Below are 56,335 nucleotides of genomic sequence, written 5' to 3'. Positions count from 1 at the left end.
CAACTGGTTTAGGGGGCACCGATCATGCGCAAGGTCCTTTTCATCTTCGGCGTGCTGAACGATTCCGACATCGACTGGATGGCCCGCTCCGGCGCCCGCCGGAGCATCAGGCAACAGGAGGTGCTGATCCAGGAAGGCGTGGCAACCGATGCGATCGTCCTGGTGCTGCAGGGGCGCATGGCCGTCAGCGTCGCCGGGGCCGGCGAGATCGCCCAGGTCGGCGCGGGCGACTTCGTCGGCGAGATGTCGCTGGTTGATTCAGCGCTACCGTCCGCGACCGTGGCGGCAAAGGTCGACTCGGTCGCGCTGTTCCTGGACAAGCAGATGCTGCTGCGCAAGCTCGCGGCCGACAACGCCTTCGCCAGCCGCTTTTATCGCGCGCTCGCCATCCTGCTGTCGGACCGCCTGCGTGCCACCGAGCGCCGGATGGCCTACGGTGAGCAGGACAGCGGTCTCGGTGACGAGACGACGCGTTTGAAGGACGAGCTTGATCCTGCGGTACTCGACCAGGTGTCGATCGCGGGGGAGAGATTTGACCGTCTGCTCAAGATTGTCGAGCACGTCGCGGTGAAGGACGCCAGATACTGAGGTCGAAGGCTGCGCTTTTTCGACATTTCCTCTTGCCGACGACGAAATACGACATCTGCCGTATCGCCCGCCAATGAAGCCGGCGGTACCTTTCACGCTCAAGCGCATGAGCCGAAGGGCAATGTCGAGAAACCGTTTTCCCGCGCGCTTGGTATCCATATGCAGCTAAGAACTGAAGCGGAGATTGAGAATGACCAATAAGCAGGACACGAATTCCAAGGCGCAAGCCGAAGCTCTCGAGAGCGGCAAGGACGCCGCTCACAAGCAAGCCTCCCAAATCTCGATGTCTGAAAAGGATGCACTCAGCGACAGCTCCCTGGACGACGTGTCGGGCGGTCGCGTGCCTGCCAGAAACGACGGCGGCTAGAAAGGATGCCGTCGCCGATGGCGCGCTGGACGACGTGTCGGGCGGCCTTTGGCCGATCTGATCCATGTGAGCGCGTCCCGCCAATGTCCCCAATAGACCAGGATGTTGGCAAAGGCGGCGGCGACGTCGGCATCGTTCGGGTTGAGCGCCAGAGCCCGCTTGAAGTGGGTTTCGGCTTCCTGGTCACGGTTTTGCAGGAAAAGAAGCTGGGCGAAGACGCCGTGCGACCAGGCATCGTTCTCATCGAGATCGAGCGCGATCTCGATCTCGCGACGCGCATCATCCAGCGAAGGCGCGGCGGGTGATTCCAGAAACGCGGCGCAGACGATCGTCTAGGCGATATTGGCGTGAGCGCGGGCATAGGCTGGATCGAGCCCCACGGCTTTTGTGAAGCAATCTCTCGCCTCATCCATGCTTGCTACGGTCAGCTGACGCCATCGCTCGTTCCCCAACAGGACGAGATCATAGGCCGTGATGTTCGAGGTCTGTTTGCCTCTTGCGATCTCGCGGCCCGCGTCCTCGACGCGGCCGGGCAGCGCCGAGACGATCCTGCCGACGATTTCGTCCTTCCGCTTGAACCAGAATATCCCGCCGACGACTTAATTGAGGGCATCGGAGCGATCCCAAATGCGAAGCCGCTGGACCATCCTTGCTGCTCTGTTCGTCGCTCGTGCCACCATTGCCTTTCAGTTCCAGAGCGTCGCCGCCGTCGCGCCGCAGCTCAGCCAGAGCCTGAGCGCGAGCCTGGCCGATATCGGCGTTCTGATCGGACTCTATTTTGCGCCGGGCACCGCGCTTGCCCTGCCTGGCGGCGCGATCGGCCGCCGCTATGGCGACAAGGCGACGGTCCTCGCCGGACTCCTGATGATGCTGGCCGGCGAACTGCTGATGACCACGTCAGCGTCATGGAGCGTGCAGATCGCGGGCCGGCTGATCGCCGGCATCGGCGGTGTTCTCCTGAACGTTCTCATGACCAAGATGGTCGCGGACTGGTTTGCCGGCCGGGAAATCGCCACCGCGATGGCCATTTTCATCAACTCCTGGCCGGCCGGCATCGCGCTCTCTCTGATGCTTCTGCCAGCCATTGGCACCGCGCTCGGGCTCCATGCCGTCAATCTTGCCGTCGCAGGGGTGATCCTGATCGGGCTCTGCGTCATCGCCTTGGTCTATCGCGCGCCTGATGCGGCCGCCGCGGTGGACGGCGAGCGCGGCAGCCTCAGCGCCGAGACGATCTGCGCCGTGATTGCCGCCGGCTTGATCTGGTGCCTCTACAATATCGGCTTTGCGATGATCTTCAGTTTCGGCCCCTCGATGCTTGTCGAGCAGGGCTGGTCCGGTGCCGCAGCCGGATCGACCGTCAGTATCGTGCTCTGGCTCGCCGCCCTTTCGGTTCCGCTCGGCGGCTTCCTCGCCGATCGGACCAGGCGCGGCGAAGCCATCCTCGTGACAGGCTGCATCGCCTTCGCCGTCCTGACGCTTCTTCTGTCGCGAAGTGGCATGGTACTTCCCATCATCGTTGCGCTTGGAATCCTCTGCGGCCTGCCTGCCGGGCCGATCATGAGCCTGCCAGCGCGCGTGCTCGACCAGACAATGCGACCGATCGGAATGGGACTATTCTACACGGTCTTCTACGCCGGCATGCTGGCCGGACCGGCGATCGGCGGCAAGCTCTCGACGTCGTTCGGCTCCGCGAGCGCCGCGCTCGACTTCGGCGCCGCAGCGCTCCTGGCGTGTCCCGTCGTGCTGTGGCTCTTCCGCCGTATCGTTGCCGGCCGCTATCGTCCGGCCGGGAGCGTTCGAGCTCCCACTTAGAGCGAGCTGCCGCCGCAGATGACGAGCTGCTGTCCGGTGATGGCGGCCGCTTCCGTCGAGAGCAGGAAGGCGACGGCGCTAGCGACCTCCTCCGGGCGGATGAAGCGGCCGATCGGCGGCAGTCTTGGCGCGACATTGGCGCGCGAGGGATCCTTCAGCATCGGCGTCTCGGTTGCGGCGGGGGCGACGACGTTGACCGTGATGCCGCGAGGCGCGAGCTCGAGCGCCCAGGACCGCGCCAGCGCGACCAGCGCCGCCTTGGTCGCGGCATATTGCCCGCGGCCCGCCGCGCCCGATGCGGTGCGGCTGCCGATGAAGACGATGCGTCCGCCGTCCGGCAGGCGCGGCGCCAGCGCGTTGGCGAGGCGCTCGGCGACGTCGACATGCAGCCGCCACATTGCCGCGCCGTCGTCATGGTCGAGAGATCCGAGCGGGCCGGCCTTGAGCAGCCCCGCGGCATGAACCAGCGCGGTCGGGGCAAAGCCTGCAACAGCGTCGGCAATGCTGCCGACATCATCGAGGTCGAGCGACAAATGATCGAACGCCGGATGGTCGAACGTCGCAAGGCGGCGGCTGATCCCGGTGACCCGCCAGTCGTCGCGCAGCAACTGCTCGACGATCGCTGCACCAATCCCCGAGCTTGCGCCCGTCACCAGCGCGTGAGGCCTCTGGTCCATGACCTCAGCCCCGTGCGGCGCGCGTCACCCATGGTTCGGTCACGCGGACATATTTGATGGCGCGGCGATGGAAGGTGAAGGCCATGTGGAGCGCGCCGTCGGCGGTCTGTTTGACGGACGGGTAGGACAGCTCGCGATTGGTCTGGTCGCGCGAATTGTTGGTCATGCAATAGCCGTCGCCGGTCTCGACATCGCGCCTGGTCCAGCTCCGTCCGCCATCGGCGGAGACCGCCAGCGTCATCGGCGCCCGCGGCGCGCCCCAGAACGCGGTGCGTCCGTCTGCCTTGCTGCCGTCGCCGGCGAGCACCGGCGGCAGGTCGTCCTCGATCTCGTCGTACAGCGAAAGGCGGCGCCCGGTCGCGTCCTTGGCGCTGGAATCGTTGAAGACGAGCGCGAGATGCCCGTTGTCGAGCCGCGTGAGCTGGATCGAGGAGTTGTTGTTGGGAAGCACGGTCGGCGTTGGCGCCGACCAGGTGCGGCCGTGATCGGAGGACCTGCTCTGGTAGATGTTGTCCGCCCAGCGGCTGCGGAACAGGGCCAGCAGCGAGCCGTCGTCGAGCCGCGCGATGCTCATATGCACGCAGCCGCGGCTGCCGGGCACGTCGACATCGCGCCAGGTCTTGCCGGCATCCGACGAGATCTTCACCGCGCTGGTGTCCTCGTCGCCGTTCCATTTCCGGCCCGGCGTGCTGTGACAGTAGAACACAGGGAGCAGCCAGTCGCCATTGTCGAGCACCACGATCGGCTGGCGGATGAAGGTGCCGCGGCCGTGATGCTCGGGAAACAGCGTCTCGATCGGGCCCCAGCTCTTGCCATGGTCGCGGGAGAGGCGGCGGCGGATCAGGGCGGTGTCCTGGTTGCCCGCGAGCTGCGCCGTCCACATCAGCCACAGCGTGCCGTCGGGGGCGGGAAACAGCAAAGGGTTCTGCTCCGAGCGTCCCGCATCGTCCGACAGCTTTTCAGCCCGAGACCATTGCGTGGCGCCGCGGGGCAGGCGTGAAAAATAGACCGAGATGTCCGACATGCCCTCCTGCGTGCCGCCGAACCAGACGCAGGCCAGATCGCCGTTTGCAAGCGGCATCAGATTGGCGGCGTGGTTCTGCACGCAAGGCGAGGGGATGAAGGCGTCGAACCGGTCGGGATCGCCGGCGGCCTGGCGAAGGATGCCGTCGGCGGCGATCTCGATGTCGGAGCTCACGATCTCGGTCGCGACGATCATGTCGAAGTCCTTTCCACGAATGCATTGGGTTGCGCCGGCTGCGACGCCGCGGGACTGGGAGCGCGGCCCAGCACCATGCGCTCGATCGCCATCACCACCAGCGGCGTTGCGGCCGCGATGTACATGTTGTCGATGCCGAAGGGGTTGCCGAGCATGTACCAGACCGTGGTCGAGACCGCCGCGCCGATCAGGCCGGCGGTGGCGCCGCGGTTGCTGGCAAACAGCGGCAGGTAGAAGCCCATCATCGCCACGATGGTGATCGACAGCCGCAGCGCGCGCGTGAAGAACGACAGTTTCAGGATCTCCGGAATGAAGAACACGAACACCAGCGGCACGATGCCGATCACCACCGAGAACACGCGCGTCATCTTCAATTCGCGCTCCGGCGTCGGCTTCCAATAGGGGACGTAGAAGTCGCGCACCACCAGCGAGGCGATCGCGAGCGCGACGGTGCAGACGCTGACGAAGATCGAAGCGACCAGCGAGGTCGTCACGAAGGCGGAAGCGAGCGGCGGCATCTTCTCCAAAAACACCGGCAGCGCGTAGAGGCTGTTCATGTCGGGGTAGAGATATTTCGCGGCGACCCCGATCAGGGCTAGCAGGAAGCCGAGCGGCAGGCAGAACGCCGCCGCATAGAACGTCGCCTTGCGGGCGTCGTCCGCGCTCGGGGTCGAGGAGATCGCCTGCACGATGAACTGCGTCGAGAAGATCGCGCCGACCGTGCCGAAGGTCCAGGCGAAGATGGTCGTGAAGCCGATCTTGCCGTCCCAGGTGAAGTAATAGGCCGGCAGCTTGGCCTGGATCGGCGCGATGCCGCCGGTCAGCGACATCGCGACCGCGAAGATGATGAGGATGCCGACGACCTTGAAGGCGCTGTGCAGGATCGTCACCCAGGCGACGCCCTTCAAGCCGCCGAACACGTAGTAGAAGGTCGAGACCACCGCGATGATGCACATCGCGACCGGCAGGCTGACATGCAGCGCGGTGGCGATCGCGGCCGCGCCGCTGACGTAATTGCCGACGTTCACCAGCAGCAGCGCGTAGATCATGATCACGGACACCGTGAGCATGGTCGACTTGCCGTATTTCTGCGCGATCGCCGCCGAGATGGTGTATTCGCCGGAATTGTAGAGCTTCTTCACCATCAACAGGCCGAACAGCAGGAAGCCTATCGAGGCGCCGAGCACGGCCCACCCCGCCGCCATGCCCGACTGGAACGCTTCCTGCGCCGTGCCGACCGTCGACTTGGCGCCGACGAATTCAGACATCATCAGCACGCCGACGACCACGGCCGGCATGGCGCGGGCGGCGGTCATGAACTGGTCGCTCGTCCGGCTGCGCAGCTTGAGCGTGAGCCAGGATGTGAATGCGATGTAGACGACGATCATCGCGACGATGAGCGTGCTGTCGCCATTGAGGATGGCTTGCATCGGTGATGTTTCCTCGGTGACGCGGATGCGGTGTTGTGAGCCCGCCTTGCGCAGATTTGTGTTGTTCGGAATGCGAACAATTGTTCTATGTGTTCATTAGACCTGCGCGGACGCGATGCGTCAAGCGCACGGGCTGGGCACGGCGGCGGATGCGCCCCTTGGGGGTGCATTGCCGCAGCATGTTCAAAGGGTTGCAGAGCGCAGACCAGGGACCTGCCATAGCGGGTGTGCGCCGCCAGTCGAACGGCTCAGGAGTGGGTCGGGCTCCGGATTGCCGCGCCGGCCTCGATCGTCCGCGATTGCAGGCGACGGTCGGCGGGACGCGCGACCAGAAGATAAAGACCCAGGGCGAGGAGCGACGACGCAGCCATGACCGTCGTCATCGACAGCGCGGTCCGTCCGTCGAAGCGCGCCGCCACCAGTCCGCTCGATAGGGCACCTGCGATCAGTTGAATGCTCCCGGCCGCCGCGCTGACGGCGCCGGCGATGTCGGGGAGGTGCTGCATCGTCGCGCTCATCACGTTCGGCACGCTCAGTCCGAAGCCGAGGGCCACCGCCATCAGCAGCACGACGACGAAGGCCGTCGGCATCCAGCCGGCCATCGTCATCGCGAGCAGGGCGACGCTGGCCCCCGACGACAGCGTCAGCCCGGTCGCGAGCATGTGGTGCGAGGATATCCCGCGCCGGCCGAGCTGGCCGTCGAGGAAGGCGCCGCCCATCACGGAGGCCGAGCAGGCACTGAAGATCAGTCCGTATTGCGCGGGCGAGAGCCCGACGGCGCCGACGAAGAACAGCGAGGCGCCGGTGACATAGGCAAACACCGTCGCGCCGCCCGCGGCGCCCACCAGGATATAGGCGAACGACACCGGATGGGTCAGCACCCGGCGGTAGCTGTCGGTCACGGCGGACCGAACGAGGCGCGCGGAAGGTGCGAGCGTCGCGGTCTCGGCGAAGCGAAACATCACCACCACCAGCAGCATGAAGCCGATAGCGGCCTGGGTCGCATAAATCGATCGCCAGCCGGCCGCCGCCAGCAGGGCGGCGCCGGCCGTCGGCGCGATCACGGTCGCGACGTTGACCGCGACCATGACGTTGGCGATCTTGCCGCGCGCGGCGTTGCCGTCGGACAGATCGCGAATGATGGCAAAGGTCATAGCCGTCGCGGCAGCGCCGATCCCCTGGAAGAAGCGGCACACCAACAGAAGCGGCAGCGAGGTGGCAAGCGCGCAACTGATGCTGGCGGCGACGAACAATGCGAGTCCGAATGCCAGGACCGGCTTGCGGCCGAGGCGGTCGGAGACCGGTCCGTAGATCAGCGGCGCCGTCGCGAGGCTGAGCATGAAGGCGCTCATCGTCAGCCCGACCTCCGAGGCGCTCGTGCCCAGCGTGGCGCCGGTGGCTGCCAGTGCCGGCAGATTGATGTCGATGCCGGAATACGGCATGGCCGCGAGAGTGCCGAGCAGCACCGTGAATGCAAAGGTATCTGGTTCGATCCGCATGGACGACGATCCCAAGGCAACGATCCGAAGACGTGTGGCGAAGTTTCACGAGGCAATGGAGCGCGGTCGCGCCGCGCTCCATCATTCCCTCGAACGGCAGCGATCAGGCGCGCCGGCCGGCACGCCGCCCCTGGCTCGCAGCGGTCGCGCGCAGGCGTGAGACCTCGGTCTCGTCGGTCACGAGCTCGCCAATGATCCGGACGATCTCCGCGCGCGTATCGATCTCGGCGAATTCGTCCGCGATCTGCGTCGCGCGCCGCTGATACCGCGGCTGGTCGAGCACCGCCCGCACCGCATTGCGTATGGCTTCGGGCGTCGGCTCGTTGGTCCCGAGGTCGATGCCGACGCCGGACCATGCGACCCGCGCGTTGACGTCGGCCTTGTCCTCGGTCAATCCCGCTGTGACCAGCGGGATGCCGAAGCTCATGGCCTGGTTGACGCTGCCATAGCCGCCATTGGTGACGAGCACGTCGACGTTCGGCAGCAGCCATTCGAACGGCAGATAGCGGGCGAGACGCGCGTTCGATGGGACCTTGCCGGGGATGGCGTTGACCGGACGGCCGCCTGCGGTCGCGATCACCAGGATGTCGGGCTCGTCGGCAAGCGCTGCCAGCGTCGGGGCGACCAGCAGGTTGAAATTGTGGTTGGCCACCGTTCCCTGCGTCACCAGGACGACCTTGCGCGAACCGTCGAGATCCTCGGCCCATGGCGGCGGAGGGACCTGGTTGGCAATGATCGGCGGCGTGCCGACGAAATGCACGGACGACGGGATCTCGCGGGGAAATTCGAAGCTCGGCACGGACAATTGCAGATAGGCATCGGCAAGCGCGACCACCGAATGGAACAGCGGCATCGATATCGGCCCGACGCCGAGGGTCTTCAGGGCCCGGTTCAGCCGCAGCGACACCGGTTGATCGACGGCCGCATCGAACTCCCGTGCCTTCGCAGCATATTGATCGCGCTGCTCGATGGTCTGTGCCGGCGGCAGGCCGAGGAAATTCGGCGCGCCGTCCTCGCGCGCCCAGTGCAGGAACGAGGTTCCGCAGAGCGCGATCGGCGGCCGCTGCGAGCGTGGTCCGAGCAGCATCGGCAGCACGCCGAACAGCATGTCGTCGCCGACGATGATGTCGGCGGGAAATTGTCGTAGCGCCTGCAGCAGGCCCTCGTGCTGGGCGGGGACGGCGTCGACGAAAAAGCGCTCGCAGGCAATGCGGAACCACTCGAGTCCCGGCGGGATGGACTTGAGCTCGGGGACCAGGGCGAAGACGTCGTTCGGATCGAAATCCGCCCCCTCCGGAAGCGGAAAGAACTTGACGCCGCTGGCCTCGACGCGGGCACGAAAGGCGGTGCCCGTCATGAAGGCAACCTCGTGGCCTTCGGCGACGAGGACCTGCGTGATCGCCAGCATCGGATTGAGATGACCCGTCGCAGGCGTCGAAGCGATAAGAATCTTCATGGGAGATGACCTCTTGATGATCGATGCTCGGTCGCCAACAGGGCGGCCGGTCGATGAGCAGAGGCAATTGAAGGGATCGCCGTTACACCGAGGCTTCCGATGATCGCCGAATGGTTACGCCGGAAACGCATCGTGGCGCGGCCAAGGCCGGCGCCGAACGGCCGGGATGGTGCCGTCGCGCAAGCGTTACAGTTGTAACGCGAGCGGTCGCTCGTGAAACGGGGCGGTAATGCCGCGCTCGTAATCCGGCAAGGCGCCGTTTGGCGCGCCGCGGGCATTCAGCGGCGGTTTGAGTCGAAGTTGATTATCGACGGTCGGGATATCGCGCGAATTTGACCGCGCCGAATTCGTTGAGGCAGCATTTTTTGAGGAGAACGCCATGCAGAATATTGTCGCCCTGGCTGCAATGGTCGCTGTCGTTGTGCTCCTGGTCTGGTCGGGCGTTCGCGCCTGGCAGACGAAGAATTCTCTGTTGAAATGGTGCGGGGTGGTTCTGGCGGCACTGCCGGCCATTGCGCTGTCCGGCGTGAGCACGCTGATGGCTGCCGGCATCGTCAGGCAGCACTCGCGTTCCGCGCCGGTCCCCTATCTCGAGGTCGAGGCGACACCGGAGCGGATTGCCCGCGGCAGGGCGGTCGCCGACAGCTTCTGCGCCGGATGTCACTCGAACAGCGGCGTGCTGTCGGGTGGCGGCGACGTCGGCAGGGACCTCCCGCTTCCCATCGGCTCCTTCGTGCCCGCGAATCTGACCCCTGCCGGAGCGCTGAAGCGTTGGTCCGACGGCCAGATCTTTCGCGCCATTCGCAATGGCGTCGATGCGCGCGGGCGATGGCTCGCGATCATGTCCTTCACCAATGCCGGCCGGCTCAGTGACGAGGACACCCATGCCGTGATCGCCTATATCCGCAGCCTGCCGGCGAGCGGCGTGCAGACGCCGGAGCCTCCGGATCGCTTCAGCCTGCTGGGTCTGGCAATGCTCGGCGCCGGACTGCTGCCGGATGCCAAGCCGGTGTTCACCGGTGTGATCATTGCGCCGCCGAAGGGGCCAACAGCTCGCTATGGCAGGTACCTGCTGTCCTATCAGGATTGCCGTGAATGTCACGGCAAGGATCTCGCGGGCGGCGTGCCCGGACAATTGCCGCCGCTCGGACCCGATCTCGGTGTCGTCAAGGACTGGAGCCAGGCGCAGTTCATCGCCACCATGCGCACGGGCGTCGATCCGAACGGACACCGGCTCGGCGAGCAGATGCCGTGGCGGCCGATCGGGCGGATGGACGACGACGAACTCGCTGCGATCTATCAGTATCTCGTGGGTCTGACCCGCTCCTGACGCATCCCGGCGAATGATCCGTGCGGCCGGTCTCGCCCGGCTGTACGTTCGCGGCTCATGTGCGCGCTGAACACGCGAGGGCATGGCAGCGCGGCTGCAGGCAACGCTGCGCCCGGCAAGATGCACGGGGGTCGAGCCGCCGTCAGCGACGCGGCCCGTCGTCAACGTCGAACAGTCCCTTCGTCACCGGCGAACAGTCATGCAGGCGCGGAGACTGGAATCGCTCAAAAGTAGCATTAGCTGGGATCACAATGCTTCACGTCTGCGATATCCAGCGCAGTTGGCCGCAGAAATACCGGCTTACAGCGTCATCAAGGCGTTATGGACGCCGTCGCGCACAGCGAGGTTTTGGCAGTCCCCTGTACTATTCGAGTGATTGCAAATCTTATGATGCGACTCTGTTGGTGACGACAGATTTTGAGAGAGAAGTATGCTTGCAGATGTTGGCCACATCGTCGTCGTCGACGACGATCCCACCTTGCGACAGATGGTGATCAGATATCTGGAGGAGCACAATGTCCCGACCAGGGCGGCGTCCAGCAGGTCTGAACTGAACCACTATCTCGAAGCCAGTCAGCCAAGCCTGATCATTCTCGATCTTCGCCTCGGTCAAGAGGACGGTCTGGATCTGCTGCGGGAAATCCGCTCGCATTCAGACGTGCCCGTCATCATCACGACCGGTCACCGCCCGGATGAGATCGACCGCATCGTCGGGCTCGAGCTCGGCGCCGACGACTACATCATCAAGCCGTTCTCGCTGCGGGAACTGCTGGCGCGTGTCCGGGCGGTGTTGCGGCGACAGGAGATGGGCCGCGCCGCGCGCGCCCGCGACCCCGAGCGCGGAGGCTACCGCTTCGGCGGATGGAAGCTGGAACGCCGCGGCCGCAAGCTCATCGATCCCAGCGAAGCGCCGGTCGCGCTCAGCAAGGGGGAGTATGCCCTGTTGCTGGCCTTCCTCGAGGCGCCGCAACGCCCGCTGACCCGCGAGCATCTGCTTCAGGCGACCCGTATCCATGAGGACATCTTCGATCGCAGCATCGACGTTCAGGTGCTGCGGCTGCGGCGCAAGCTGGAGGCCGATCCGAGTGCGCCGCGCGTCATCCAGACCGAGCGCGGCGTCGGCTATGTCTTCGCGGTTCCCGTAGAACCGTTCTAGGGCATGGTCCGGACCCGAAGGGTCGCGCCAGCGCAAAGGACGCAGCGGCTTTCCGAAGAGGTCATGCTCAGGCAGAAGCGCGGCGGCGGGATTGCAACTGTAACCCCTTTGCCGATGACGGTGATTTCGCTGTAACGCCCGCCTCGCAGATTGCCTCCCACGAACAGCGTGTGGGAGATTTTACGATGAAGACGCATTCTCGCAGTGTGATCCGTTCCGTTCCGCCGGCTGACGCGGAGCCCGGCGGGCAGGGGCGGGTTGCTTGGTCCGATGGCCGCGGCATGGCTCGTCTCGGTCCTGACCGTACCGCGAGGCTGGGCCACGCGGAGACCCGTTCGCCCCCGACGCTGCAAGCAGCGGCGCCGGGCTCGCAGGTCAGCCTGTTGCGGTCGGTGGCCTTTGCTTTCATGGAAGGGTTTGCCCTCTATGGCGCCGCGTTGCATCCGTCCGCGGCCATGCCGGTTCATGCGATCCTCGCAGCCCGGCGGGAGTGGGAGCCGTACCCGGAAGCCGACGAGCCGGCGACGCCGGTGCAGAACGGCGATGGCCGCGGAACCCTGAGCACCGGCAATGTCGTCAAGTTCGATCGCATCCTGCCGCTCGACGTGCAGCCGGAGCGGCGCTGGAGCTGGCTGGGCTCGGCCGGTGAAACGCTGACGGTTCTGCTGGCGCATTTGCGCCGGGAGCGCGAGATCAGGAGGGCCGTTGCGGCCTTGACGGAACTCGACGACCGGACACTGCGCGATCTCGGCATCCGCGGCCGGTCGGACGTCGAGCGGATGGTGAGGTACTGTCGTGATTGCTGACGTGGTCTACCTCGCCTTCGCCGGGCTGGGCGTGTGCCACGCTGCCTGCCGCTCGGTGATGTCGGACGGCTTCAAGGCCGGCATGTTCGGCCTGCGTCCACTCGTCTGGCGATGGCCACGTTCACGAAATCATCGCGCTTCCATCAAAAGCCGTTGAGCGGACGTCGTCGCTTCCGCTTCCACCCCCATATCACTGGCAGTGCGACTATTGACTGGATTTCGCGGAGCCGGGCCAGGCGCCGGCTATCGGGGCGGGGTGATCGCGATCTGCGCGGTGTTGCTGTGCTGCGTGGAAGTTACGCCCGCGCCGTCGCAGTCGCCGCCGGCACCGGTGCTCGACCGCGGCGAGCCGATCACGCCGATTCCGCCGGCGCCCGCCGTCGATCCGCTGAAGGCGGCGCTTGGCGAGAGGCTGTTCGGCGATCGCCGGCTCTCGCACGACAATTCCCGCTCCTGCCAATATTGCCACGATACCGCGACCAACGGCGCGAGCCAGAGGCGGCACGATGTTGATCTCGACGGGGTGGAGCTCGCGCTCAACACGCTCACCGTCTTCAATTCGACGCTCAGCTTTCGTTTCAGCTGGGAAGGAAAATTCCGCACCGTCGAGGCTGATATCAAGGCATCGCTGGAAAGCCGGCACACGATGGGCAGCAGCGCGGCGGAGATCTCCGCAAAGCTCGATGCCGATCCCGACATGCGCGATCGTTTCGTGGTGGCCTATGGTCGGCGTCCGGACAGCGGCGACGTCGTCGATGCGCTCGCAAGCTATCAGCGCACGCTGCTCACGCCGGGCGGCAGGTTCGATCGCTGGCTGGAGGGCGACGACGCAGCCTTGTCGGCCGAAGAACTGGACGGCTACCGCCTGTTCAAATCGCTGGGTTGCTCGGCCTGCCACCAGGGCGTCAACGTCGGCGGCAATCTGTTCGAGCGGCATGGCATATTCCACCCGCTGGCCTCGCCCGAGCCGAAAATCCTGCGCGTGCCGAGCCTGCGCAACGTCGCGACGACGGCCCCCTATTTTCATGACGGAAGCGCGCCGACGCTGGAGGACGCGGTTCGCAAGATGGCGCTGGCGCAGTTGAACGCAACGCTGACGGACCGGCAGGCCAGGGCGCTCGTCGCCTTCCTCAACAGTCTGACCGGGACCTATCGCGGTGCGCCTGTGGGTGGCTCGCCATGAAATCAGCTCCTGCCGTTGTCAGTGTCGCGTTCGTGCTCGCGCTTCTCACCTGGCTCTTGTTGAACGGGTTGAACGTCAATTCGGCGCGTTATGACAGCCAGCTGGAGGCGCTCGGGGATTTCACCCGGTTCGAACGCGGGATGACCAGGGAAGTCCTCACCGCGCGCGCCGGCCTGTCGCGCAATTACGACGCGCTGGTGCAGATGGTGAATGCCTATGACGATGCCTTGACGCGGCTGCGCGACACGGCGGGCCTCGACGCCGAGCAGACCAGGGCCATCGACGTCCTGTCGGCGCGTGCCGGCCGGCAGGAGAGCCTGATCGAGCGGTTCAAGAGCAGGAATGCATTGCTGCAGAACTCCTTTGCCTATTTCGGCCTGTTCAGCGACAAGCTGGCCGAATCGGACTCCCGGCCGCTGGTGACCGCCGCCTCCGCGCTGGCGGCCGCCATGCTGCGCCTGACGCTCGACACCTCGGACGCCGCTGCGCGCCAGGTCGAGGACCGGCTGGAAGAGCTGGCGCAATTGCAGCCGCCGCCGGTGGAGAAGGATTCGGTCCGGGCGCTGCTGACCCACGGACAGATGCTGCATGACCTGCTGCCCGATATCGACACCATCCTGAAGACGCTTGTCGCCGATTCCAACAACCGCGAGCAGGATGCCATGCTGGCGGTGATCCTGAAACGCCAGCACGCCGCGCGCGCCTCGGCGCGCAAGACGCGTTTGCTGCAATATATCACTTCGCTGCTGCTGCTCTCCGGCATCATCTATTTCGGCATGCTGCTCCGCAAACGGGCCATGACGCTGCGCCGCCGCGCCGCGTTCGAGCACGTGATCGCCAACATCTCGATGCTGTTCATCAATTCGAGCAGCGAGCGGATCGCCGCGGACGTCGAGATGGCGCTTCACCAGCTTGCCGGATGCATCGGCGCGGACCGTGCCTATTTCGTCTGCGAGGTCGGGGCGACGACGCACAGCTATCGGTGGTCCCGCGACGGCGTCGGGTTCGAACAGGGCTGGCCGCAACGGGTGCTGAGCCTCGCGTCGCGATCCGACGGCGGCGACGACGGCATCGTCTACATCCCCAAGGTGAGCGCATCGCATCCCCACGAGGCGATGAACCTGCTCGCCGAAGCCGGCGTGAGCGGCTGGCTCTGCATCATGTCGGCCCACAAGAGCCGCGATGGCATTCTCGGCTTCGACGCCCTGCATGGAGGCGCACTCAGATACTGGTCCGAGGTCTCGCTGTTTCGCATGGCTTTCGATGCGATTCGCAACGCGATCAGGCGGGCCCGGCTCGAGGGCGAGAAGGAGCGTCTCCAGGCGAGCCTGCAGCAGGCGCGCCGCATGGAGACCATCGGGACCTTTGCCAGCGGCATCGCCCACAACTTCAACAACATCGTCGGTGCAATTCTCGGCTACGCCGAAATGGCCGACGCGCGGATCCCGTCGGGAAGCCGGCCTGCCGCGAGCCTCGCCGAGATCCGCCGGGCCGGCGAGCGGGCGCGCGAGCTGGTCGAGCAGATTCTCAGCTTCGGCCGTCGCGGCGAGGGCCGGCGGGAGAGCGTGTGCGTCAAGACCCTGATCGACGAAACCGGGTCGCTGCTCGCCGCGTCGCTGCCTTCGTATGTCAGGCTCGAGGTGAGCGAGGTGGCCGAAGCGTCCGTCGTGACCGGGGAGCCGGCCCAATTGCAACAGGTGATCCTGAATCTCTGCAACAACGCGGCGCAGGCGATGAAGGAGCCCGGCCGCATCGAGCTCCGCATCAAGACATGCGATCTCGCAAATCCGCTGCCGGTCGGGCGCAGCGACGTCGGCCCTGGCCGCTTCGTCGTCATTTCGGTCACCGATCCAGGTCCCGGCATGGACGAGGCGACGCTGGAGCGGATCTTCGAGCCGTTCTTCACCACCCGCCCGGACGGCAACGGCCTTGGGCTCGCGACGGTGCGCGAGATCGTCGAGCAACATGGCGGCGCGATCGCGGTGCAGAGCCGGCCGGACGCCGGCACGCGCTTCGACGTCTGGCTGCCATCGGGCGAGCCTGACGAGCCGCAGCTGGCTCCGCACGGCTCCGATCCGGCGCTCCTTGGCGCCGGCGAAACCGTGCTCGTGATCGACACCGATCGCCGCCGCCTGTTGCGCTATGAGGAGATCCTCGCGGCGCTGGGTTATGAGCCCGTCGGCTTCACCAGGCTGGCGGAAGCCATCACCGCCTGCCGGGCCGCGCACGCCCGCTTCGACGCGGCGCTGGTGTGTCATCTGCCCGGAGGCTCCTCGCTCGATGTCGCGGCGGCGTTGCATGATGCCGCGCCGGCTCTGCCGATCATCCTGGCGGCGCCCTCGACGCGCGATCTGGCGATGCCCTCGCTCGAGACGTCGGGCATCACCGAGCTCGTTCATCATCCGCTGGTGTCGGCGGAGCTTGCCGGCGTGCTGGCGCGGAGCCTCGCCTCGCCCGCGACGGGAGGCAGATCGAGGCGCGCCGCCGGAGTTTCCTGAAGCATGATCCGCAGGCGGTTTCAGCCGTAACGCGATAGCGCCGCGGCGACATGGCCGGGTAGCCGGCATCTCCTATCCAGCACAGGCGCGGCTTCGCAAATGTCACCGCGATAGGAGAAGAATGATGTCGATCAGACTTGGTGTGACCATCGTCGCAGCTACGGTGTTGTTCTGGCCGGTTTCGAGCCTCAGGGCGGGAGAGGGCGCGCGCGCAGGCGCCCGCTCGACGATCGTTCCGCCCGGCAGTCTCGCCCCGACAAGGTTCGCGGACCTGTTCCGGCAAGCTCCCGTCGGACACCGGCAGCCGCGGCCCAGCGACTTGCTCGAGCCCGTGCAGGCGTTGCCCGTCGACGCCGAGCTGCGTCGTCTCGACGAGGAGATCGATCGCAAGCTGGTCATCTGTCGCGGCTGCTGACCGTGCCGGAGGGCGGCGAGCAACAGGCCCGCCGCCTCCGCAGACTAGTTCGCGCTCAGCGCCGTCTTGGCGACCTCGGCCATCCAGCTGGAGGCGACGGGAAGGATGGCGTCGTTGAAATCGTAGCGCGGGCCGTGCAGCTCGGCGCCGTCGCGCAATTCGCCGTTGCCGATCCAGACGAAGGCGCCGGGCCGATGCTTGAGGTAGAAGGCGAAGTCCTCGCCGGCCATGCTCGGTGCGAGGTCGCGCCTGACTTCGGCCCGCACCTTCTCCGCGGCGAGGCGCGCCAGATCGGCCTCGGCCGGACTGTTGACCACCACGCCGACGCCCATGACGATCTCGGGCGTGACCTTGACGCCGAAGCTCGTGGCAATGCCCGCGCAGGTCCGTTCGATCCCGCCGAGGATGACGTCCTTGATCTCCTCGCGATGAAACCGTAGCGTGCCGCGGATCACCACTTTGCCCGCGATCTGGTTCGGCGCGGTGCCGCCCTCGATCGTGCACAGCGAGAGCACCGCGGTGTCGAGCGGATCGACGCTGCGCGAGACGATCGATTGCAGCGCCACGATCAGGTGGCCTGCCGCCATCACCGGATCGCGCGTCAGATGCGGCATGCCGGCGTGTCCCGCATGGCCCTCGATGGTGATGGTGACGCGACCGCCGGAGGCCATGACGACGCCGTCATGGACCGCGATGCTGCCGGCCTGAAGGCCAGGCCAGTTGTGAAAGCCGAACACCCGGTCCATCGGAAAGCGCTCGAGCAGCCCGTCCGCGACCATCGTGCGCGCGCCGCCAAAACCTTCCTCGGCCGGCTGGAAGATGAAGTGGACCTTGCCGCTCCAGTCGGTATCGGCGGCGAGCAGGGCCGCCGCGCCGAGCAGCGAGGCGGTGTGCCCGTCATGGCCGCAGGCATGCATCACGCCCGGTGTCTTCGAGGCGTAGGGCAGCCCGGTGTCCTCGGTGATCGGCAGCGCATCCATGTCGGCGCGCAGACCGACGCGGCCCTGCGCCGACCCGCGCGTCAACGTCGCGACGATGCCGTGGCCGCCGACGCCTGCCTCGAAGGGAATGCCGAGCTCGGTGAGCTTGTCCTGCACGAAGGCGGCGGTCGCCTTCTCCTGGAGGGACAGTTCGGGGTGGGCATGCAGATGCCGGCGCCACGCGGTCAGTTTCTGGTGCAGCTCGGGTGTCAAGGCGGGGGATCTTTCGCTGGGAGGCCGGCTGCTGCCAGCATAGCGGAATATTGGGAGGCCGCATCAAGCGCCAGCGAATGCCTCGCGTGCAGCAATGCCGTTTGTCTTGGTGTCAGGTACGTGCGAGCTCCGCGCAAGGTGAGCTCCCTCTCCCACTTGCGGGAGGGGGAAGGCCCGCCCTACGCCGCCAGCTTCGCCAGCCCCTTCCAGTCGAAGCCGATGCCATGGCCCGGACGGTCCGGCGCCAGCGCCATGCCGTCCTGAAGCACCAAGGGATGCTCGATATATTTGTCGAGGCCAAAACCATGCGCCTCCAGATAGGAGCGGTTCGGGCAGGCCGCGAGCAGATGCAACGTGATGTCGTGCGCGCCGTGGCTGGTGACGGGCAGGTTGAACGCCTCCGCCAGCCGCGCGATCTTCATGAAGGCGGTGACGCCGCCGCAATTGGTGACGTCGGGCTCGGGATAGGACACCGCGCCCGCGACGATGTAGTTCTTGAACTCCCACAGCGAGCGCAAATTCTCGCCCGCCGCGATCGGCACGCCGCCGGCCTGCATGATGCGGGCATGGCCGGCGACGTCGTCGGGGATGATCGGCTCCTCCAGCCACGTCAGGTCGAAGGATGCGAAAGCGCGGGCGGCGCGGATCGCTTCCTCGACCGTCCATTTCATGTTGGCGTCCGCCATCAGCGGAAAGCCGTCGCCGAGATGCTGCCGCATCGCCGCGACGCGCGCCACGTCGGATTTCAGGTCGGGCCGACCGACCTTCATCTTGATGGCGCGAAACCCCTTGGCGAGATTGCCGTCGGTCTGCTTCAGGAGCGCCTCGACGGAGAGATCGAGGTCGATGCCGCCGGCATAGCACGGCACGCGCGCATCGAAGCCGCCGAGCAGGCGGAACAGCGGCTGCTTCGCGCGCTGCGCCTTCAAATCCCACAGCGCGATGTCGAGCGCCGAGAGCGCCAGCACGGCCGGTCCGCCGCGGCCGCCATAGTGCAGTCCCCACCAGACGTGATGCCAGATCGCTTCCGTGTCATCGGCTTCGCGCCCTTCGACCAGCGGCGGAATCTCGCGCGAGAGGATGTCGGCGGTCGCCCCGCCGTTGCGCCCGACCGTGTAGGTGTAGCCGACGCCCTCGGCGCCATCGGCATCGCGGATGCGGCAGGTGATCAGCTCGAACGCCGCGATCTCGCCATGCGTGGAGTCGGACAGCGTGACGGGCAGGGGGATCCGGTAGAGCGCGGATTCGATATTCGCGATGCGCGGCATGTAGCCTCCCTGTTTTTTCTTTTTGTAGGATGGGTAGAGCGAAGCGAAACCCATCATCTTCATCTACGCAAGTAGCGATGGGTTTCGCTAACGCTCTACCCATCCTACAAGCTGCTCACATTCTCATGGCATCGTTGCGACCTGGAGCGCCAGCGCGCACGCCCGGTCGTATTCGTCGAGATTGATCCATTCGTCGACCGTATGCGCCTCGTTCTGGCCGGCGCCGAAGGTGACGGTCGGAATGCCGTGGCGGACCATCCAGTTGGCGTCCAGGCCGCCATTGGCGGCGCGCACGTTCGGAGTGCCGCCCACGGCAGCCACCGCCTCGATCGCGCGTTTGACGACCGGCAGGTTCTCCTTCATGCGGAACGGATAATAGTCGGTCTCGGCCTTGAACTTGACCTTGCCGGACTTGCCCTGCGCGTTCGTCACCTTCTTGGCCGCCTTCTCGAACGCGGCCTTGTAGGCCTTGGTGATCTCCTTGAAGAATTTTCCGTCATGGCTGCGGCATTCGCCGCGCACATGGACGTAGTCGGTGACGACGTTGGTGGCATCGCCCGCGGGGCGGCCTTCGCCGCCGGTGACGGGACCGACATTGCTGGTGCCCTGCTGCTTGCCCTTCACCACCTTGCCGAACCAGCCGCCGGCTTTCACGTCCGCGAGAGCGAGGGCCATGATCATGGTCGAGGAGATGCCGCGCTCGGGCGCGACGCCCGCATGCGAGGCGCGGCCAAAGATCTCGACGGTCCAGCGGTCGGCGCCGACCGCCCCGATCACGACGTTGGAAGCCGAGCCGCCGTCATAGTTGAACGCCATCACCGGCGAGCCGAGCTCGTCCAGCTTGACGTGGCGCGCGCCATAGAGCCCGCTCTCCTCGCGCACGCAGAACAGCAGCGTGATCGGCGGATGGTCGAGCTTCTGCTTGGCAAGCTCTGCGGCCAGTGTCACCAGCACGCCGCAGCCGCAGCGATTGTCGCCGCCGAGCGCGGTCCTGGCCTCATTGACGATCTTGCGTCCGGATTTCTTGGGCTTGGCGCCGGCGCACAGCGGCACCGTGTCCATGTGGGTCATGAACATGATGCGTGGCTGGTTGTGCAGCGCGCCGCGGCCGGGCAGGTCGACGATGAGGTTGCCGGTCTCGGTCGGCACGGGAATGCGCGTATTGGCATCGTCGAGCCGGATCGCCTTTGCCGGCACGCCGGCCTGCTTCAGCGCGGCGGTGAGCTCGCGCCCGATCGCCGCCTCCTGTCCGGTGACACCCTCGACAGCGAGGAAGCGCATGAGACGATCGGTGGCGGCTTTGTGGTCGACAGGCATGGACTGGAATTCCCTTGATGCAGATAGCGGCGCAGCGCGAACGCGTAGGATGGGTAGAGCTCTTCGCGAAACCCATCACTTCCCGGCAAGAAGGATGGGTTTCGCTTCGCTCTACCCATCCTACGAATTCGACGTCGTATAAGTCAAAAAGATCAGCACGCCGAACGCCAGCGCTGCCGCCATGAACAGCAGCACCGCCGGCAGCCCCGCGAACGCCGCCACCGCGCCGGTGACGGATTGCATCAGCGCCGTGCCGAGAAAGAAGGCGAGGTTTACGGCCGCGAGTGCTTTCCCTGCGACCTGCGCGTCGACGAGCTGCCTGGACATGCCGAACAGCAGCGGCTGGGCGGAGGTGAAGAGCCCGATCAGCACGAACAGTACCAGATCGTAGTACGGCGGCATGACGGTCGCGCCGAACAGCCATGCAACGGGAAAGTGCGGCGCTCCCAGTGCCATCAGCGCGAGCAGCAGCGCCGCGACCGCGTGCGTACCGGCAACCAGTTCGCGACGGTGGCCGAGCCTGCGGTCGATCATGCCGACTAGCAACGGGCCCACGATCATCGCCAGCGTGAATGCGCCGAGCTGGTTGCCGGCCTCGACCCGCGTCAGTCCCTTGATCTCCATCAGCCATGGACCGCCCCACAGGCCGCGCAGCACCAGCGTGCTCGCCAGCGACACCAGGGCCAGCGCGATCACGCCGCGCAGCGGCCGCGAAAGGCCGAGCCTGACCACCTCGATCATCTGCGACAGCGGCGAGGAGTCGTCCTTGTGCTCGGCCGGCTGGCTCGGCACCAGCACGAACACCGCGAGGGCGACGAGAATGCCGCCGAGAGCTGAGATCCAGAACCCGGCCCGCCAGCCGAAATTGTCGATCACGAAGGCGAGGGGGCTCGACGACAGCAGCATGCCGATATTGCCGATCGACAGGATCGCGCCCGACCACAATCCGAACCGCGCGGCGGACAATTGCTTGGCCGCGAGCGTCATCGGGCACATCAGCATGCCCGAGGTCGCGACGCCCAGCATGAACTGCCCGACCGCAAAGCTCGCAGGTCCCGTCGCAAACCCCGAGGCCACCGCGCCGAACACGGTTCCTGCCAGCAGGCCGAGCGACACCGGCCGCACGCCGAACCGGTCCATCGCCGCGCCGACCGGGATCTGCGAGGCCGCGAAGGCGAAATGATAGACGGAGGTCAGGCTCGCCAGCGCCTGCGGCTCGATGCGGAAATCCGCCGCCATCAGGTCGAGGCTGACGGCCGGAATCGTGCGCAGCAAGGTCGAGAGCATGTGCCCGCAGGCGAGCGCGACCAGCGCGAAGATCAGCGCGCGGCTGGCATCGCCCGCGTTATCACTGGCAGCATCCATTGAGCATCCGTCCCGACAAGCTTTTCGGTGCCCGTTACACGATCGGAGGGCGCGTGCCAACAGCGGGAGGTCTGTGTCGGCGCAGAGCCGACCAGACGTGAGGGCAGATCAGTCCGGAAACGGGCCCGGGGGGCGTTCTCGAAGGGGTATGCCCGGCGATTTCACGCTTCAGCCAATATGAACCAAGCGCGCTGCCAAGACGTTGTTCTCGGGAAAACGCGGTATGCCTGGAAGCGGCAAGCGCCCTGATCTGCGGCAGCGTCAATGTCTTCGTCCGAGAGTACAAGTCAGACGACCGGTGAAGCGGCCCGCCGAGAGCGGAGAAGGAGCAATTCGCTACTGCTGGCCCTCGCAGTTGGATTTCTTGTTTTTGGCGCCGCAACGGGGGCGCTCTATTACGCGTTGCGGCCGGACACGCTCCGGATTGCCGTCGGGCCGCCTGGCAGCGACGATGAGAAGGTCGTCCAGGCGATGGCCGATACCTTCGGCAGCGAGAGCCGAGCTGTTCGGCTGTCCCCGATCAAGACCGAGGGCGCGGCAGAGTCTCTTGCTCTGCTTGGCGCCGGCAAGGCCGACCTGGCCGTCGGCCGCGGCGACCTGAACATGCCCGCCGAGGCGCAGGCCGTCGCGGTCGTGCGCAAGAACTTCGTTGTGCTTTGGGCGCCGTCCGGGCTTGCGAGCAAGAACTCGAAAAGGAAGCGCTCGCCGAAAATCAAGGAGATCGCCGATCTCGCCGGACGCCATGTCGGTGTCATCGGGCGGACCGCGGCGAACGCTGCCTTGCTGCGGGTAGTCCTGAGCAGCTCCGGCGTAGCGGCGGACAAGGTCGCGATAACGCACTTTGGCACGGACAACATCGAGGAACTGGCGCGCGATCCGAGCCTCGATGCATTCATGGCGGTCGGGCCGCTCGACAGCAAGATCACTTCGGACGCCGTCGCTGCAACGGCGCGCACACGCGGCGAGCCGAAGTTTCTCGCCATCGAGACGTCGGAAGCGATCGCCTTGAAGTACCCCCGATACGAATCGGAGGAGATCCCTCCAAGCGTCTTCAATGCGGATCCAGCCTGGCCGGACGACAAGGTTGAGACGGTCAGCGTCAGTCACCTCATCGTGGCAAAAAAGACCTTGTCTGAAACGACGGTGGCCGCGTTTTTTCGGCAGCTCTTTGCCGTTCGTCAGGCGATCGCGAGGCAGGTGCCGGGGGCCGCCCACATCACCAAGCCGGACCTCGAGAAGGACACCGAGCTGCCGGTGCATCGGGGGGCGGCGGCGGTGATCGACGGCAATGAACGCACCTTCCTCGACCGGTACGGCGATTACTTCTGGTTCGGGCTCCTCCTTCTCTCCGGGATCGGTTCGGCCGTCGCCTGGTTGCGTCGCTATTTGAATCGCGACGAAAGGGAGGAAAACACCAGCCATCGCAAGAGAATCCTGGCCATGGTTGCCAGCGCGCGAACCGCGGACTCCAACCAGGAGCTTCTGTCCCTGCAGCGTGAGGCCGACGCCATCATCCATGAAACGCTCGAATGCTACGATGATGGCGCTATCGAGGGAGAAGAACTCGCGGCATTCGGGCTGGTGCTTGAGCTGTTGAGCAATGCCATCGCGGAGAGACGGGCCGCGCTGCAGCGCGCCAACTTCGAAACCGTTCGAGGCGCCGCAACAGCGCCGCGAGCGTGAGGCGTCGGGCTAGTTGCGTTCTCCGGATGTCTGCTCATGCCTCAACAGCTGGGCAAAGAGCAGAGGCGGTTGAAGGTCGCGTCTGGGCCAACAACAGAAGAGGCCCTTTTATCATTCGTCGGCGGCGCCGTTGATCTAGATCAAGCTTCCCACCGCCGGGTTTACGATGGTGGTTGCTATCGGGCCGTTTGCGGACCGTATGCGGCGGCTCATTCCCTCTCCTCGAGCAGGGTGATCACCATGCAATTCGCACGGCCCAATGAGCCCAGTCGTCGCCTCATTCTAGGCGCACTCGGAGCACTGCCCGCATTCTCCGTGCCGCTCGTTGCCAGCGCCCAGACACAAACAACGACCGCGCAGGCATCGCTTCCCGCAGCGGGTGGGTTTTCGTTCGCTGCGGTCGGCGATACCCGACCAATGATGTATCTGCCGCTGAAGGAAGGGCAGCCGGACCTCAGTAGGTTCTTCGTCGAGATGTTCGGCTTGGTCATGCCGGAAAAGGTTGCCGAGGCCATCGTAGCGAAGGATGTGAAGATGATCTTCGATCCGGTCACAAAGGACCTGATCAAAGTAGTTATGCCGTTCGCGTCCAAGACGGAAGTTATGACCTTAACGGTGGATAACGGTTGGGTCACCGAGGCGTCCGTTGAAGACGTGAAACTGCTTCCCGGAGTGCATCGAACGATGTTCCGGCTTCAGGGCGGCGAATGGGTGACCCGTGAAATCGTCAAGGACGTTCAATCCGGTCGCGCCAAATTCGTGGTCAATAGCGGTGACGCCGTCTGGTGGGGCAATCAGGGCTTGACCGTCAGTGACAGCCCGTACTGGAAGCGCGTGAACGATACGATGTTGAAGAAGCTACCCGCGCCAGATGATGAGATGCGCTCAGCCGGGTTGGATGGGCGATTTTTCATGAGTGTGGGCAATCATGAGGTATGGGCCGATCCGAAAATCGAGGGCGTTCTTTCGGCGGTGCCCTATCTGAAGAAGTTCGGCGTCACGCCGGAAAACCTCATCTACAAGTTCGATTTCAAGGGCACCCGCTTTATCTATCTCTGGAGTGGCAAGTACGACTACCGCTCGCCGTCGCTGTGGGACGCTGATCGGCCAAAATATGCCGAGCAGATGACCCAGCTTCAAAAGTGGATGGACGAGGCGAAGGCCAATGGCATTCGGAAGGCGTTTATCGTCTTCCATTATCCCGTGTTTGCGCGGTCAGGCCTGGGTCCGATCCCGGCTCCCGACAACCCGCACAAGCTGATTGCGTCGTATGCCAAGGACATGGAAGTGGTCGTATTGAACGGGCACGTCCACACCACGGAAATCTACGACGTCGATGGAGTAAAGTATCTGATGTTGGGCGGTGGGGGCGCAGAACAAGACCCGATCCTGCCGGGGCGAACCAGCATCAAGGTGCCGGCTGACTATCCGCCGGACCTTTACTGGAAGGGCAAGCCTCCGCAAGAGGAGTACAACTACGTGCTGGTGGACGTTGAGCCCGGCCAGAAGACGAAATTCACCCTCAATCGCTTCCGGCCGTGGTCAGCAGAGCCATTCGGGACTGAGGAACTCTTCAGTTGAGCAGGATGACGGTGTTTACGGGAGTGAGGTTCTGGCGACAGCAATACTGATCATTCACGGCTTGATCGCGGTCGGACTGCTTGGCGCGATAACACACCAGGCTTTAGCGGCATGGGGATCGGCGGACGCGCGACCCAAATCGTTCTTTGGCCGCTTTCGTTCGATACCCGCGGCCTCGTTCGCCAACGCCGTCGTAGTCCTGTATGCCGTTTGCACGCTGCTGGGTGGGATCATCTACCTTTATTTCCGTGTGGATGTTAGGCCCGAACTGGAGCGTGCGGGGCACTGGCATGTCCTCGGCTTCTTCGACCTCAAGGAACATTTCGTAGCGATCGGGCTGGCGTTGCTGCCCGCCTACTGGGTTTGCTGGCGACGACCGCTTCCCAACGAACCTGCTCGGACGCGCACGGCGCTCACCTCGATACTTGCCTTCATCATTTTGTGGGGCTTTCTGTCCGGTCACGTCGCCAACAACATCATGGGTTTCGGCTCATGACATCATCAGCCCCGTTCCGCCGCTTTGCATTCGCATTCGGGACCGCGTTCGCGGTCCTCTATGTGGTCGCACTCGCAAAAGATCTTGCTCTTTTTACCGTTTTCCCGTCGCTCGGCATCGTGCTCGCGGGCACGCATCATTCGCGAGATGTTACTGACCCTGCGATGGGATTTCTGGCTCCAGCGATGTACTGGTACGGGTGGGCCGCGACGGCCGCTCTAGGGGCACTGATCGTCGCCCTCGCTGCTGCGTCGTTCGCCGCACGTTTGGCGCGATACGTTTGGCCGGCATGGGTATGGGTCATTCCCGCCCTCTCGATGATCGCTTGCGTCTATCTCACTCTGCCTTGGTTCTGGCTCTGACTTGGGTCCGACTTCCGCAATGGGTCACCACCAGTAATCCTCTGGCCGATTACAAAATTTCCGCTCGGTCCTCATGAGCTGACATTGCGTTATGAGTACACGCCCTAGTCTGCCGTCGGCGATCTCCGCGGCGCCCGGAGGGCGCGCAACAGCCGCTTGCCTCGGTCCCCCCTTTGTGTTGGCATGCCGAGATCGACCGGGAGAAGCGTCATGCAAGGATATGTCGCTCGCGCCAACATCGACCACTATATCGGCCTTCTGAACGGGAACGATCTGCCGCCTCATAACCGGGACACGATCCTCAAGCTGCTGATCGCCGAAGAAGATACGCTCGGCCATGACCTCGAGCATCTCGAATTTGCAGAAAGCCGGGCGGCGAGCGGCCGCCAGCGGCTGAACCATCTGATGCGCCTGCGCAGCGCCTTTGCGCCCGGCACGACCGAGCGTGCGCAAGCCGACCGGCTGCTGGTCAACTTCGAAAGGCTCCAGACGCTGCTGGACGAGCTCTGTCATCGCCTGCGCGACAAGGTGAGCTCGCGGGGCGTGTAGGCCCGCTCACCCGACCCGCGGATTCACCACCGCATAGCCGCGCAACGATCGCGCGTGAATGCGGGTGGTACGGCCTCCCGAATTTCCGTCATACGCCATCCACACGTCTCCGCCGACATGCTGCTCCAGAACGAAGACGTGCCCGTGCCGCGCGGCGACCATCCCGGGCGCGGGCGACGTCCGCGGAAAGCGCAGCCAGTTGGCAGCCAGATTCAATCCCGGCACGATGTGGCCAAACACGCGGATCGACGCCGCGCAACCGCAGAAGGAGCGCGGGCAGCCGGATGGACGGCCGCCGACGACCTGGCCTGCGCCTTCCGCCGTCCCAACCCGCATGACGGCAACGCGTCCCGTCACCTCTTGCGGCGCGCGAAGGCGTGATGCCGTCATGCGCATGTTCGAGCCGGAGAAGTCGCAGGGCATGATGACGTTGCACTCGCGCGGCGGCGCCGCGAGGAGCGATCGAGCGGGGCGTGCATCGGCAGCGCCGGATGAAATCGCGACAATGCAAATAAAGGCAAACGCAAACGCAACACGACGGAACATCGCAGGTCTCCAGGTTCATGAAGCCTGCCCCGCCGCAGACAAGGAACAAAATCCTGGACCAAAATACGACGGCGAACCCGGGTGAAATGAGGAAACTTTGTGGCGCCCTTTAACGCAGGTTAAGTGAACGCCGGCGTGACGCCGTCACGTCAGCTCGCGCAGCAGCGGAGCCCGAACGCTACGTCCGCTCGAAAGTGTCGACGTTGGTTGTCACGGCGCGCCACCAGTTCAACGGCTTGAGCTTGGCGGGATCACCCTCGCTGGCGGCACTCAGCGCCTGGTCGGCGACCACGAACCAGGCGGTCTCCATTTTCCCGTGACGCAACAATCCCGTGTACGAAACGACGCGGTCGCCTGTCGCAGACGAGCCCACGGCGACAAAGCCGATGCAATTGCCCCGATGAAACCCGGTGATCTGCACCGTTTGTCCATAGAAGCCGCTGTCTTCGAGCGCCGTCTCGAACGTGCCTTCGATGCGCTCCTCCGTCTCGCTGATGATGCGAAGGAGGGAGCCGAACTGATTTCGCCAACTGCCGACCCATGACATCCCGGTTCTCCCAAGGTCACTTGCAAGGTCACTTGCCCGGCGCGACGCGCAGCCGGTGCAATCGATGCAGCTCGCCGGCGGCGTCCTTCATCAGGCCGTACGCCGCCTCACGCTCCCGGCCGACGATGAACCCCGACGCGAAGGCCTGGGCGCGCCGGTTGGCCGGCGGCGCCGCCAACGCCGTTTCCGTCGCCAGCTCGCGATGCGTCATGAAGTCGTTGAGCGATCCCAGTGCGGACTGAATCGCCTTCAGCTGGCCGGAGAGGCTTGCGAGCTGCCCCTGGTCGCGATCGCTGTAGAGACTCCCAAAGAAGTCGACGGCGTAACGGATCTTCTTGATCCTGATGCGCAGCTTGTGACGCTGCATCGGGTCGAGATCGTCCAGATGCTTGCCCTGCTTGCGCGCCTTCCTGATCCGGCGGTCCAGCACCGCGGCGGCATAAGCAGCAATCGACCGGTCGTCGTCGGCGCGGGACTGTCCGGTCTCGATCCACTCGATCACGTCGATCAGCAGGCGGCGGTAGCGGGGCGATTCGACCGCCTCGCGGGCGCGCGCGAAGGCGGCCCTTCGCTCCGCGGAAAACTTCTTGGCGATCGCGCGAGCGCCGCGTTTCGGGACGCCTTGGCCCGCGATCGGCAGAATGCTTTCCGTGAGGAAGACGTCGACCTCGCGCGCCGGCGCCAGCTCGCCCGTGAGCCATTTGAGCTCGGTCTTGATCCGCTCCGTGCTGGCGCGCGGCAGGGTGTCGGAGAACAGCGAGATCGCGGCCCGCAAGCGCCGCAGGCCGACGCGCATCTGGTGGACACCTTCCGAATCCATGTCCCGCACCGGATCGGCATTCGCCGTGATCTGGCGAAGCGTCGAATGCGCGATCACGCCGAAGGCATTGCGCGGCGAGAGCTCGCATTTGAGCTCGATCGGCTCGGCGTGCTGCGCGCCCGCGCCGTTTCCCGTCACGAGTTGAAAGCCTCGCTCGGCTTTCGAGCGCAGATCGAGCTCGGCGCCCGTCCTGCGTTCGAGATTGCGCGCCAGCCGGAACAGATCGGGGAGCTGCCCGGATTTCAATTCCAGCTCGAACTCGGCGACCGGCCGCGAGCGCCGCCCGGCGCCGATGCGGCCACGGTCGACGGCGAGCTCGATCTGGCTCTTTCGCACCTTCCTCGCCTCGGTGGTGCGATGGACCTCGGTCCGAAACACCGGCCGCAGCCTGCGCGGAAGTTTTTTGGATGCGAGGTCCGCAAGAGGCGTGTTCTTGATCTTCCCGAAGTCGGGCCTTGCGCCCGCGACCTCATGCTCCCATTCGCCGCGCGTCACGGTTCCGGAGCCGCCCGCCTTCACGGTCTGGACGTAGCGATCGCCAATCTTGCGGACGCGGAGCGTGAGACCATGTCGCTTGAGCTTCTGCTTGCTCGTGTCGTAATAGGTCGACACCAGATCCTGCTCCGACCGGTCGCCGCGTCGTCCGTTCGAAGCGGCGGCGCGCAAGACGGATGACAGCTTTCGCGGCGCAAGGCGGAATTTGAGTTCCGTTTCGGCATTCATCGGGCATGCTTCCGTTGCTCATTCAAAGCGGCGCCAGCGCGATAAGTTCCGTGTGCAACGGGCATTTCGAATCCCGCGACGTCCGCCCGTGATCCACGCCGGCCGGACGCCATCACGTCAAGTTCCGCAGCAGCTTCAGCGCATCATCCAGCAAAGACTCGATCTGCCTTCGCTCATCGATCGTTTCCCTGGCGAACAGTCCATGCTTGCGCGCATTGCGGTTTCCGAGCGGCGCGCCGCATCCCGGTGTGCCGCCGTGCATGCGGCATCGCGCCTTGCCGCGCGCGGCCGGCGAGCGGCACGCGGCGCCATCGCGCGTCCTGGCGCCGCAGCGGGGGCTGGCCCGCATCGGGAGGGTGTTGCGCGTGTGGCCGCCGGTCATGCGACTGCACCCTGCCTTCCGTCGTTCGAGCCGGCTTCCGCGACAATCATGTTCGCATGCTGCGTGAGGTTGCCGACGATCGCCTTGCCGCCGTCCTGGACCGACAGGTTCTGCACGGTGATCGCGCGCTCCCCGCTGTTGCGATGGCGGCTGAGGGCCTCGGTCTGCGCCGCGAAGGTGCGGGCCAGCCGGGTCAGGGCGCGTGTGGCGCTTTCCTGTTGTGCAAGATCGTCGGTGAAGGCAAGGCGGCAGGCGGAGCGCATCGCCATCGCGTGGACCGCCACCATCTGCGCCCCGAGCATCGCCTCGATGGAATCCTTGGGGGCGATGCTCTTCATCATCGAGACCATGAAGGCGAGATTGGCCTCGTCCGGCTTCTGCCCGATCGCGCTCGCCTTCATGAGCTGCCTCAGGATGCCGTGCAGCGCGTCGCGGTCGACCGCGCCGAGGGCATCGGCGAGCAGGCGCTCGCCGGCCTGCGGATCGGGATGGTCGATCGCAATGCGCCGCCGGTGGAGCCTGACACGGGGGCTTGCGGCCCTGCCGTAACCGTTCGTAGCGATGGATGTCGTGCCGTTGCGTTCCGGAGCTGTCGTCATGTCGATGTGTCCCTTGCCGGCGCAGGCGCGTGGGCCCGCCGTGGGCGGAGCCCATCGCGCTTTGCGCGGCGGTTGTGATTTTCAGATGTGGATGAGGGGGTTTACGCGGAGCCGCGGCCAGGCGCCAATGTCGGGGCGGGGTGGAGGCTTGCGGTTATCGCGATGATGCCATTCTGCCACTGTTTTGCCCGACGGGTCAAATCGATTTAGCAAAATCAGAAAGCGCGGGTCTGCCTCGCAAGTCCTTGATGCGACTGGGGCCGGCTACTGTGCATGGGGTTGTTTTCGCACTTTTTTTGTTGAGACCGCTTCTCACGTGCCGCGCGGCGGAATTGCCTGGCATCGCGTGGCGCCAAACGCGATTGCGAAATCCGGTGCGGCCGCTCATCATGGTCCTCGCACGCGCCGCACCAACAAACATGCACAAGCGGCGCCAAAGAGGTTGGGGAGAAACGAATGCAACGAACGGCCCGCCTGCTGGCGCTCATCGCCGGACTATGCGCCGCGGCGCTGACGACCGAGGCTCTCGCGCAGAAATATCCGTCGCGGCCGGTGAAGATCATGGTCGGCTTCAGCGCGGGCGGGCCGGTCGACGTGGTCGCGCGCATCGTCGGCGATCGTCTCGGCAACAAGCTCGGACAGCCCTTCGTGGTCGAGAACCGCGCCGGCGCCAACGGGATGATCGCGGCCGAAGGCGTCGCGCGCGCTGACGCCGACGGTTACACCATGCTCGCCTGCAACTCCTCCACCATCACGCTGAACAAGACGCTGTTCAAAGATATCCGCTACGATCCGGAGAAGGATTTCGCGCCGCTCACCACCGTCGTGTCGGCGCCGCTGGTGCTGGTGGTCAATCCGGAGAATCCCAAGACAGCCGACATCAAGTCCGTCGCCGATCTCGTTGCGGCGGCGAAGGCGGCACCGGGCGCGCTCGCCTATGGCTCGGGCGGCAACGGCAACCTCGCCCATCTCGCCATGGAGCTGCTCGCCCAGAAGGCCGGCATCAAGCTGATCCACGTGCCCTATCGCGGCGGCGCGGCCTCCGAGGTCGGCATCCTCGCGCAGGAGGTGCTCGCGGTGTTCGATCCGCTCTCCGCCGTGCCGCTGGTGAAGGCCGGCAAGCTGCGCGCGCTCGCGGTGTCCTCGGCCGAGCGGCTGCCGGCGCTGCCTGACGTGCTGACCGTCGCGGAAGCCGGCTATCCCGGCTTCGACATCTCGTTCTGGGTCGGATTCTTCATGCCGAAGGCGACACCCGCGCCGATCCTGCAGACGCTGCACCAGGAGATCGTCACTGCTGCCAAGGATCCGGCGGTCGAAGAGAAGCTCGGCTCGCAGGGTGTGGTCAGCGTGCTCAGCCCGGCCGACTACGCTGCCAAGATCGCGAAGGAGACGAAGGAGCTTGCCGAGGTCGTCGCTGCCGCGAACATCAAGGCGGAGTAGGGGAAGCTAGAGCCACAGGATCGGCTTGCGATAGCCGAGATCGTTCAGCAGCGGCGCGGCATCTTGATGCAGGCGGCGCCTATCCGCCGCCCGCGAGCTGTGCCAGGCGATCAAGCAGCGGGCGTTGTCCTGCGTTGATCTTCTGGTACGCATCTTCGACCGTGAACCATTCGGCGCGGTCGACTTCCGGAAAGTGCTGCCGCTTGCCGCTGCGCGGTGGCCATTCGATCTCGAACGTGTTGCTGCGAATGCTGCCGACGTCGATATCGAGCTCGACCGCGAACGCGGTGACGATCTTGCCGCCGCGCTGCCTGATCTGACCAAGCGCGATCAGCGGAATCGCGACCTCAAGTCCCAGCTCCTCGGCAAACTCACGCCGGGCGGTGATCTCTGCGTCTTCTCCGTCCGCGTACTCGCCCTTCGGGATCGACCATGCGCCGAGATCCTTGTTGCGCCAGAATGGCCCTCCGGGATGCACGAGCAGAACTTCGATTTCGCGGCGCTTGCGGTAAGCGATGATCCCGGCGCTCTTCGATGGCATCGCAAGTTCCCTGCAGCCTTGGGTCGGGAAAAACTGGAACCGAGCTTCCCAGCGCCGGTTAGTAGCCAAAGTTGAACCGGACAAAGGGAGACAAGCATGATCCGACTGTTGGCAACAAGCGCACTGGGGCTGGTGCTGGCAAGCGCCGCCTTTGCGCAATCGCCGAGTACGAACACGAAGCCCGAGCAGACGCCGCAATCCCAATCGAATTCCGCCGCTCCGTCCACCGCCGCGCCATCAGGCGCTGCTGGCCCGCAGCAGTCCACATCGCAGCCGCAGCAATCGCCGACATCGGCGCAGAACGCACAGAGCGCCACACCGCCTGCCAACACCGGCTCCGGCACCTCAAACGCTGCCAACAGCACCGACACGTCCTCGCGGCCGCAAAGCGGGGCCGCAAACTCGAGCACGACCGGGAATCAGCCGGCAGCCCAGCAGGGTGCCAATCCACCGGCAACGAACCAGGCGCAGGATCGGTCCAATCCGCCGTCGAACAACAGCAACCAGGCGCAGCAGGCGCCCGGTGGGACCGGAACCAACCAGGCTCAGCAAGCGCCGAATGCACCAGCGAGCAACCAGGCCCAGGGCGAGCGGACGGGAACCAGTTCACAGGCTGCCGCCGACGTCAATCTCAACCGCCAGCAGGAAACCAAGATCAGCGCCTCGATTTCGCACCTGAACGTGCGTCCGCTGACGAATGTCAATTTCTCACTGAACGTCGGCACGGTGGTGCCTCGCGACATGCACCTCTCGACGCTGCCGCCTGATGTCGTCGAGATCGTGCCGCAATATCGCGGCTACAGCTTTGCGCTGGTGAAGGATCAGATCGTGGTGGTCGATCCCGCGAGCTACAAGATCGTGACGGTGCTGCCGTATTCCGGGCAGTCCACGGCGACGACGACCACGCGCGAGCGCAGCGCGAGCAAGTTCTCGGATCGCGATCGCGAGGTGATCCGCAAGCATGCGAAGACCCGCACCGAGGGGCGGAGCGAGGCGCGGACCACCGGCAGCACCGCACGCACCGAGATCCATGTCGGCGACCGCGTCCCCGAGACTGTCGAGGTCGAGGAATTCCCGAGCACGGTCTATCGCGACGCGCCAGACCTGCGGGAATATCGCTATATCCATCGCGATACGCGGACCTACGTCATCGAGCCTCGCGAACGTCGCGTGATCGAGGAGATCGACTAGCCTCGATGCCGTTGGAAGCCGCTCATCCGAGCGGCTTCCGGCTCGCATCAGCTCGAGGAACGCTCGCGCGATGCTACACGGATCGCTCGGGCCTTGACGCTCTTTCCGGCCGCGCGCGCCGCAATCATATTGCGCGCCTTGCCGTGGACTGAGGCGCTCTTGCGCAGCAGGGACGCGAACCGCTTGCGCGCACGGTTTGCCGAGAGGCGCGCCGCCATCTGCTCGGCCCTGCGCATGATGGTGACGACGGACGGTGTCAGGTTCACCGGAACCCAGGCAACGTCCTTCGTCTTGGAGAGGCTGCCGATGCCTTCGCATGGCGCCTCGCGCGGCAGGTCGATCCTGATTGCGAGGGCCTCCGAGCGTTCGGTCCAGTCCTCAGCCCTCGTGCCGGTGATGATGCGGACATAGTCACGCGTCTCGCGCGGCAGCTCGCTCTCCCTGGCGAGCCATTTCTGGATGCGACCAGGCCCAGCATTGTAGGCGGCCGCGGCGAGACCGAGATTACCGAAATCGTCGCGGAGCTTGCGCAGGAATTTTGCGGATGCAGGCAGCGCCTTCATGGCATCGAAGGGATCGTCGAGTCCGACTTCGGCCGCCGTCTCCGGCATGAACTGCGCGACGCCCTGCGCACCGGCCGCGCTGACTTCGTTGGAACGAAAGCGGCTCTCCTGCCAGAGCAGACGCGCGAAGAACGGCACGGGAATGCCGCTGGCCTCAGCCGCTTCCCTCAGCGCGTGACAGAATGGCTCGGTCGGCGAAGCCGGGGCCTGCACGACGGTTTCGATGGTGCGTGGCGGCTCGATCGTCTCCTCGTAAGCCGCGCGCGCATTCGCCAGCTCAATGGCCTGCACGCTCGCGAGGAAGAGATCAACCAGGGGAACCAGCGCGGGGGCGCGATCGGCTTTCGGAGTGGCGTTGTCGAAGCTCGATGCCTGCCGGGAGGGCGATGAGCCGACGTCGCACATCAGAATCAGGAACGCAGCGCAAGCCGCGACGAGAAATCGCATCTCGGGAAGAGTCCTCGAACTGTGGGGGAACAACCGGCGCCTGCGCCGGTGACGAGGACTTCATTAACCGTAATTGCGGCGAAGCTGCGATTCCGAAGGGCGCCCGGTGTTAGTACGGTGTTCCCACGGCTGAACATGCGCCGTCGGCCCGCGGATCTACGAGAGCCGCAGGGACTGCGGCGCTGTGAGCGATGTTGCGTGGACGGGCGGCGCTTACGCCTTGGGGAAATCCTTGCGCATCGCGATCTCGGCGGCATCGCCGGGCGACAGCACGGTCTGGTCGAAGGCGGCCTGCGGCTTCGTCATGATGTCATAGAGCGAGATGCCCTTGATCGGCTTGTCCATGAGCTCGCGGACGCAGTCGGCGAGCGTGCCGTTGTAGACGAGATAGGGCGGGCCCCGATCCTTCTGCCTCTCGCCCTTCAGCGACGGCCACTTCTTCAGCTCGGCCGGCGCGTCGTAGGCGATCGGCGATCCCTCTTTGAACATGCGTCTGGTCCCGGCGACTTGGATTTCCGGGAATCCTAGAGCCGCCGGGTAAACACGCGTTAAAGAATTAGTTCAAATCAGCCGGCAACGAAGGCGAGCAGGGTGCCGTTGGCCTTGGCCGGCGGCACGCAGATTGCGGTCCCGCTGCGCACGGCGGCCGACCCCAGCGCTGTCTCGGTTGCCGCGAGATCGCCGCTGACCAGCACCAGCGCGGCACCGCCGCGCTCGGAGAGGCCCGCGAGCGGGACGCCGGGATAGCGCTTTCCGAGCTGGTCCAGCGTCAGATAGACGAAATCGGCGCGCTCGCCGCCGGAGGGCACGGTCACGGCGCCGTCGGCCTCCGCCTTCGGCTCGCGGTCGATCAGCCGGCCGAGATAGGCGGCGTCCTTCGCCGGCTCCGGCGTTGCGATCAGCGTCTGCTTGATCCGCCTGGCCGCATTGGCGTGCTTCATCAGCTCGGGGATCCACACGGTCTCGCGGGTCTTGTGCTGGCAGGCGAAGATGCGCACGCCGCCTGGCGCCTCCGCGGCCGGCCACATGAAGGTGCGGAATTTCGCCGCCGAGATCGTACCATCAGGCAGCGTGACAGGGCGTTCGAAATCAGTGGGGCCGATCGGCGTCAGGCCGCGCGCGCGAATCTCCTCCGCGCCGGCGGCGCTGTCGACCGCAGTGAAGGCGATGCGCTCGATGCCCTCGCCATGCCGCTCGACGAAGGCGCGGGCCGGCGCATTGTGCTCGGTCGCCACCAGCACGCCGAGCAGCTCCATATAGTCGGGGTCGAACATGATGGTGTAGTTGCCGGTGCCCATATGCGCGCTGTGGGTGCCGCGCGGGGAGATGGTGAAGCCGAGCTGGCGATAGTTTTCGGCGGCCTTGTCGAGATCCTTCACCATGACCACGGCGTGGTCGATACCGATGACGTTTTTGAGGGCCACTGTTCTTATCCCCGGATGCAAACTGAATTGGACCGCACCAGCGGCCGCCGTCCCTGTCTACGCCGGATGGGCGGTCAAGTCATTTTCAATTCAGTGGGAGATGCGGAATTTCGTTCCGCGAAATGCGCTATCGACGCATGACGGCCTTAGCGGGCCTGCTCGATATAGGCAGCGAGGATGGCGCGCTCCTCGCTGGTCATCTCGGTGATGTTGCCCGGCGGCATTGCATTGGACCAGGCGGCGACGCGGCCGATCAGGCGAATGTTGCGCTGGATGTGCTCGGGCGCGTCGAGCAAAATGCCCTTTGGCGCGGTGACGATGCCGGCCCAGACCGGTTCGGCCGCGTGGCACATGCTGCAGCGGGACATCACGATCTCCTCGACATTGGCGACCGTGACCGGCGTCGTCAGCGCGCCCGTCTTCACCTCGCGCGGGCCGGCGGCGGAGAGGAAGAGGATCGCGATCACGCCGATCGCTGCTACGCCCCAGACCCACCATGGCGATTTGCGCCCGGCATGACCCTCGTTGAAGAAATGACGGATCACCGGCCCCAGCGCCAGAATGATCGCCACGATGATCCAGTTGAATTTCGTCGCGTAGAGCAGGGGATAGTGGTTGCTGATCATCAGCACGACCACGGGCAGCGTCAGATAGTTGTTGTGGACCGAGCGTTCCTTGCTGGCCTTGCCGAGCTTCGGATCGGGCGCCTGTCCCGCGACCAGCGCGGCCACGATCTTCTTCTGGTTCGGGATGATCAGCGTGAAGACGTTGGCGACCATGATGGTGCCGATGATCGCGCCGATCTGGTTGAAGGCGCCGCGGCCGCTCAGCACATGGGTGAAGGCATAGGTGAGCGCGACCAGGAACAGATAGCCGCCGATGGCGAAAGGCAGCTCGCGCTGTGCCAGTCCGCTGCGGCAGGCGGCCTCGTAGAGCAGCCACGCCAGCGCCAGGCTGCAGAAGCTGAACAGGCCGGCCTGGAACGGCGTGAGATCGAGGATCGACTTGTCGACCAGGAACAAATCGGCCTCGAGATAATAGACCACGACCATCAGCGCGAAGCCGGATAGCCAGGTGGTGTAGGCCTCCCATTTGAACCAGGTCAGTTCGTCCGGCATCTGGCTGGGCGCCACCAGGTATTTCATGATCCGATAGAAGCCGCCGCCATGGACCTGCCAGGCCTCGCCCTGCACGCCGTCAGGCAGGTCAGACCTCGGCCTCAGGCTGAGATCGAGGGCGATGAAGTAGAAGGAGCTGCCGATCCAGGCGATCGCGGCGACCACGTGCAGCCAGCGGAGCAGCAGGCTCGCCCATTCCGATATGATGGATCCCCACATGATCACCCCATCAGGTGCGACATGGACGCCGCAGCTTTGATGACCGCAACCGGCGGCCGCTCCCTTGCAATGTGTTGCACCTATCCATGATGTTTTCCAGTACGATGGGCCGCGGCTGATGCACATCGTGCGGGCATGAGCTGATGTGGGATGCGGCAGGCGCTTTGCCGGTCGCAGGCCAATCGCGGGGTGATCTGCGTTGATGCCGCGGATGTGCAGGCTGGGAGGAAGACGACATGAAGACCAGGATTTCGACGACGGCGATGTCTGCGGCGCTACTGGTTGCGGTTGCGGCTTCTGTCCGGGCCGAGTCGCCGCTGCAGGGCAAGGACGCCTATGGCGATTGGCAGTCTGACAAGCCCGGGTTGGTCAGGTTCATCCGGCCGCAGGATCTCGTCAGGCCCGGCGCCACGCGCTCGTCCGCGAGCTTCGCGCGCGTGGTGCCGCGGCCGCCGGATGCCTCGCCGCAGGTGCCGCCGGGTTTCAAGATCGAGCTGTTCGCCGAAGGGCTGCGCGCGCCGCGCATCATACGCGTGGCGCCGAATGGCGATGTCTTCGTCGCGGAGACGCGGGCTGGCACCATCCGCGTGCTTCGCGCTGGAGAGGGCGGCAAGGTCGCGACCAACGAGGTCTTTGCCGGCGGCTTGCGGCAGCCATTCGGCATCGCCTTCTTTCCGAACGGCGACAATCCGCAATGGGTCTACATCGCCAACACCGACAGCGTCGTCCGCTTTCCCTACCAGGCCGGCGACCTCAAGGCGCGCGGCAAGGCGGAGACGATCGTGGCGAGCCTGCCGCATGACGGCGGCCATTCCACCCGCGACATCGTCTTCACGCCGGATGGCAAGCGCATGCTGGTCTCGGTCGGTTCGCTCAGCAACGTCGCCGAAGGCATGGGCACGCCGCCGGGCGGGATGGACGCGTGGTCAAAGGCGCAGCCGCTTGGCGCGACGTGGGCGAGCGAGACCGAGCGCGCGGCGGTGCTGGCCTTCACGCCTGACGGCAAGGAGCGGAAGATCTACGCCACCGGCATCCGCAACTGCGTCGGCCTCGCGGTCCAGCCGCAGACCGGTCTGCCCTGGTGCTCGACCAATGAGCGCGACGGTCTCGGCGACGATCTCGTGCCCGACTACGTCACCAGCGTGAAGGAGGGCGCGTTCTACGGCTGGCCGTGGTTCTACATCGGCGGCAACGAAGACCCGCGCCACGCCGGCGCGCGCCCGGACCTCAAGGACAAGGTGACGGTGCCCGACGTGCTGATCCAGCCGCACTCGGCCTCGCTCGGCATGACCTTCTACCAGGGCACGCAGTTTCCATCGGAGTACCAGGGCGACGCTTTCGCCGCCGAGCACGGCTCCTGGAACCGCTCCAAGCGCACCGGCTACAAGGTGATCCGCATCCGGATGAGGGAGGGAAAATCGACCGGCGAGTACGAGGATTTCGTCACGGGGTTCGTGGTGAGCGACACGGAGGTGTGGGGGAGGCCGGTCGGTGTTGCCGTGGCGAAGGATGGATCGCTGCTGGTGTCGGAGGATGGCAACGGCACGATCTGGCGGGTGACGAGCGCACCGTGATGATGGTGCACCCTCTCCCCTTGTGGAGAGGGTGGCTCGCCGCGCAGCGGCGAGACGGGTGAGGGGTATGTCTCCGCGCGTGACGTCGCCATTGGTGTGCGCGGATAGAACCCCTCATCCGGCGCTTCGCGCCACCTTCTCCCACAAGGGGAGAAGGCAAGATGAAAGACCTACCCCCGCCTCACGCTGGCGCCGCCATCCACCGGCAGCGTCACGCCCGTGATGAAGCCCGCCTCGTCGGACGCCAGAAACAGCGCGGCGTTCGCGACGTCCCAACCCGTTCCCATCTTCTTGCGCAGCGGCACCTTGCTGTCGCGCTCGGCTTCGACCTCGGCGCGGGTCTTGTGCCATTCGCGGGCGCGGGTATCGACCGCCATCGGCGTGTTCATCAGGCCGGGCAGGATGACGTTGGCGCGGATGCCGTATTCGGCGTTCTGGTAGGCGAGCTGTTCGGTGAAGGCGATCATCGCCGATTTGGTCGCCTTGTAGGCGACATAAGGATACGTCGTGATCACTGCCATCGAAGAGATGTTGATGATGGCGCCGCTTCGTTGCGCGCGCATGATCGGGATCACCTCTTTCGCCGCCAGGATGCAGCTCTTCAGATTGATGGCGACGACGCGGTCGAACGCCTCCTCGGTCAGTTGCAGCAATTCGGCATCACCGCCGGACAGGCTGACGCCGACATTATTGTGCAGCACGTCAATCCGGCCCCAGCGCATTTGCGCGTCCGCGACCATTGCCTTGATGTCGGCTGACTTGGTAACGTCGGCCTTGAAGGTGGCGGCGGTACCGCCTTTTGCGGTGATCATCGCAACCGTTTCCTGCGCCGACTCGAGGTGGTGATCGACGCACAGCACTTTGGCGCCTTCGCGCGCGAAGGTCAGCGCGGTGGCGCGGCCATTGCCCATGCCTTCGCCCGGGCTCTGGCCGGCGCCGACGACGATGGCAACCTTGTCCTTCAAGCGCATCTCAGCTCACTCCCTGGATCGGTACATCTCATTATTTTCGTGCAGATTAGCAATCGTCCCGACCGGCGAGAAGGGCGCGGCTCCTGCGTTCATGTCATTGACATCACATGGAATTGCATGCTGCGGCCGGCTCATCGGGCATGGCTGCCCCTGCGGTTCAGGAACCGTTCCGAAGTCGCCGCGTTTGTTGCGGAGCCTTTTCCGCGCTAGGCTCTCTCCCGGGGCTTCCCAATCGCCAGTGGCTTGCCGATGAATCTGCTCGACCCACAAGGGCCTGTGGCTGCGGCCAACAGCACCATCCTGGTCGATTCCGTCTTCATCATGCTCGTGATCGTGGTCCCGACCATCGTCACGATCCTGGCCTTTGCGTTCTGGTTTCGCGCCTCCAATACAAAAGCGCGCTTCCAGCCGGACTTCGTCTATTCCGGCCGCGTCGAAATGGTGGTGTGGTCGATACCTGCGTTGACCGTCATCCTGCTCAGCGGTGTCGCCTGGATCGGCTCGCACAAGCTCGATCCCGCAGCGCCCGTGCCGGGGACCGGCAGTCCGGTGCGCATCCAGGCCGTCTCGCTCGACTGGAAATGGCTGTTCATCTATCCGGACCAGCGCATCGCCACCGTCAACACGCTGACGGTACCGGCCGGCGCCGAGTTGAATTTCCAGCTGACGTCGTCGAGCGTGATGAACACGTTCTTCATCCCGCAGCTCGGCAGCATGATCTACACCATGAACGGCATGGTGACGCGGCTGAACCTGCGCGCCGACAACGAGGGCAAGTTGCAAGGCCTGTCGGCGCATTTCTCCGGCGACGGCTTTCCCGACATGATGTTCGACGTCAACGTGATCTCGCCGCTGGCGTTTCCCGACTGGGTCGCGACCACGGCGAAGAGCGATGCCGTGCTGAACGAGGCCAGCTACAAGGCATTGATGCAGCAGGGCATCGAGCGGGGCCGGCCGACCTATCGGCTGGAAGACCCGCGCCTGTTCGACCTGATCGCAACCCAGCACATTCCGCCAGGGCCCGGACCCGAGCTGATATCGGCTGCCGGCCGGCCGCACAGTGGAGGCCACGATGCTCGGTAAGCTCGACTGGTCGGCCATTCCGTTCGACCAGCCCATTCCGCTCGTTGCCGGCGCGGTGGTGCTGGTTGCGATCCTCGCCGTGCTGATCTGGGTCGTGGTGAAGGGACATCTGCCTTATCTCTGGGATGAATGGATCACCAGCGTCGATCACAAGCGCATCGGCGTCATGTACATCCTGCTGGCCTCGGTGATGCTGCTGCGCGGCGGCAGCGACGCCATCATGATGCGGATCCAGCAGGCGGTCGCCTTCCAGTCGCAGGGCTATCTGCCGCCGGAGCACTACAACCAGATCTTCTCGGCGCACGGCACCATCATGATCTTCTTCGTGGCGATGCCGTTCGTGATCGGGCTGATGAACCTCGTCGTGCCCCTCCAGCTCGGCGTCCGCGACGTTGCCTTCCCGACGCTCAATTCGGTCGGCTTCTGGCTGACCGCGACCGGTGCGCTGCTGGTCAATATCTCGCTGGTAGTCGGCGAGTTCGCGCGCACCGGCTGGCTCGCCTTTCCGCCGCTGTCGGGATTGTCCTATTCACCGGGCGTCGGCGTCGACTATTACGCCTGGTCGCTGCAGATATCCGGTGTCGGCACGCTGGTCGCCGGCATCAATCTCGTGACCACGGTGCTGAAGCTGCGCACGAGGGGCATGAACTATCTGCGCATGCCGATGTTCTGCTGGACCACGCTGGCCTCGAACCTCCTCATCGTCGCCGCGTTTCCGATCCTCACCGCGACGCTCGCGATGCTCTTGCTCGACCGCTACCTCGGCTTTCACTTCTTCACGAATGAAGCCGGCGGCAACGTCATGATGTTCATGAATTTGATCTGGGCCTGGGGACATCCGGAGGTCTACATCCTCGTGCTGCCGGCCTTCGGCATCTTCTCCGAGGTGGTGTCGACCTTCTCGGGCAAGGCGCTGTTCGGCTATCGCTCGATGGTGCTCGCGACCATGGCGATCTGTGTCGTCTCCTTCATGGTCTGGCTGCACCATTTCTTCACCATGGGCGCAGGGCCGGACGTGAATGCCATCTTCGGCATCGCCAGCATGATCATCGCGATACCGACCGGCGTGAAGATCTACAACTGGCTGTTCACGATGTATGGCGGCCGCATCCGCTTCGCGACTCCGATGCTGTGGTCGGTCGGCTTCATGGTTACCTTCATCATCGGCGGATTGACAGGCGTGCTGGTCGCGGTGCCGCCGGCGGACTTCATGCTCCACAACAGCATGTTCCTGGTCGCGCACTTCCACAACGTCATCATCGGCGGCGTGCTGTTCGGCGCCTTCGCCGGTTTCGAATACTGGTTTCCGAAGGCATTCGGCTTCCGCCTCGACGAGCGCTGGGGCAAGGCCGCGTTCTGGTTCACCTTCACGGGCTTCTACGTCACCTTCATGCCGCTCTACATCGCCGGCATGCTCGGCATGACCAGGCGCCTGCAGCACTATGACGTCGCAGCGTGGCGGCCCTGGATGATCGTCGCGGCAATCGGAATGGCCGTGCTGTCGATCGGGGTGATCTGCCAGATCATGCAGCTCGTGGTCAGCATCCGCAATCGCGAGGCGCTACGCGACCGCACCGGCGATCCCTGGGACGGCCGCTCGCTGGAATGGGCGACGTCCTCGCCGCCGCCGGTGTTCAATTTTGCCTTCCATCCCGATGTTCGCGGTGAGGATGCCTATTGGGATATGAAGACCCGCGCACAGCAGCAATCGTTCGAACATGACGTGCCGGAATATCAGGACATCGAGATGCCCCGGAACTCGCCGACCGGATTCATCTGCGCGTTCTTTGCCTCGATCATGGGCTTTGCGCTGATCTGGCATATCTGGTGGATGGTGATCCTGGGCGGCCTCGGCGCGTTCGCGACCTTTGTCGTGTTCGCCTGGCGCGACCATGACGAATACGTGATTCCCGCGGAGGAGGTTGCCCGCATCGATCGCGTCAATCTCGAGGAGCGGCGCAGCCTCGTCAGCATGGCGGGAGCGGTCTGATGTCGATGACAGCAGCCGTCGGCCATGCGCACGCCGATCCCCATCACATCGGGGTCGTCATCGAGCATCCCGGGCCCGCATCGAAGCGGATCGTCACTGCCTACGGTTTCTGGGTTTTCCTGCTCTCCGACATCGTGATGTTCTCCTGCTTCTTCGCGGCTTATGCGGTGCTGTCCGGCCAGACCGCCGGCGGCCCCAGCGGGGCGGAGATATTCGAGCAGCGGAACGTCGCGATCGAGACGGTGTGCCTGCTGCTGTCGAGTTTTACCTGCGGCATGGCCAGCATTGCCGCCGACGTGCGCAACCGGTTCTGGTTCTATCTCGGCATGGCCGTGACCTGCGTGCTCGGCGTGATCTTTCTCGTTATCGAGTTCCGCGAATTCGCCGATCTCGTCGCGCGCGGCTATGGCCCCTCGCGCAGCGCCTTCCTGACGTCGTTCTTCTCGCTGGTCGGCTGCCACGGTCTGCACGTCTCCGCCGGAGTGCTCTGGCTGCTCACCATGATGGCTCAGGTCTTCGCGAAAGGCTTTCGCGCCGACGTGTTGCGGCGGATGATGTGCTTTGCGCTGTTCTGGCACGCACTCGACATCATCTGGGTCGGGGTGTTCTCCGTCGTCTACCTGCTTGGGGGTGCCCCATGAGCGATCAGACGCATATTCCGACCGGGCACGATCTCGCGCCGGGCGAGGAAGAGCAGCATAGTGTCGGTGAGCGGATCCTGGGTTATGTCGTCGGTCTTGTTCTGGCGCTGTTGCTCACGGCGACGTCGTTCTTCATCGCCGGCACCGATCTGGTCTGGCAGCCTTCGATCCCGGTCGCGCTGATCGTGCTGGCGATCGCGCAGATGGGCGTGCACCTGGTGTTCTTCCTGCACATCACCACGGGCCCTGATAACACCAACAACGTGCTGGCGCTGGCCTTCGGGCTGCTGGTCGTCTTCCTGGTGGTCGGCGGCACCGTCTGGATCATGTCGCATCTGAACGGGAACATGCCGCCGATGGACCAGATCATGCGGATGCGGACGTAGGGACCCCCAAAAAGAAGAGCCGCTTGTTGTGACAAGCGGCCCAAGTCTAGGGAGGAAACGCCCAAGCAAAGACAATCCGATGAGGATCGTCTGCCAAGGAAGCGCTCGCGCAAAGCGCGTGCGCACTTTGATAAGTGCAGCAACTCCCGCCGAAGTTCAATTCCGGATCAATACGGTCTCGGACTACCACTCACGCGTGCGTGAAGGAATTTTTCACTTTGGCCGGCGGCAATTATAGGCCTTGCGGAAGCCGGCGGCCTGGGCGTCGTCCTCGGAGCAGAACCAGCGGTCCGGCTTGGTGGTTGCGGGATAGCTCGGGCAGCCCCGCAAATGATAGATGCCGATATTGCCGGTGACCCGCGCACGCACCGCGAGCTTGCCCTTGATGCTGCAGCTCGGCGGCATCGTCAGCTCGTCCGGGAACAGCACGGCGCGGATCTCCTTGTCGCGGTCGGAGCGGCAGGCGGCGCCCAGCAGCGCACCGTCCTTCTTGCCACTGCGGAATTCTTGCGGCGCAACAAAGCAGCCCTTCCAGATCCCGGCGACGGCCGTCTTCGCCTCGGCCGCCGCCGGCTTGACGTTCGCCTTGATCGGTTCGCGGGCGATGGCATAGCCGAGCTTGACCAGCTGCTCGTTCAAGGTCGCCTTGTCGCCCTCGGCCGTGCAGATGGCGCGGTGGCGTTTGCCGAAACTCTTTTCCGGCCCGACATCGTCGCAGCGCACGGAGCGCTTGTTGATCAGCTTCGTCAGCTGGTCGCGGGCCTCGATGCCGCAGGTCCAGGGATCGGCGTGATCGTCGATGCAGACCTGGTCCAGCTCGGGCGCGTCGACGCCGTCGAGCCGGTAGGTGACGTCGCCGAGTTGGATGGAGTTGCCGTCGCGGGCCGTCGCGACAGCGGTCAGGGCGGAGGCCGGCTCGGACGACGCCAGAACTCCGGACAAGATGAAAAACAAAACGAGCGCAAAAGCGCGGGCGGCGGCAAAGAAATTTCGGAAGGACATGCGGTCTCGCTATCGATGGCTCATGCGCCCTGTTCCTAGCATCCGGACGTGGCGATACCAATGGTCTGCGCCCTGCGAAGTGCGACATTCCGGGCCTGCGGCTTTACTCGGCCGCAGCTCTGCCCCTATCGTTTGCCGGCCTCGCGGAGCGCGAAAGGCCGAATCGCCCGTAAGCGGCGAGGGGGAGGAAGAGGTTGCGATGAAAGACCCCGTGGACGTCCTGATCATCGGCGCCGGCGCATCGGGCGCGGCGGTGGCGTGGTCGCTGGCCGAAACCAAGATGCACATCGTCTGCCTGGAGCAGGGCGGCTGGATGAACCCGGCGGAATATCCCAGCACGGGCCGGGACTGGGAGGCCAAGTTCTACGGCGAGTGGTCGTCGAGCCCCAACGTCCGCGGCCGCCCCGAAGACTACCCGATCAACGACGACAATTCGCCGATCAAGGTCGTGAACTACAATGCGGTCGGCGGCTCCACGGTGATGTACACCGCGCACTGGCCGCGGCTGCACCCTTCCGACTTCAAGGTGAAGACGCTCGACGGCGTCGCCGACGACTGGCCGATCGACTACGACGCGCTGACCCCGTTCTTCGAAGAGAACGATCGCATCATGGGCACGTCGGGTCTATCAGGCGATCCGCTCTCTCCGCTGACCCACCCGCCAATGCCGCAGCAGCCGATGGGATTGTCCGGCGCCATCATCGGCAAGGCCATGAACAAGCGGGGCTGGCACTGGTGGCCGTCGGACACCACGGTCGCGACCACAGACTATGAGGGCCGGGCGCGCTGCATCAATCTCGGCCATTGCACGCCGGCCTGCGCGCAAGGCGCAAAGTCCTCCACCGACATCACCTATTGGCCGCATGCGATCCGCGCCGGCGTCGAGCTGCGCACCCATTGCCGCGTGCGCGAGATCACCACCGACGAGAACGGCATGGCCTCGGGCGTGGTCTATTACGACAAGGACGGGGTCGAGCAGTTTCAGCCCGCGCATGTCGTCATCATCGCCTGCAACGGCGTCGGCACGCCGCGGCTGCTGCTGAACTCGGCGTCCTCGCGCTTCCCGAACGGCCTTGCCAATTCGTCGGGTCTCGTCGGCAAGAACCTGATGTTCCACCCCTATGCGCAGATCTACGGCTATGTGAAGGAGCCGACCGACTCCAACCGTGCGCCGCCGACCTGTCTGTGGAGCAAGGAATGGTATGACACCGACCTGTCGCGCGGCTTCGTGCGCGGCTACGGCGTCCAGTTCGTGCGCGGGGCAGGGCCGGTGTTCGAGGCCGTCGTCAGCGAGCAGAAGAGCATTTTGCCGTGGGGCGAGGATCATCATCGCGTCTTTCGCAAGCTCAACGGCCATCGCCTGGGTTTCTCCGCAATCTGCGAGGACCTGCCGGAGGAGCACAATCGCGTCACGCTCGATCCCGTGCTGAAGGACAGTCACGGCATTCCCGCGCCGAAGATCGACTACACCATCAGCGAGAACAGCCGGAAGATGATGGAGCATGCGCTGGCGCGCGGCCGGGAGTTTCTCGAGACCGCGGGAGCGAGCGACATCTGCGTCAACTCGCCGATCCCGTGGGGCGGCTGGCATTTGCTCGGCACGGCGCGGATGGGCACCGACCCCGAGCGCTCCGTCGTCAACGAATGGGGCCGCTCGCACGACGTGAAGAACCTCTTCATCGTCGACGGCAGCATCTTCGTCACCTCCGGCGGCGTGAACCCGACCTCCACCATCCAGGCCCTCGCGCTCTACATCGCCGACCAGATGAAGCAGCGCCTCGCCAATTTGTTCGACTGATCATGATTGCATTCAAACGCAGCCGCGCGCTCCCTGCACCTCTCCCGCTTGCGGGAGAGGTCGGCACGAAGTGCCGGGTGAGGGCTCTCTCCTCTGGGGGAGCCCCTCTGTGGAGACACCCTCTCCCCAACCCTCCCCCGCGAGCGGGGGGACGGAGCGCACCGTCTTTGCGGCGGGAAAGAACCAATGAGAGCATGCCATGACTGATCAGTTCACCCTCACGCCGCGGCAGCGCCAGGACTTGCGCACCATCGCCGCGATGATCATTCCACCAAGCGAGGAATATCGCGTCCCCGGCGCCGATGACGACATCATCCAGGCCGACATCCTTGCAACCCTCGGCCGGGACACCGGGTCGGTGGCGGCTGCGCTCGACCATCTGGCGCGGCTCGCGGGGATGCCGCTCGCCGACCTCGCGCCCGACGCGCGAGACGGCGTGGCGCGGCAGCTCCGCAGCTCCGGCGGCGTCGCTGCCGCAACCCTCGTCCGCGTCATCTTGCAATGCTACTACCGCGACGACCGCGTGCTGCGTTCGCTCGGGCTGGAGCTGCGCGCGCCGTTCCCGAAGGGGCATGTGCTCCCGGACGGCGACTGGTCGTTGCTCGATCCAGTCAAGGCGAGGGCAGGCACGCTGCGGCGGGCGCCCTAGCCACCTGGGCAGTCCACTGGGCAGCCCAGCCTTGCGCCCCAGACGGGTCCCTTGCGCTGGAGGGAGCAGGCCACCATCTGTGTGAGCCTCAAGGACTCCTACCATGCTGGATTTTACATCAGATATCGCCGATGACGCACCGTCATCGCGAACGGTGGCGGCTGCCCCGGCCGATGACCGGGCGCTGCTGGACGCCTATTCCAATGCCGTGATCGACGTCACCGACCGTGTCGGCCCTGCGGTCGTGCGCGTCGAGACCGGTCCCAAGGTACCGAACGGCCGCGAGCGCGGCGGGCTCGGCTCGGGCATCGTGATCTCGCCGGACGGACTCGTCCTTACCAACAGCCACGTGGTCGGCTCGTCCAAGGAGATCCGGCTGCGGGATGTCGAAGGCCATGTCGGCGACGCCCAGGTGCTCGGCGTCGATCCGGATACGGATCTGGCGTTGCTGCGCGCCAATGGCGTGCGCGACTTGCCCTATGCTGCGCTCGGCAACTCCAAGACGTTACGTCGTGGCCAGCTCGTGATCGCGATCGGCAACCCGCTCGGCTTCGAGTCGACAGTGACCGCCGGCGTGGTTTCGGCGCTCGGGCGCTCGATCCGCTCGGTCAGCGGCCGCACCATCGAGGACGTGATCCAGACCGATGCCGCGCTCAACCCCGGTAATTCCGGCGGGCCGCTGGTCTCGTCGAATGCCGAGGTGATCGGCATCAACACGGCCATCATCAACGGCGCGCAGGGCATCTGCTTCGCGGTCGCCAGCAACACCGCGCAATTCGTGCTGTCGGAGATCATCCGCCACGGCTATGTCCGCCGCGCCTATATCGGCGTCGCCGGGCAGACCGCGCCGGTCCCGCGACGGCACGCGGTCGTGGCCGGCGTCGAGAACAAGATGGGCGCGCTGCTCGCGCAGATCGAGCCGGACGGGCCGGCGGCGAAGGCGGGCCTGTTGCCCGGCGACGTCGTGATCAGGCTCGATGGCGTCGAGATCAACGGCGTCGACGACCTGATCCGCGTGCTCGACCGCGACCGGATCGGCCGCCGGCTGGCCATGGACGTGCTGCGGCTCGGCCGTCTGCGGGCGATCGACATCGATCCCGTAGAGCGCAAGCCGGCGCGCTAGCTGCGAGCGCTGGGGCGAGGTATGACGATGTCATGCCTCGTTCTCGGACCCTCGCCGCATGATGCCGGCGCATGAGACCTACGACGTCATTGTCATCGGCGCGGGCGCCGGCGGCATGACCGCCGCGGCGGTGGCTGCCGTCGAAGGCCTGCGCGTGCTGGTGATCGAGAAGACAGCCTTCGTCGGCGGCACCACGGCGTGGTCGGGCGGTATGGTCTGGATCCCCGCCAATGCCAAAATGAGGGAAGCGGGGCTGACCGATAGCATCACCGATGCCGTCCAGTACCTGTCAAGCACCGTGCCTGAGCCTGCGAATGCGGGCTTGCGTGCCGCCTTCCTCGCGCGCGGGCCGGAGGCAGTCGCCTGGCTCGAAGCCCACACGGAAGTGCACCTGCAGCCGGTGAAGGTCTGTCCGGACTATTATCCGGAGCGGCTGGGCGCGACAGCTGGCGGGCGTGTGCTGGAGCCGGTGGTTTTCGATGGCACGCGGCTGGGTCAGGGCTTTGCGCGGCTGCGCGCGCCGCTGCCGGAGTTCACGTTGCTCGGTGGGATGATGGTCAATCGCCTCGACCTTCCGCATCTGCGCCGGGTCGGGAAGTCGGTGCGTTCGACCTTGCGCGCGGCGCGGCTGGTTTCCGTATACGCGTTGCAGCGGCTCCGCAGCCCGCGCGGCACGACGCTGCATCTCGGCAATGCGCTCGCGGCGCGATTATACGCCTCGCTGCTCGCGCGGCAGGTCGAGATCCTCTTCAGCGCGGATGTCGAGGATCTGTCGATGCAAGGCGATCGTGTCGCCGGCGTAGTGATCCGTCATGGCGCCCGTGATCGCCCGATCGCCGCGCGACGCGGCGTGGTGCTGGCGACCGGCGGCTTCTCGCATGACGCGACGTTGCGCAAACGCTTCTTCCCGCCGGCGGCCGGATCTGTGTCGGCGACCAACACAGCAGGCAATGGTGATGGGCTTCGGCTTGCGGCGACGGCCGGTGCTGCCCTCAACACGGACACGACCAGCCCGGCCTATTGGGTGCCCGCCTCGCTGTTCCGCCGCGCCGACGGCAGCCGCGGTGTCTTCCCACATACGGTGACCGACCGCGCCAAGCCCGGCGTGATCGCGGTCAATGCCGCGGGCCGCCGCTTCGTCAACGAGGCGCTGTCCTACCACGAGTTCGTGCTCGCTATGCTGCGTGATGGCAATGGCGAGCCGGACCGACCATTCCATCTGATCTGCGACCGCGCGTTCCTGTGGGCTTATGGTCTCGGTCGCATCAAGCCGTTCACGCGCAATGTCCGGCGCTATGTGGCGAGCGGCGAGTTGGTCGAGGCGCCTGACATCGCACAGCTGGCGGCGAAGATTGGCATCAAGCCGTCCACGCTCACGGCGACGATTGCGAGCTACAACGAAGGTGCGAAGGAAGGGCGCGATCCCGAATTCGGCCGCGGCAGCACCGTCTATCAGCGCCACCTCGGCGATGCCGCGCACAAGCCGAACCCTTGCGTTGCACCGATCGCGCGCGCGCCGTTCTTCGCGATGCGCATCCATCCCGCCGATCTCGGCACCGCGATCGGCATGAAGGTTGATGCGCAGGCCCGCGTGTTGCGCGAGGATGGTACGCCGATCACGGGCCTCTATGCCTGCGGCAACGACATGGGCTCGATCATGAATGGCAATTATCCGGGGCCGGGCATCACGCTCGGCCCGGCGTTGACGTTCGGGTATATCGCCGGGCGGCATCTGGCGGAGGGTGGGGTGGCGGCGACGCCTGTGGTCGCAGGAACTTCCGCCTAGACCACCACCGTCATGCCCCGCGAAGGCGGGGCATCCAGTACGCCGCGGCTTATCGATTCAACCACAACTGTCTCGGAGTACTGGATCGCCCGGTCAAGCCGGGCGACGACAGTGAGTATGAGGCTTGCGCCTGTCTCCTCATCGTCATTGCGAACGCAGCAATCCAGCATCTCTCCGCGGAAAGACTCTGGATTGCTTCGTCGCAAGGGTTCCTCGCAATGACGCGTGGAGAGATTGGACGTCCCTAACCACTACTCCGCCGCCACTGCAAAACGGCTGTTCTCGAGCTCCGCTTCCAGCCGCGCCGTCTCGGTCGCCGCCAGCTTGATGTTGGCTTCCTTGACGTGCCCGAAGCCGCGGATGCTCTCCGGCACGCGCGCGAGCCGTGCCAGCAGCGGGATCTGCTCCGCCTTCAGCCCGGCGACCCGCCCATCGATCATCGCAAAATAATCCTCGATCAGCTTCCGCTCGGTCCGCCGCTCCTCGGTGCGGCCGAACGGATCGAACGCGCCGCCGCGCAGGAATTTCAGCTTCGCCAGCACGCGGAAGGCATGGATCATCCAGCTGCCGAACTCCTGCTTCTGAAGACGCCCGGTCGCCTTGTCGCGCTTGGCGAAGATCGGCGGTGCCAGGTGATACTTCAGCGTGAAGTCGCCGTCGAATTTTTCGGACACCTTCCTGGCAAAGCTGCCGTCGGTATAGAGCCGCGCAACCTCGTACTCGTCCTTGTAGGACATCAGCTTGAACAGGTTCTTCGCCACGGCTTCCGTCAGCTCGGTGGACGCGGGAAAGGCAGCGTGCTCCGCCTTGCGCACCTTCGCTACGGCCGCAAGGTAGCGGTCGGCATATGCCTTGTCCTGATAGTCCGTCAAAAACCCCGCGCGAGCCGCGATGATGTCGTCTAGCGATTTCACCGGCGCTGCGGCCCGGCTCTTGAACTGGAGCACGCTGCGCACCCGCGACATGTCGTGGGCGGCAAGGCGCCCCCAGGTGAAGGCGAGCTTGTTCATCTCGATAGCGGCGCCGTTGATCTCGATGGCGCGGAGCAGGGCCTCCAGTGACAGCGGGATCGCGCCTTTCTGGAAGGCGAAGCCGAGCATGAAGGGATTGGTCGCGATGCTGTCGCCCATCAGCGCGGCGGCAATGCCCGTGGCGTCGATGATGTCGAGGTTCTTGTCGCCAATGGCGTCGCGCAGCACTGTCTGCATCGTGCCCATCTCGAAATCGAGATCGGGATTCTGCACGAAGCTAGCGGTCGGCTGCAAGTCGGCGTTGATGTAGGCCTTGGTCACGCCGCGCTCGGCGCGGCTGAGCGCAGTCGGGCCGGCCGAGACGATCATGTCGCAGCCGAGAATGACGTCGGCGCCGCCGGTGGTGATGCGGACCGCGGAGATATCTTCCGGCTTCGGGGCGATGCGCACGTGGCTCATCACCGCGCCGTTCTTCTGCGACAGGCCGGTGAAGTCGAGCGCCGAGCAGCCGCGGCCGTCGACATGGGCGGCCATGCCGAGCAGCGCGCCGATGGTGATGACGCCGGTGCCGCCGATGCCAGTGACGAGAATGTTGTAGGGGCCGTCCAGCTCGCGTGCGGGCGGCAGCGGCAAATCGGCGAAGAGCTGCCCGGAATCGACCGCTGACGTCTTCATGCGCTTCAGGCTGCCGCCATGCACGGTGACAAAGCTCGGGCAAAAGCCCTCGACGCAGGAAAAGTCCTTGTTGCAGTTCGACTGGTCGATCTGGCGCTTGCGGCCGAATTCGGTTTCGAGCGGCTGCACCGAAACGCAGTTGGAGGCCTGCGAGCAGTCGCCGCAGCCTTCGCAGACGAGTTCGTTGATGAAGGCGCGCTTGGCGGGATCGGGATAAAGGCCGCGCTTGCGGCGGCGGCGCTTTTCCGCCGCGCAGGTCTGGTCGTAGATGATGACCGTGAGGCCCTTGATGTCGCGCAGCTCGCGCTGCACGGCATCGAGCTCGCGGCGGTGATGGATGGTCGCGCCCTGCGGGAAGTAGTTGCCTTCAGGGTATTTGCTGGGATCGTCGGAGACGATCGCCAGCCGCTTGACGCCCTCGGCCCAGACCTGATGTGCGATCTGCGCGACATTGAAGCTGCCTTCGGCCGGCTGGCCGCCGGTCATCGCGACGGCGTCGTTGTAGAGGATCTTGTAGGTGATGTTGATGCCGGCGGCCGAAGCCGCGCGGAGAGCGAGAAGCCCCGAATGGGTGTAGGTGCCGTCACCGAGATTCTGGAAGATGTGCGTCTCGGTGGTGAAGGGCGACTGGCCGATCCAGTTCACGCCCTCGGCGCCCATATGCGAGATCAGATCGGTGCGGCGCGTCGGCATGCTCAGAGCCATGCCGTGGCAGCCGATGCCGGCCATAGCGCGGCTGCCCTCGGGCACGCGCGTCGAGGTGTTGTGAGGGCAGCCCGAGCAGAAGAATGGCGTGCGCGCGAGCTTGATCTGGGTGCTGGTGGCGACGGGATTGTCGAAGGCTTCCAGCCGCGCCAGCCGCTGCTCCAGCACCGGGCTGTGATGGCCAAGCTTGCGCAGCCGCGCCAGGACTGCACCCGCGACGATGGTCGGCGTCAGCTCGCCCTCGCTCGGCAGCAGCGGCGCGCCGCGCTCGTCGCGTTTTCCGGTGACGGTCGGGCGCCTGGACGCATCGATGTTGTAGAGGATGCGCATGAGCTGGTCTTCGATGAAGCCACGCTTCTCCTCGACCACCAGCACGTCCTGCAGACCTTCGGCGAAACGCCTGGCGCCGCTTTCCTCCAGCGGCCAGGTCAGCGCGACCTTGTAGATGCGAAGACCGAGGTCCTGCGCGTCCTTGTCGGTGATGCCTAAGTCGGCGAGGGCCTGACGCAGATCGAGATAGGCCTTGCCGGTCGCGACGATGCCGAGCCGGGCCGGCTTGGAATCGAGCACGATGCGGTCGAGCTGGTTGGCGCGGGCGAAGGCCTGCACCGCCGCCATCTTCGGGCCGAACAGGCGCTTCTCGGCCTCCAGCGGCGGATCGGGCCAGCGGATGTTGAGGCCGCCGGGCGGCATCTCGAAATCGTCGGGGAGCACGATCTTGATGCGTTCAGGATCGCTGTCAATCGAGGCCGAGCTCTCGACCGTCTCGCTGATCGCCTTGAAGCCGACCCAGCAGCCGGAGAAGCGCGACAGCGCGAAACCGTAGAGGCCGAGATCGAGATAGTCCTGCAGCGTCGCCGGATTGATCACGGGAATCAGCGCCGCGGCGAACACCTGCTCGCTCTGATGCGCCAGCGTCGAGGACTGGCAGCCGTGATCGTCGCCGGCGAGCGCCAGCACGCCGCCATTGAGCGAGGTGCCGGCCGCATTGGCGTGCTTGAGCGCGTCGACCGAGCGGTCGACGCCGGGCCCCTTGCCGTACCAGATGCCGAACACGCCATCGACCTTGGCGCCGGGGAACAGTCCGACCTGCTGGCTGCCCCAGACCGCAGTCGCCGCCAGGTCCTCGTTCAGGCCGGGGACGAAGGCGATGTCGTGCTGCTGCAGATGCGACTTCGCGCGCCAGAGCGCGTGGTCGTACATGCCGAGCGGGGAACCGCGATAGCCTGAGATGAAACCGCCGGTGTTGAGGCCTTGGAGCCGGTCGCGTTCGCGCTGCAACATGGGCAATCGAACCAGGGCCTGCGTGCCGGACAGGAAGATCCGCTTCGATTCGAGCCGGTATTTGTCGTCCAGCTCGACCTGCATCAGCGTCATTTCGGAGGTCCTTGTTCTTCTTGGTTCGGCGGGGATTTTGCGCCGCGGAAAGAGCGGCGGCTTGCGAAGCGGGTGTTGCCAGTCAAAAGCATGGACAGGCGAAGTCAATATCGCTGGCCGCATCCGTGGCGGTCCTGTTAGTCATGGCTGCCTGTGGAGGAAAGCCATGACCGCAAACGCATTCGAGACCGAGATCACCGAGACTGCGGAGACGCTGATCGGCCCGTGGCGTAAGCCGCGCCAGATGCTGCAGGCGCAAACTTACGATGCGCACGCCTCCATCCATGACGATGCCACCGCGCAGAAGCTCGGCTTCAAGGGCGGCACCATCGAAGGCCCGACGCATTTCAGCCAGTTCGCCCCGCTCGGTGCGCGGCTCTGGGGGCAGGCCTGGTTCGAGAGCGGCTGCCTGTCCGCGCATTACCGCAGCGTCTGCTACGAGGGCGAGGAGGTGCAGGCGATCCTGTCGAAGCCGTTGCCGGGCACAAGCCAGTGTCAGATCCAGATGGTCAAGCGCGACGGCACCGAGGTGCTGCGCGGGACGGCCTCGGTCGGCGACGCTGCGGTCGCGACCGCGCTCGAGACCCGTCTCGGCGAGCTCAAACCGCTGACCGATCCCGTGATCCTGCGCGACGTCAAGGTGGCGCAGACGAGCAAGCGGCAGACGGTGCGGATGGCGTTCGACCAGAACATGGGCGACCTCTATCCGTTCTCGCTCAGGCAGAAGCTCGCCGTCATCACCGAGAGCTCGCCGTACTACTCGGGCACCGACAATCCATGGAGCAGGGCCATCATCCCGATGGAGATGCTGAGCGTGCTGTTCCAGTACCGCTCCAAAGAGGATCCGCTGCCGGCCAAGGGACCGGCCGTCGGCCTGTTTGCCGACCAGGAGATCCGACTGGTGAAGGGGCCGCTCTTCGTCGACGAAGAGTACGAGGTCGAGCGCGAGGTGGTCGCACTCTCCGGCAGCCGTCGCACCGAGAGCGCCTGGGCAAAGACGCGCGTGTTCGACAAGGCGGGTACGGTGGTCGCGACGATGTTGCTGAACATGGCGACGCTGAAGGACTCCTATGCGCCGTATGAGGACGAGTATCGGCGGCTGTACGGAGATACTGCCCGCTAGAAAAGCGGGCTCGGTCGTCGCTCATGCTTTGAGCAAATGCACGCCGTAAAGCCGTCGCACAGCGAATAAGCAGACCCGCACTCCTCCCATAACATTCTGACAGCGCAGTAAATTTCCGCGCACCGTCGGTCCGGTCGCAATTGTACACAATGGCACGGCGCTTGCAGAACTCCTGGCAAAGAGAGTTCTCGCGGGGGCCTGCGTCATGTTGAACTCAGCCAAGCCGACACCGGGCGTCATCAGCGCCGAGCCCGAGCCGATCAAGCTCGACTGGCCCGCCACCGCGCTTCTCATCATCGACATGCAGCGCGATTTCATGGAGCCCGGCGGCTTCGGCGAGACGCTGGGCAACGACGTCAGGCAGCTCGCGCGCGCGGTGAAGCCGATCGGCGCGGTGCTGAAGGCGGCGCGCGATACCGGCATGCTGGTGATCCACACCCGCGAGGGCCATCTGCCCGATCTCTCCGACGCGCCGCCAGCGAAAGTCGAGCGCGGCGCGCCGAGCCTCCGCATCGGCGATCCCGGCCCGATGGGCCGCATCCTCATTCGCGGCGAAGCCGGCCACGACATCATTCCCGAGCTCTATCCGCTCGACAGCGAGGTCGTGATCGACAAGCCGGGCAAGGGCGCGTTCTACGCCACCGAGCTCACCGACGTGCTGGAGAAATACGGCATCGAGAATCTTCTGGTGTGCGGCGTCACCACCGAGGTCTGCGTCAACACCACGGTGCGCGAGGCCAATGACCGCGGCTATCGCTGCGTCGTCATTTCCGACGGCTGCGCATCCTACTTCCCCGAGTTTCACGAGATGGGCCTGAAAATGATCAAGGCCCAGGGCGGCATCTTCGGCTGGGTCACAGATTCAGCCGCAGTTCTGGAGGCAATGAAAGTTTCGACCACATAGGGGTATTATCATGAGCACATTGACGGGGACGGCAGGCAGTTCTGATCTGAACAAGTCCGATTTCAAGCCGGCGCTATGGACATCGGGCGACTGGAACGCGTTTTTCGGCTTCGGCACCAACATCCTCGTCAACATGCTGGTGCTCACGGGCCTGTTGCGCTTCGTCTTGAAGATGCCTGACAGCCTCGTGTTCGGCCGCATCCTGCCCGCGCTCGGGCTGATGATGTGCCTGTCCACCTTCTATTATGCGTATCTCGCCTACCGCCTCGCGCAGAAGACCGGCCGCAACGACGTCTGCGCGCTACCCTCGGGCGTCAGCGTGCCGCACATGTTCATCGTCACCTTCGTGATCATGCTGCCGATCACGCTGAAGACCGGCGATCCGCTCAAGGGCTGGTCGGCCGGCCTCGTCTGGGTGTTCTTCCAGAGTTTTATTCTGATGATCGGCGGCTTTATCGCGCCGTTCATCCGCAAGATCACGCCGCGTGCGGCGCTGCTCGGCACGCTCGCCGGCGTCTCCGTCACCTTCATCTCGATGCGGCCGGCGCTCGAGATGTACATGACGCCGCAGATCGGTCTCGTCTGCTTCGCCATCATCCTGGTGAGCTGGTTCGGCGGCGTGAAATATTGGCGCGGCATTCCCGCAGGCCTCGTCGCCATCGCGGCCGGCATGATCATCGCCTGGGGCTCCAACCTGTTCGGCCTCGGCCTCGGTGGCTTGAGCATCGCCGGTGTTGGCGCGGCCTTTGCCAATTTCGGCTTCTCGG

The 56,335-nt window shown here is 65.2% G+C and carries 55 protein-coding genes (2 of these 55 running past the window's edge); 31 read left to right on the top strand and 24 right to left on the bottom strand.

Annotated features, from left to right (window positions below):
• The 3 genes from QA649_RS33585 to QA649_RS33575 all read left to right on the top strand — a co-directional run.
• Positions 1–12, top strand: the 3' portion of a protein-coding gene (locus QA649_RS33585) for an NHLP bacteriocin export ABC transporter permease/ATPase subunit (protein WP_283020975.1). It extends 2,895 nt beyond the left edge of the window; only the last 12 of its 2,907 coding nucleotides appear in the window; the start codon falls outside the window, past its left edge; its stop codon occupies positions 10–12.
• A 12-nt stretch (positions 13–24) separates the two neighbouring features.
• Positions 25–588, top strand: a complete 564-nt coding sequence (locus tag QA649_RS33580) for a cyclic nucleotide-binding domain-containing protein (protein WP_283020974.1) — start codon at positions 25–27, stop codon at positions 586–588.
• A 190-nt stretch (positions 589–778) separates the two neighbouring features.
• On the top strand, positions 779–955 hold the full coding sequence (locus QA649_RS33575) for a hypothetical protein (protein WP_283020973.1): 177 nt from the start codon (positions 779–781) through the stop codon (positions 953–955).
• On the opposite strand, the gene QA649_RS33570 is transcribed toward QA649_RS33575, so the two are convergent.
• Positions 952–1,215, bottom strand: coding sequence for a tetratricopeptide repeat protein (locus QA649_RS33570; RefSeq protein ID WP_283026160.1), 264 nt, complete (start codon positions 1,213–1,215; stop codon positions 952–954). The two genes, QA649_RS33575 and QA649_RS33570, sit on opposite strands and share 4 nt — an antisense overlap.
• Positions 1,216–1,582: 367 nt before the next feature.
• Here QA649_RS33570 and QA649_RS33565 point away from each other — a divergent pair, with 367 nt between their 5' ends.
• Positions 1,583–2,767, top strand: a complete 1,185-nt coding sequence (locus tag QA649_RS33565; RefSeq protein WP_283020972.1) for an MFS transporter — start codon at positions 1,583–1,585, stop codon at positions 2,765–2,767.
• Here the strand turns inward: QA649_RS33565 and QA649_RS33560 are convergent.
• From QA649_RS33560 to QA649_RS33535, 6 genes are all read right to left on the bottom strand, one after another.
• Positions 2,764–3,444, bottom strand: a complete 681-nt coding sequence (locus tag QA649_RS33560) for an SDR family oxidoreductase (protein ID WP_283020971.1) — start codon at positions 3,442–3,444, stop codon at positions 2,764–2,766. The two genes, QA649_RS33565 and QA649_RS33560, sit on opposite strands and share 4 nt — an antisense overlap.
• A gap of 4 nt (positions 3,445–3,448) precedes the next feature.
• Complete coding sequence (locus QA649_RS33555; protein ID WP_283020970.1) at positions 3,449–4,663, bottom strand: exo-alpha-sialidase; 1,215 nt, start codon at positions 4,661–4,663, stop codon at positions 3,449–3,451.
• Complete coding sequence (locus QA649_RS33550; RefSeq protein ID WP_283020969.1) at positions 4,660–6,093, bottom strand: sodium:solute symporter family protein; 1,434 nt, start codon at positions 6,091–6,093, stop codon at positions 4,660–4,662. Before QA649_RS33550 ends, QA649_RS33555 begins: the two co-directional genes overlap by 4 nt.
• Positions 6,094–6,341: 248 nt before the next feature.
• Positions 6,342–7,592, bottom strand: a complete 1,251-nt coding sequence (locus QA649_RS33545) for a multidrug effflux MFS transporter (protein WP_283020968.1) — start codon at positions 7,590–7,592, stop codon at positions 6,342–6,344.
• 103 nt (positions 7,593–7,695) lie between these two features.
• Complete coding sequence (locus QA649_RS33540) at positions 7,696–9,048, bottom strand: nucleotide disphospho-sugar-binding domain-containing protein (RefSeq protein ID WP_283020967.1); 1,353 nt, start codon at positions 9,046–9,048, stop codon at positions 7,696–7,698.
• A 186-nt stretch (positions 9,049–9,234) separates the two neighbouring features.
• On the bottom strand, positions 9,235–9,429 hold the full coding sequence (locus tag QA649_RS33535; protein ID WP_283020966.1) for a hypothetical protein: 195 nt from the start codon (positions 9,427–9,429) through the stop codon (positions 9,235–9,237).
• Here QA649_RS33535 and QA649_RS33530 point away from each other — a divergent pair.
• The 7 genes from QA649_RS33530 to QA649_RS33500 all read left to right on the top strand — a co-directional run bounded on the left by QA649_RS33530 (position 9,428) and on the right by QA649_RS33500 (position 16,436).
• Entirely contained in the window at positions 9,428–10,378 is a 951-nt protein-coding gene (locus tag QA649_RS33530; protein ID WP_283020965.1) for a c-type cytochrome, read from the top strand. The two genes, QA649_RS33535 and QA649_RS33530, sit on opposite strands and share 2 nt — an antisense overlap.
• Before the next feature lie 430 nt (positions 10,379–10,808).
• The gene (locus QA649_RS33525; RefSeq protein ID WP_018645170.1) at positions 10,809–11,534 is read left to right on the top strand and encodes a response regulator; all 726 of its coding nucleotides are present in this window, start codon (positions 10,809–10,811) and stop codon (positions 11,532–11,534) included.
• A 185-nt stretch (positions 11,535–11,719) separates the two neighbouring features.
• Positions 11,720–12,340 carry a DUF1127 domain-containing protein gene (locus tag QA649_RS33520; RefSeq protein WP_283020964.1) on the top strand — a complete coding sequence of 207 codons (621 nt, stop codon included), beginning with the start codon at positions 11,720–11,722 and terminating at the stop codon, positions 12,338–12,340.
• Positions 12,330–12,497 carry a hypothetical protein gene (locus tag QA649_RS33515; RefSeq protein ID WP_158646955.1) on the top strand — a complete coding sequence of 56 codons (168 nt, stop codon included), beginning with the start codon at positions 12,330–12,332 and terminating at the stop codon, positions 12,495–12,497. The genes QA649_RS33520 and QA649_RS33515 overlap by 11 nt, the downstream gene beginning before the upstream one ends.
• Positions 12,498–12,539: 42 nt before the next feature.
• Positions 12,540–13,523 (top strand): cytochrome c peroxidase, encoded by a 984-nt coding sequence (locus QA649_RS33510; RefSeq protein WP_283020963.1) that lies wholly within the window; start codon positions 12,540–12,542, stop codon positions 13,521–13,523.
• A complete protein-coding gene (locus tag QA649_RS33505; RefSeq protein WP_283020962.1) occupies positions 13,520–16,021 on the top strand; it encodes a two-component system VirA-like sensor kinase in 2,502 nt (833 codons plus the stop codon). Before QA649_RS33510 ends, QA649_RS33505 begins: the two co-directional genes overlap by 4 nt.
• 124 nt (positions 16,022–16,145) lie before the next feature.
• Entirely contained in the window at positions 16,146–16,436 is a 291-nt protein-coding gene (locus QA649_RS33500; RefSeq protein ID WP_283020961.1) for a hypothetical protein, read from the top strand.
• 44 nt (positions 16,437–16,480) lie between these two features.
• Here the strand turns inward: QA649_RS33500 and QA649_RS33495 are convergent, their stop codons facing one another.
• The 4 genes from QA649_RS33495 to QA649_RS33480 form a co-directional block, all read right to left on the bottom strand.
• Entirely contained in the window at positions 16,481–17,629 is a 1,149-nt protein-coding gene (locus tag QA649_RS33495) for an amidohydrolase (RefSeq protein WP_283020960.1), read from the bottom strand.
• A 179-nt stretch (positions 17,630–17,808) separates the two neighbouring features.
• Positions 17,809–18,897, bottom strand: a complete 1,089-nt coding sequence (locus tag QA649_RS33490) for a mandelate racemase/muconate lactonizing enzyme family protein (RefSeq protein ID WP_283020959.1) — start codon at positions 18,895–18,897, stop codon at positions 17,809–17,811.
• A gap of 123 nt (positions 18,898–19,020) precedes the next feature.
• Complete coding sequence (locus QA649_RS33485) at positions 19,021–20,214, bottom strand: M20/M25/M40 family metallo-hydrolase (RefSeq protein ID WP_283020958.1); 1,194 nt, start codon at positions 20,212–20,214, stop codon at positions 19,021–19,023.
• 120 nt (positions 20,215–20,334) lie between these two features.
• Positions 20,335–21,579, bottom strand: coding sequence for an MFS transporter (locus QA649_RS33480; protein WP_283020957.1), 1,245 nt, complete (start codon positions 21,577–21,579; stop codon positions 20,335–20,337).
• A 264-nt stretch (positions 21,580–21,843) separates the two neighbouring features.
• Between QA649_RS33480 and QA649_RS33475 the strand changes: the two genes are divergently transcribed.
• The 5 genes from QA649_RS33475 to QA649_RS33455 all read left to right on the top strand — a co-directional run bounded on the left by QA649_RS33475 (position 21,844) and on the right by QA649_RS33455 (position 26,250).
• Positions 21,844–23,262 (top strand): TAXI family TRAP transporter solute-binding subunit, encoded by a 1,419-nt coding sequence (locus QA649_RS33475; RefSeq protein ID WP_283020956.1) that lies wholly within the window; start codon positions 21,844–21,846, stop codon positions 23,260–23,262.
• A gap of 36 nt (positions 23,263–23,298) precedes the next feature.
• Positions 23,299–24,843 carry a metallophosphoesterase gene (locus QA649_RS33470; protein ID WP_283020955.1) on the top strand — a complete coding sequence of 515 codons (1,545 nt, stop codon included), beginning with the start codon at positions 23,299–23,301 and terminating at the stop codon, positions 24,841–24,843.
• 61 nt (positions 24,844–24,904) lie between these two features.
• Positions 24,905–25,339, top strand: coding sequence for a hypothetical protein (locus QA649_RS33465; RefSeq protein ID WP_283020954.1), 435 nt, complete (start codon positions 24,905–24,907; stop codon positions 25,337–25,339).
• The gene (locus QA649_RS33460) at positions 25,336–25,701 is read left to right on the top strand and encodes a hypothetical protein (RefSeq protein ID WP_283020953.1); all 366 of its coding nucleotides are present in this window, start codon (positions 25,336–25,338) and stop codon (positions 25,699–25,701) included. Before QA649_RS33465 ends, QA649_RS33460 begins: the two co-directional genes overlap by 4 nt.
• Before the next feature lie 210 nt (positions 25,702–25,911).
• Positions 25,912–26,250 carry a hypothetical protein gene (locus tag QA649_RS33455; RefSeq protein WP_283020952.1) on the top strand — a complete coding sequence of 113 codons (339 nt, stop codon included), beginning with the start codon at positions 25,912–25,914 and terminating at the stop codon, positions 26,248–26,250.
• Between the two features lie 6 nt (positions 26,251–26,256).
• On the opposite strand, the gene QA649_RS33450 is transcribed toward QA649_RS33455, so the two are convergent.
• Positions 26,257–26,640 (bottom strand): hypothetical protein, encoded by a 384-nt coding sequence (locus QA649_RS33450; protein WP_349254041.1) that lies wholly within the window; start codon positions 26,638–26,640, stop codon positions 26,257–26,259.
• On the opposite strand from QA649_RS33450, the gene QA649_RS33445 reads away from it, so the two are divergent.
• Complete coding sequence (locus QA649_RS33445; RefSeq protein WP_283026255.1) at positions 26,639–26,881, top strand: hypothetical protein; 243 nt, start codon at positions 26,639–26,641, stop codon at positions 26,879–26,881. The two genes, QA649_RS33450 and QA649_RS33445, sit on opposite strands and share 2 nt — an antisense overlap.
• Positions 26,882–26,974: 93 nt before the next feature.
• Here the strand turns inward: QA649_RS33445 and QA649_RS33440 are convergent, their stop codons facing one another.
• The 4 genes from QA649_RS33440 to QA649_RS33425 form a co-directional block, all read right to left on the bottom strand.
• Positions 26,975–27,343 carry an avidin/streptavidin family protein gene (locus tag QA649_RS33440; RefSeq protein WP_283020951.1) on the bottom strand — a complete coding sequence of 123 codons (369 nt, stop codon included), beginning with the start codon at positions 27,341–27,343 and terminating at the stop codon, positions 26,975–26,977.
• 28 nt (positions 27,344–27,371) lie between these two features.
• Complete coding sequence (locus tag QA649_RS33435; RefSeq protein WP_283020950.1) at positions 27,372–28,886, bottom strand: CYTH and CHAD domain-containing protein; 1,515 nt, start codon at positions 28,884–28,886, stop codon at positions 27,372–27,374.
• Between the two features lie 112 nt (positions 28,887–28,998).
• Positions 28,999–29,268, bottom strand: a complete 270-nt coding sequence (locus tag QA649_RS33430; RefSeq protein WP_283020949.1) for an HGGxSTG domain-containing protein — start codon at positions 29,266–29,268, stop codon at positions 28,999–29,001.
• Positions 29,265–29,867, bottom strand: coding sequence for a hypothetical protein (locus QA649_RS33425; RefSeq protein ID WP_283020948.1), 603 nt, complete (start codon positions 29,865–29,867; stop codon positions 29,265–29,267). The genes QA649_RS33430 and QA649_RS33425 overlap by 4 nt, the downstream gene beginning before the upstream one ends.
• Before the next feature lie 456 nt (positions 29,868–30,323).
• Between QA649_RS33425 and QA649_RS33420 the strand changes: the two genes are divergently transcribed.
• The gene (locus QA649_RS33420) at positions 30,324–31,307 is read left to right on the top strand and encodes a tripartite tricarboxylate transporter substrate binding protein (protein WP_283020947.1); all 984 of its coding nucleotides are present in this window, start codon (positions 30,324–30,326) and stop codon (positions 31,305–31,307) included.
• Positions 31,308–31,386: 79 nt separating this feature from the next.
• Here the strand turns inward: QA649_RS33420 and QA649_RS33415 are convergent, their stop codons facing one another.
• A complete protein-coding gene (locus tag QA649_RS33415; protein ID WP_283026158.1) occupies positions 31,387–31,848 on the bottom strand; it encodes an NUDIX domain-containing protein in 462 nt (153 codons plus the stop codon).
• Between the two features lie 96 nt (positions 31,849–31,944).
• On the opposite strand from QA649_RS33415, the gene QA649_RS33410 reads away from it, so the two are divergent.
• Positions 31,945–33,039, top strand: coding sequence for a DUF1236 domain-containing protein (locus QA649_RS33410; RefSeq protein ID WP_283020946.1), 1,095 nt, complete (start codon positions 31,945–31,947; stop codon positions 33,037–33,039).
• A gap of 47 nt (positions 33,040–33,086) precedes the next feature.
• Here QA649_RS33410 and QA649_RS33405 read toward each other — a convergent pair whose 3' ends face one another.
• The 4 genes from QA649_RS33405 to QA649_RS33390 form a co-directional block, all read right to left on the bottom strand.
• Entirely contained in the window at positions 33,087–34,049 is a 963-nt protein-coding gene (locus tag QA649_RS33405) for a lytic transglycosylase domain-containing protein (protein WP_283020945.1), read from the bottom strand.
• Positions 34,050–34,262: 213 nt separating this feature from the next.
• A complete protein-coding gene (locus QA649_RS33400; RefSeq protein ID WP_018646136.1) occupies positions 34,263–34,538 on the bottom strand; it encodes a hypothetical protein in 276 nt (91 codons plus the stop codon).
• A 77-nt stretch (positions 34,539–34,615) separates the two neighbouring features.
• Positions 34,616–35,473 (bottom strand): VOC family protein, encoded by an 858-nt coding sequence (locus tag QA649_RS33395; RefSeq protein ID WP_283020944.1) that lies wholly within the window; start codon positions 35,471–35,473, stop codon positions 34,616–34,618.
• A 146-nt stretch (positions 35,474–35,619) separates the two neighbouring features.
• Positions 35,620–36,810: a urate hydroxylase PuuD gene (locus QA649_RS33390; RefSeq protein WP_283020943.1), complete on the bottom strand. Its 1,191-nt coding sequence runs from the start codon at positions 36,808–36,810 to the stop codon at positions 35,620–35,622.
• Between the two features lie 236 nt (positions 36,811–37,046).
• Here QA649_RS33390 and QA649_RS33385 point away from each other — a divergent pair, with 236 nt between their 5' ends.
• Positions 37,047–38,384 (top strand): sorbosone dehydrogenase family protein, encoded by a 1,338-nt coding sequence (locus QA649_RS33385; protein WP_283020942.1) that lies wholly within the window; start codon positions 37,047–37,049, stop codon positions 38,382–38,384.
• A gap of 170 nt (positions 38,385–38,554) precedes the next feature.
• Here the strand turns inward: QA649_RS33385 and QA649_RS33380 are convergent, their stop codons facing one another.
• The gene (locus QA649_RS33380; protein ID WP_283020941.1) at positions 38,555–39,355 is read right to left on the bottom strand and encodes an SDR family NAD(P)-dependent oxidoreductase; all 801 of its coding nucleotides are present in this window, start codon (positions 39,353–39,355) and stop codon (positions 38,555–38,557) included.
• Positions 39,356–39,604: 249 nt separating this feature from the next.
• On the opposite strand from QA649_RS33380, the gene QA649_RS33375 reads away from it, so the two are divergent.
• From QA649_RS33375 to cyoD, 4 genes are read left to right on the top strand one after another with little or no spacing between them, the layout of a single operon-like run.
• Positions 39,605–40,438 (top strand): cytochrome ubiquinol oxidase subunit II, encoded by an 834-nt coding sequence (locus QA649_RS33375; protein WP_283020940.1) that lies wholly within the window; start codon positions 39,605–39,607, stop codon positions 40,436–40,438.
• A complete protein-coding gene (gene cyoB, locus QA649_RS33370) occupies positions 40,428–42,428 on the top strand; it encodes a cytochrome o ubiquinol oxidase subunit I (RefSeq protein ID WP_283020939.1) in 2,001 nt (666 codons plus the stop codon). The genes QA649_RS33375 and cyoB overlap by 11 nt, the downstream gene beginning before the upstream one ends.
• On the top strand, positions 42,428–43,069 hold the full coding sequence (locus tag QA649_RS33365) for a cytochrome (ubi)quinol oxidase subunit III (protein WP_283020938.1): 642 nt from the start codon (positions 42,428–42,430) through the stop codon (positions 43,067–43,069). The genes cyoB and QA649_RS33365 overlap by 1 nt, the downstream gene beginning before the upstream one ends.
• Entirely contained in the window at positions 43,066–43,455 is a 390-nt protein-coding gene (gene cyoD, locus QA649_RS33360; RefSeq protein WP_018646144.1) for a cytochrome o ubiquinol oxidase subunit IV, read from the top strand. Before QA649_RS33365 ends, cyoD begins: the two co-directional genes overlap by 4 nt.
• A gap of 213 nt (positions 43,456–43,668) precedes the next feature.
• Here cyoD and QA649_RS33355 read toward each other — a convergent pair whose 3' ends face one another.
• The gene (locus tag QA649_RS33355; RefSeq protein ID WP_283020937.1) at positions 43,669–44,457 is read right to left on the bottom strand and encodes a thermonuclease family protein; all 789 of its coding nucleotides are present in this window, start codon (positions 44,455–44,457) and stop codon (positions 43,669–43,671) included.
• A gap of 199 nt (positions 44,458–44,656) precedes the next feature.
• Here QA649_RS33355 and QA649_RS33350 point away from each other — a divergent pair, with 199 nt between their 5' ends.
• From QA649_RS33350 to QA649_RS33335, 4 genes are all read left to right on the top strand, one after another.
• On the top strand, positions 44,657–46,255 hold the full coding sequence (locus QA649_RS33350) for a GMC family oxidoreductase (RefSeq protein ID WP_283020936.1): 1,599 nt from the start codon (positions 44,657–44,659) through the stop codon (positions 46,253–46,255).
• 199 nt (positions 46,256–46,454) lie between these two features.
• Positions 46,455–46,904, top strand: a complete 450-nt coding sequence (locus QA649_RS33345) for a hypothetical protein (RefSeq protein WP_283020935.1) — start codon at positions 46,455–46,457, stop codon at positions 46,902–46,904.
• 103 nt (positions 46,905–47,007) lie between these two features.
• Positions 47,008–48,027 (top strand): trypsin-like peptidase domain-containing protein, encoded by a 1,020-nt coding sequence (locus QA649_RS33340; protein WP_283020934.1) that lies wholly within the window; start codon positions 47,008–47,010, stop codon positions 48,025–48,027.
• A 58-nt stretch (positions 48,028–48,085) separates the two neighbouring features.
• The gene (locus QA649_RS33335; RefSeq protein WP_283020933.1) at positions 48,086–49,813 is read left to right on the top strand and encodes an FAD-dependent oxidoreductase; all 1,728 of its coding nucleotides are present in this window, start codon (positions 48,086–48,088) and stop codon (positions 49,811–49,813) included.
• A 251-nt stretch (positions 49,814–50,064) separates the two neighbouring features.
• Here QA649_RS33335 and QA649_RS33330 read toward each other — a convergent pair whose 3' ends face one another.
• On the bottom strand, positions 50,065–53,541 hold the full coding sequence (locus QA649_RS33330) for an indolepyruvate ferredoxin oxidoreductase family protein (protein ID WP_283020932.1): 3,477 nt from the start codon (positions 53,539–53,541) through the stop codon (positions 50,065–50,067).
• Between the two features lie 166 nt (positions 53,542–53,707).
• On the opposite strand from QA649_RS33330, the gene QA649_RS33325 reads away from it, so the two are divergent.
• The 3 genes from QA649_RS33325 to QA649_RS33315 form a co-directional block, all read left to right on the top strand.
• Entirely contained in the window at positions 53,708–54,664 is a 957-nt protein-coding gene (locus QA649_RS33325; protein WP_283020931.1) for a hypothetical protein, read from the top strand.
• A 205-nt stretch (positions 54,665–54,869) separates the two neighbouring features.
• Positions 54,870–55,568: an isochorismatase family cysteine hydrolase gene (locus QA649_RS33320; protein WP_283020930.1), complete on the top strand. Its 699-nt coding sequence runs from the start codon at positions 54,870–54,872 to the stop codon at positions 55,566–55,568.
• Between the two features lie 10 nt (positions 55,569–55,578).
• Positions 55,579–56,335: the 5' portion of a regulator gene (locus QA649_RS33315; RefSeq protein WP_283020929.1), read on the top strand. The gene runs 911 nt beyond the window's last position; the window shows 757 of its 1,668 coding nt (coding positions 1–757); it begins with the start codon at positions 55,579–55,581; the stop codon falls past the right edge of the window.

The organism is Bradyrhizobium sp. CB1717 (genome assembly GCF_029714325.1).
Lineage (GTDB): Bacteria > Pseudomonadota > Alphaproteobacteria > Rhizobiales > Xanthobacteraceae > Bradyrhizobium.
Note: the sequence above shows the minus strand (reverse complement) of the source record. Positions and strands in the feature narration are given on the sequence as shown.

Coding starts and splice junctions, on each gene's coding strand:
- QA649_RS33420 (WP_283020947.1), top strand. CDS start 30,324: ATGCAACGAACGGCCCGCCTGCTGGCGCTCATCGCCGGACTATGCGCC.
- QA649_RS33425 (WP_283020948.1), bottom strand. CDS start 29,867: ATGACGACAGCTCCGGAACGCAACGGCACGACATCCATCGCTACGAAC.
- QA649_RS33555 (WP_283020970.1), bottom strand. CDS start 4,663: ATGATCGTCGCGACCGAGATCGTGAGCTCCGACATCGAGATCGCCGCC.
- QA649_RS33470 (WP_283020955.1), top strand. CDS start 23,299: ATGCCTCAACAGCTGGGCAAAGAGCAGAGGCGGTTGAAGGTCGCGTCT.
- QA649_RS33385 (WP_283020942.1), top strand. CDS start 37,047: ATGAAGACCAGGATTTCGACGACGGCGATGTCTGCGGCGCTACTGGTT.
- QA649_RS33415 (WP_283026158.1), bottom strand. CDS start 31,848: ATGCCATCGAAGAGCGCCGGGATCATCGCTTACCGCAAGCGCCGCGAA.
- QA649_RS33500 (WP_283020961.1), top strand. CDS start 16,146: ATGTCGATCAGACTTGGTGTGACCATCGTCGCAGCTACGGTGTTGTTC.
- QA649_RS33505 (WP_283020962.1), top strand. CDS start 13,520: ATGAAATCAGCTCCTGCCGTTGTCAGTGTCGCGTTCGTGCTCGCGCTT.
- QA649_RS33325 (WP_283020931.1), top strand. CDS start 53,708: ATGACCGCAAACGCATTCGAGACCGAGATCACCGAGACTGCGGAGACG.
- QA649_RS33490 (WP_283020959.1), bottom strand. CDS start 18,897: ATGCCGCGCATCGCGAATATCGAATCCGCGCTCTACCGGATCCCCCTG.
- cyoD (WP_018646144.1), top strand. CDS start 43,066: ATGAGCGATCAGACGCATATTCCGACCGGGCACGATCTCGCGCCGGGC.
- QA649_RS33335 (WP_283020933.1), top strand. CDS start 48,086: ATGATGCCGGCGCATGAGACCTACGACGTCATTGTCATCGGCGCGGGC.
- QA649_RS33475 (WP_283020956.1), top strand. CDS start 21,844: ATGTCTTCGTCCGAGAGTACAAGTCAGACGACCGGTGAAGCGGCCCGC.
- QA649_RS33540 (WP_283020967.1), bottom strand. CDS start 9,048: ATGAAGATTCTTATCGCTTCGACGCCTGCGACGGGTCATCTCAATCCG.
- QA649_RS33375 (WP_283020940.1), top strand. CDS start 39,605: ATGAATCTGCTCGACCCACAAGGGCCTGTGGCTGCGGCCAACAGCACC.
- QA649_RS33330 (WP_283020932.1), bottom strand. CDS start 53,541: ATGACGCTGATGCAGGTCGAGCTGGACGACAAATACCGGCTCGAATCG.
- QA649_RS33565 (WP_283020972.1), top strand. CDS start 1,583: ATGCGAAGCCGCTGGACCATCCTTGCTGCTCTGTTCGTCGCTCGTGCC.
- QA649_RS33485 (WP_283020958.1), bottom strand. CDS start 20,214: ATGCCTGTCGACCACAAAGCCGCCACCGATCGTCTCATGCGCTTCCTC.
- QA649_RS33560 (WP_283020971.1), bottom strand. CDS start 3,444: ATGGACCAGAGGCCTCACGCGCTGGTGACGGGCGCAAGCTCGGGGATT.
- QA649_RS33520 (WP_283020964.1), top strand. CDS start 11,720: ATGAAGACGCATTCTCGCAGTGTGATCCGTTCCGTTCCGCCGGCTGAC.
- QA649_RS33450 (WP_349254041.1), bottom strand. CDS start 26,640: ATGACGGCATCACGCCTTCGCGCGCCGCAAGAGGTGACGGGACGCGTT.
- QA649_RS33405 (WP_283020945.1), bottom strand. CDS start 34,049: ATGCGATTTCTCGTCGCGGCTTGCGCTGCGTTCCTGATTCTGATGTGC.
- QA649_RS33400 (WP_018646136.1), bottom strand. CDS start 34,538: ATGTTCAAAGAGGGATCGCCGATCGCCTACGACGCGCCGGCCGAGCTG.
- QA649_RS33390 (WP_283020943.1), bottom strand. CDS start 36,810: ATGTGGGGATCCATCATATCGGAATGGGCGAGCCTGCTGCTCCGCTGG.
- QA649_RS33545 (WP_283020968.1), bottom strand. CDS start 7,592: ATGCGGATCGAACCAGATACCTTTGCATTCACGGTGCTGCTCGGCACT.
- QA649_RS33480 (WP_283020957.1), bottom strand. CDS start 21,579: ATGGATGCTGCCAGTGATAACGCGGGCGATGCCAGCCGCGCGCTGATC.
- QA649_RS33350 (WP_283020936.1), top strand. CDS start 44,657: ATGAAAGACCCCGTGGACGTCCTGATCATCGGCGCCGGCGCATCGGGC.
- QA649_RS33430 (WP_283020949.1), bottom strand. CDS start 29,268: ATGACCGGCGGCCACACGCGCAACACCCTCCCGATGCGGGCCAGCCCC.
- QA649_RS33435 (WP_283020950.1), bottom strand. CDS start 28,886: ATGAATGCCGAAACGGAACTCAAATTCCGCCTTGCGCCGCGAAAGCTG.
- QA649_RS33535 (WP_283020966.1), bottom strand. CDS start 9,429: ATGGCGTTCTCCTCAAAAAATGCTGCCTCAACGAATTCGGCGCGGTCA.
- QA649_RS33455 (WP_283020952.1), top strand. CDS start 25,912: ATGCAAGGATATGTCGCTCGCGCCAACATCGACCACTATATCGGCCTT.
- QA649_RS33345 (WP_283020935.1), top strand. CDS start 46,455: ATGACTGATCAGTTCACCCTCACGCCGCGGCAGCGCCAGGACTTGCGC.
- QA649_RS33365 (WP_283020938.1), top strand. CDS start 42,428: ATGTCGATGACAGCAGCCGTCGGCCATGCGCACGCCGATCCCCATCAC.
- QA649_RS33530 (WP_283020965.1), top strand. CDS start 9,428: ATGCAGAATATTGTCGCCCTGGCTGCAATGGTCGCTGTCGTTGTGCTC.
- QA649_RS33340 (WP_283020934.1), top strand. CDS start 47,008: ATGCTGGATTTTACATCAGATATCGCCGATGACGCACCGTCATCGCGA.
- QA649_RS33440 (WP_283020951.1), bottom strand. CDS start 27,343: ATGTCATGGGTCGGCAGTTGGCGAAATCAGTTCGGCTCCCTCCTTCGC.
- cyoB (WP_283020939.1), top strand. CDS start 40,428: ATGCTCGGTAAGCTCGACTGGTCGGCCATTCCGTTCGACCAGCCCATT.
- QA649_RS33460 (WP_283020953.1), top strand. CDS start 25,336: ATGACATCATCAGCCCCGTTCCGCCGCTTTGCATTCGCATTCGGGACC.
- QA649_RS33355 (WP_283020937.1), bottom strand. CDS start 44,457: ATGTCCTTCCGAAATTTCTTTGCCGCCGCCCGCGCTTTTGCGCTCGTT.
- QA649_RS33525 (WP_018645170.1), top strand. CDS start 10,809: ATGCTTGCAGATGTTGGCCACATCGTCGTCGTCGACGACGATCCCACC.
- QA649_RS33320 (WP_283020930.1), top strand. CDS start 54,870: ATGTTGAACTCAGCCAAGCCGACACCGGGCGTCATCAGCGCCGAGCCC.
- QA649_RS33410 (WP_283020946.1), top strand. CDS start 31,945: ATGATCCGACTGTTGGCAACAAGCGCACTGGGGCTGGTGCTGGCAAGC.
- QA649_RS33580 (WP_283020974.1), top strand. CDS start 25: ATGCGCAAGGTCCTTTTCATCTTCGGCGTGCTGAACGATTCCGACATC.
- QA649_RS33445 (WP_283026255.1), top strand. CDS start 26,639: ATGCGCATGTTCGAGCCGGAGAAGTCGCAGGGCATGATGACGTTGCAC.
- QA649_RS33550 (WP_283020969.1), bottom strand. CDS start 6,093: ATGCAAGCCATCCTCAATGGCGACAGCACGCTCATCGTCGCGATGATC.
- QA649_RS33575 (WP_283020973.1), top strand. CDS start 779: ATGACCAATAAGCAGGACACGAATTCCAAGGCGCAAGCCGAAGCTCTC.
- QA649_RS33380 (WP_283020941.1), bottom strand. CDS start 39,355: ATGCGCTTGAAGGACAAGGTTGCCATCGTCGTCGGCGCCGGCCAGAGC.